Source organism: Sphingomonas humi (genome assembly GCF_039536725.1).
GTDB lineage: Bacteria > Pseudomonadota > Alphaproteobacteria > Sphingomonadales > Sphingomonadaceae > Sphingomicrobium > Sphingomicrobium humi.
Genome location: NZ_BAAAZD010000001.1, coordinates 173,015 through 227,450, shown reverse-complemented (window position 1 = coordinate 227,450; position 54,436 = coordinate 173,015). Strand labels below are relative to the sequence as shown.

At 67.3% G+C, this 54,436-nt stretch carries 58 protein-coding genes; 29 read left to right on the top strand and 29 right to left on the bottom strand.

Annotated elements, in window-relative coordinates:
* Positions 1–155: 155 nt before the first annotated feature.
* The 3 genes from ftsH (at position 156) to ABD729_RS00990 (ending at position 2,984) form a co-directional block, all read left to right on the top strand.
* On the top strand, positions 156–2,102 hold the full coding sequence (gene ftsH / locus ABD729_RS01000; RefSeq protein WP_344708296.1) for an ATP-dependent zinc metalloprotease FtsH: 1,947 nt from the start codon (positions 156–158) through the stop codon (positions 2,100–2,102).
* An 88-nt stretch (positions 2,103–2,190) separates the two neighbouring features.
* Entirely contained in the window at positions 2,191–2,568 is a 378-nt protein-coding gene (locus ABD729_RS00995) for a hypothetical protein (protein WP_344708295.1), read from the top strand.
* 98 nt (positions 2,569–2,666) lie between these two features.
* On the top strand, positions 2,667–2,984 hold the full coding sequence (locus tag ABD729_RS00990) for a hypothetical protein (protein WP_344708294.1): 318 nt from the start codon (positions 2,667–2,669) through the stop codon (positions 2,982–2,984).
* Here ABD729_RS00990 and ABD729_RS00985 read toward each other — a convergent pair.
* Entirely contained in the window at positions 2,981–4,039 is a 1,059-nt protein-coding gene (locus ABD729_RS00985) for a DUF3667 domain-containing protein (RefSeq protein ID WP_344708293.1), read from the bottom strand. The two genes, ABD729_RS00990 and ABD729_RS00985, sit on opposite strands and share 4 nt — an antisense overlap.
* Before the next feature lie 62 nt (positions 4,040–4,101).
* Between ABD729_RS00985 and ABD729_RS00980 the strand changes: the two genes are divergently transcribed.
* The 12 genes from ABD729_RS00980 to ABD729_RS00925 all read left to right on the top strand — a co-directional run bounded on the left by ABD729_RS00980 (position 4,102) and on the right by ABD729_RS00925 (position 14,318).
* Positions 4,102–4,752, top strand: coding sequence for a nicotinate-nucleotide adenylyltransferase (locus ABD729_RS00980; protein WP_344708292.1), 651 nt, complete (start codon positions 4,102–4,104; stop codon positions 4,750–4,752).
* On the top strand, positions 4,745–5,131 hold the full coding sequence (rsfS, locus tag ABD729_RS00975) for a ribosome silencing factor (RefSeq protein ID WP_344708291.1): 387 nt from the start codon (positions 4,745–4,747) through the stop codon (positions 5,129–5,131). The genes ABD729_RS00980 and rsfS overlap by 8 nt, the downstream gene beginning before the upstream one ends.
* 21 nt (positions 5,132–5,152) lie before the next feature.
* On the top strand, positions 5,153–5,575 hold the full coding sequence (locus ABD729_RS00970; RefSeq protein WP_344708290.1) for a 23S rRNA (pseudouridine(1915)-N(3))-methyltransferase RlmH: 423 nt from the start codon (positions 5,153–5,155) through the stop codon (positions 5,573–5,575).
* Between the two features lie 4 nt (positions 5,576–5,579).
* A complete protein-coding gene (locus tag ABD729_RS00965; protein WP_344708289.1) occupies positions 5,580–6,692 on the top strand; it encodes a murein hydrolase activator EnvC family protein in 1,113 nt (370 codons plus the stop codon).
* A gap of 79 nt (positions 6,693–6,771) precedes the next feature.
* Entirely contained in the window at positions 6,772–8,094 is a 1,323-nt protein-coding gene (locus ABD729_RS00960; protein ID WP_344708288.1) for a S41 family peptidase, read from the top strand.
* Positions 8,094–8,594 carry a disulfide bond formation protein B gene (locus ABD729_RS00955; protein ID WP_344708287.1) on the top strand — a complete coding sequence of 167 codons (501 nt, stop codon included), beginning with the start codon at positions 8,094–8,096 and terminating at the stop codon, positions 8,592–8,594. Before ABD729_RS00960 ends, ABD729_RS00955 begins: the two co-directional genes overlap by 1 nt.
* Positions 8,573–9,130 (top strand): demethoxyubiquinone hydroxylase family protein, encoded by a 558-nt coding sequence (locus tag ABD729_RS00950; RefSeq protein ID WP_425564806.1) that lies wholly within the window; start codon positions 8,573–8,575, stop codon positions 9,128–9,130. Before ABD729_RS00955 ends, ABD729_RS00950 begins: the two co-directional genes overlap by 22 nt.
* Before the next feature lie 54 nt (positions 9,131–9,184).
* Positions 9,185–9,586, top strand: a complete 402-nt coding sequence (locus ABD729_RS00945) for a hypothetical protein (RefSeq protein WP_344708286.1) — start codon at positions 9,185–9,187, stop codon at positions 9,584–9,586.
* A gap of 133 nt (positions 9,587–9,719) precedes the next feature.
* On the top strand, positions 9,720–10,532 hold the full coding sequence (locus ABD729_RS00940) for a DUF1206 domain-containing protein (protein ID WP_344708285.1): 813 nt from the start codon (positions 9,720–9,722) through the stop codon (positions 10,530–10,532).
* A gap of 28 nt (positions 10,533–10,560) precedes the next feature.
* On the top strand, positions 10,561–11,334 hold the full coding sequence (locus tag ABD729_RS00935) for a COG4705 family protein (protein WP_344708284.1): 774 nt from the start codon (positions 10,561–10,563) through the stop codon (positions 11,332–11,334).
* A gap of 58 nt (positions 11,335–11,392) precedes the next feature.
* Positions 11,393–12,637, top strand: a complete 1,245-nt coding sequence (locus ABD729_RS00930; protein ID WP_344708283.1) for a putative DNA modification/repair radical SAM protein — start codon at positions 11,393–11,395, stop codon at positions 12,635–12,637.
* 148 nt (positions 12,638–12,785) lie between these two features.
* Positions 12,786–14,318 (top strand): UdgX family uracil-DNA binding protein, encoded by a 1,533-nt coding sequence (locus tag ABD729_RS00925; protein ID WP_344708282.1) that lies wholly within the window; start codon positions 12,786–12,788, stop codon positions 14,316–14,318.
* On the opposite strand, the gene ABD729_RS00920 is transcribed toward ABD729_RS00925, so the two are convergent.
* From ABD729_RS00920 to ABD729_RS00905, 4 genes are all read right to left on the bottom strand, one after another.
* Positions 14,315–16,465, bottom strand: coding sequence for a TonB-dependent receptor (locus ABD729_RS00920; protein WP_344708281.1), 2,151 nt, complete (start codon positions 16,463–16,465; stop codon positions 14,315–14,317). The two genes, ABD729_RS00925 and ABD729_RS00920, sit on opposite strands and share 4 nt — an antisense overlap.
* 129 nt (positions 16,466–16,594) lie before the next feature.
* Positions 16,595–19,999, bottom strand: a complete 3,405-nt coding sequence (locus ABD729_RS00915) for a chromosome segregation SMC family protein (protein WP_344708280.1) — start codon at positions 19,997–19,999, stop codon at positions 16,595–16,597.
* A gap of 46 nt (positions 20,000–20,045) precedes the next feature.
* The gene (locus tag ABD729_RS00910) at positions 20,046–20,789 is read right to left on the bottom strand and encodes a DsbA family protein (RefSeq protein ID WP_344708279.1); all 744 of its coding nucleotides are present in this window, start codon (positions 20,787–20,789) and stop codon (positions 20,046–20,048) included.
* Positions 20,786–21,364 (bottom strand): DUF721 domain-containing protein, encoded by a 579-nt coding sequence (locus tag ABD729_RS00905; protein WP_344708278.1) that lies wholly within the window; start codon positions 21,362–21,364, stop codon positions 20,786–20,788. The genes ABD729_RS00910 and ABD729_RS00905 overlap by 4 nt, the downstream gene beginning before the upstream one ends.
* A 9-nt stretch (positions 21,365–21,373) precedes the next feature.
* Between ABD729_RS00905 and ABD729_RS00900 the strand changes: the two genes are divergently transcribed.
* From ABD729_RS00900 to ABD729_RS00885, 4 genes are all read left to right on the top strand, one after another.
* The gene (locus ABD729_RS00900) at positions 21,374–22,360 is read left to right on the top strand and encodes an A/G-specific adenine glycosylase (RefSeq protein WP_344708277.1); all 987 of its coding nucleotides are present in this window, start codon (positions 21,374–21,376) and stop codon (positions 22,358–22,360) included.
* Positions 22,350–23,195 (top strand): NAD(+) diphosphatase, encoded by an 846-nt coding sequence (gene nudC / locus ABD729_RS00895; protein WP_344708276.1) that lies wholly within the window; start codon positions 22,350–22,352, stop codon positions 23,193–23,195. Before ABD729_RS00900 ends, nudC begins: the two co-directional genes overlap by 11 nt.
* Before the next feature lie 66 nt (positions 23,196–23,261).
* On the top strand, positions 23,262–23,987 hold the full coding sequence (locus tag ABD729_RS00890; RefSeq protein ID WP_344708275.1) for a c-type cytochrome: 726 nt from the start codon (positions 23,262–23,264) through the stop codon (positions 23,985–23,987).
* A 2-nt stretch (positions 23,988–23,989) separates the two neighbouring features.
* Positions 23,990–24,457 carry a DUF1801 domain-containing protein gene (locus ABD729_RS00885; RefSeq protein ID WP_344708274.1) on the top strand — a complete coding sequence of 156 codons (468 nt, stop codon included), beginning with the start codon at positions 23,990–23,992 and terminating at the stop codon, positions 24,455–24,457.
* Here ABD729_RS00885 and ABD729_RS00880 read toward each other — a convergent pair.
* A complete protein-coding gene (locus ABD729_RS00880; RefSeq protein ID WP_344708273.1) occupies positions 24,418–25,302 on the bottom strand; it encodes an LOG family protein in 885 nt (294 codons plus the stop codon). The genes ABD729_RS00885 and ABD729_RS00880 overlap by 40 nt on opposite strands.
* Positions 25,303–25,684: 382 nt before the next feature.
* On the opposite strand from ABD729_RS00880, the gene ABD729_RS00875 reads away from it, so the two are divergent.
* The 3 genes from ABD729_RS00875 (at position 25,685) to ABD729_RS00865 (ending at position 27,895) form a co-directional block, all read left to right on the top strand.
* On the top strand, positions 25,685–26,185 hold the full coding sequence (locus ABD729_RS00875; protein WP_344708272.1) for a PEPxxWA-CTERM sorting domain-containing protein: 501 nt from the start codon (positions 25,685–25,687) through the stop codon (positions 26,183–26,185).
* 8 nt (positions 26,186–26,193) lie between these two features.
* Entirely contained in the window at positions 26,194–26,862 is a 669-nt protein-coding gene (locus tag ABD729_RS00870) for a L,D-transpeptidase family protein (protein WP_344708271.1), read from the top strand.
* A gap of 94 nt (positions 26,863–26,956) precedes the next feature.
* Positions 26,957–27,895: a PilZ domain-containing protein gene (locus ABD729_RS00865; RefSeq protein WP_344708270.1), complete on the top strand. Its 939-nt coding sequence runs from the start codon at positions 26,957–26,959 to the stop codon at positions 27,893–27,895.
* Positions 27,896–27,923: 28 nt separating this feature from the next.
* Here ABD729_RS00865 and sdhA read toward each other — a convergent pair whose 3' ends face one another.
* The 3 genes from sdhA to sdhC are packed head-to-tail and all read right to left on the bottom strand — an operon-like array spanning position 27,924 to position 30,566.
* Positions 27,924–29,726 carry a succinate dehydrogenase flavoprotein subunit gene (sdhA, locus tag ABD729_RS00860; protein ID WP_344708269.1) on the bottom strand — a complete coding sequence of 601 codons (1,803 nt, stop codon included), beginning with the start codon at positions 29,724–29,726 and terminating at the stop codon, positions 27,924–27,926.
* A 7-nt stretch (positions 29,727–29,733) separates the two neighbouring features.
* Positions 29,734–30,159, bottom strand: coding sequence for a succinate dehydrogenase, hydrophobic membrane anchor protein (gene sdhD, locus ABD729_RS00855; RefSeq protein ID WP_344708268.1), 426 nt, complete (start codon positions 30,157–30,159; stop codon positions 29,734–29,736).
* Positions 30,156–30,566, bottom strand: a complete 411-nt coding sequence (gene sdhC, locus ABD729_RS00850; RefSeq protein ID WP_344708267.1) for a succinate dehydrogenase, cytochrome b556 subunit — start codon at positions 30,564–30,566, stop codon at positions 30,156–30,158. Before sdhC ends, sdhD begins: the two co-directional genes overlap by 4 nt.
* 184 nt (positions 30,567–30,750) lie before the next feature.
* Here sdhC and ABD729_RS00845 point away from each other — a divergent pair, with 184 nt between their 5' ends.
* From ABD729_RS00845 to ABD729_RS00830, 4 genes are read left to right on the top strand one after another with little or no spacing between them, the layout of a single operon-like run.
* A complete protein-coding gene (locus ABD729_RS00845; RefSeq protein ID WP_344708266.1) occupies positions 30,751–32,076 on the top strand; it encodes a methyl-accepting chemotaxis protein in 1,326 nt (441 codons plus the stop codon).
* 49 nt (positions 32,077–32,125) lie between these two features.
* Positions 32,126–32,824 carry an SDR family NAD(P)-dependent oxidoreductase gene (locus ABD729_RS00840; RefSeq protein WP_344708265.1) on the top strand — a complete coding sequence of 233 codons (699 nt, stop codon included), beginning with the start codon at positions 32,126–32,128 and terminating at the stop codon, positions 32,822–32,824.
* Positions 32,814–33,725, top strand: coding sequence for a subclass B3 metallo-beta-lactamase (gene bla, locus ABD729_RS00835; protein WP_344708264.1), 912 nt, complete (start codon positions 32,814–32,816; stop codon positions 33,723–33,725). Before ABD729_RS00840 ends, bla begins: the two co-directional genes overlap by 11 nt.
* A complete protein-coding gene (locus tag ABD729_RS00830) occupies positions 33,722–34,603 on the top strand; it encodes a 50S ribosomal protein L11 methyltransferase (protein WP_344708263.1) in 882 nt (293 codons plus the stop codon). Before bla ends, ABD729_RS00830 begins: the two co-directional genes overlap by 4 nt.
* On the opposite strand, the gene ABD729_RS00825 is transcribed toward ABD729_RS00830, so the two are convergent.
* The 7 genes from ABD729_RS00825 to ABD729_RS00795 form a co-directional block, all read right to left on the bottom strand.
* A complete protein-coding gene (locus tag ABD729_RS00825; protein ID WP_344708262.1) occupies positions 34,600–34,920 on the bottom strand; it encodes a UrcA family protein in 321 nt (106 codons plus the stop codon). The genes ABD729_RS00830 and ABD729_RS00825 overlap by 4 nt on opposite strands.
* A gap of 148 nt (positions 34,921–35,068) precedes the next feature.
* Positions 35,069–37,087 (bottom strand): NAD-dependent DNA ligase LigA, encoded by a 2,019-nt coding sequence (gene ligA / locus ABD729_RS00820; RefSeq protein ID WP_344708261.1) that lies wholly within the window; start codon positions 37,085–37,087, stop codon positions 35,069–35,071.
* A complete protein-coding gene (locus ABD729_RS00815; protein WP_344708260.1) occupies positions 37,084–37,599 on the bottom strand; it encodes a DUF1697 domain-containing protein in 516 nt (171 codons plus the stop codon). Before ABD729_RS00815 ends, ligA begins: the two co-directional genes overlap by 4 nt.
* A complete protein-coding gene (locus tag ABD729_RS00810; RefSeq protein WP_344708259.1) occupies positions 37,596–38,306 on the bottom strand; it encodes a dienelactone hydrolase family protein in 711 nt (236 codons plus the stop codon). Before ABD729_RS00810 ends, ABD729_RS00815 begins: the two co-directional genes overlap by 4 nt.
* An 11-nt stretch (positions 38,307–38,317) precedes the next feature.
* Positions 38,318–39,604 (bottom strand): UDP-N-acetylglucosamine 1-carboxyvinyltransferase, encoded by a 1,287-nt coding sequence (murA, locus tag ABD729_RS00805; RefSeq protein WP_344708258.1) that lies wholly within the window; start codon positions 39,602–39,604, stop codon positions 38,318–38,320.
* Between the two features lie 128 nt (positions 39,605–39,732).
* Entirely contained in the window at positions 39,733–40,074 is a 342-nt protein-coding gene (clpS, locus tag ABD729_RS00800) for an ATP-dependent Clp protease adapter ClpS (protein WP_344709605.1), read from the bottom strand.
* A gap of 152 nt (positions 40,075–40,226) precedes the next feature.
* A complete protein-coding gene (locus ABD729_RS00795; protein ID WP_344708257.1) occupies positions 40,227–40,943 on the bottom strand; it encodes a phasin family protein in 717 nt (238 codons plus the stop codon).
* A gap of 109 nt (positions 40,944–41,052) precedes the next feature.
* On the opposite strand from ABD729_RS00795, the gene gmk reads away from it, so the two are divergent.
* Positions 41,053–41,694, top strand: a complete 642-nt coding sequence (gmk, locus tag ABD729_RS00790) for a guanylate kinase (RefSeq protein WP_344708256.1) — start codon at positions 41,053–41,055, stop codon at positions 41,692–41,694.
* Here gmk and ABD729_RS00785 read toward each other — a convergent pair.
* From ABD729_RS00785 to ABD729_RS00750, 8 genes are all read right to left on the bottom strand, one after another.
* A complete protein-coding gene (locus ABD729_RS00785; protein WP_344708255.1) occupies positions 41,691–42,395 on the bottom strand; it encodes an ATP12 family chaperone protein in 705 nt (234 codons plus the stop codon). The two genes, gmk and ABD729_RS00785, sit on opposite strands and share 4 nt — an antisense overlap.
* A complete protein-coding gene (locus tag ABD729_RS00780) occupies positions 42,392–42,619 on the bottom strand; it encodes a hypothetical protein (protein WP_344708254.1) in 228 nt (75 codons plus the stop codon). Before ABD729_RS00780 ends, ABD729_RS00785 begins: the two co-directional genes overlap by 4 nt.
* On the bottom strand, positions 42,616–43,287 hold the full coding sequence (locus ABD729_RS00775) for an HAD-IA family hydrolase (protein ID WP_425564805.1): 672 nt from the start codon (positions 43,285–43,287) through the stop codon (positions 42,616–42,618). Before ABD729_RS00775 ends, ABD729_RS00780 begins: the two co-directional genes overlap by 4 nt.
* Positions 43,284–44,429 carry an RluA family pseudouridine synthase gene (locus tag ABD729_RS00770; protein WP_344708253.1) on the bottom strand — a complete coding sequence of 382 codons (1,146 nt, stop codon included), beginning with the start codon at positions 44,427–44,429 and terminating at the stop codon, positions 43,284–43,286. The genes ABD729_RS00775 and ABD729_RS00770 overlap by 4 nt, the downstream gene beginning before the upstream one ends.
* A 10-nt stretch (positions 44,430–44,439) precedes the next feature.
* The gene (locus tag ABD729_RS00765) at positions 44,440–45,162 is read right to left on the bottom strand and encodes a GNAT family N-acetyltransferase (RefSeq protein ID WP_344708252.1); all 723 of its coding nucleotides are present in this window, start codon (positions 45,160–45,162) and stop codon (positions 44,440–44,442) included.
* Positions 45,159–46,409: a DUF445 domain-containing protein gene (locus ABD729_RS00760; protein WP_344708251.1), complete on the bottom strand. Its 1,251-nt coding sequence runs from the start codon at positions 46,407–46,409 to the stop codon at positions 45,159–45,161. The genes ABD729_RS00765 and ABD729_RS00760 overlap by 4 nt, the downstream gene beginning before the upstream one ends.
* 94 nt (positions 46,410–46,503) lie before the next feature.
* On the bottom strand, positions 46,504–49,686 hold the full coding sequence (locus ABD729_RS00755; protein ID WP_344708250.1) for an efflux RND transporter permease subunit: 3,183 nt from the start codon (positions 49,684–49,686) through the stop codon (positions 46,504–46,506).
* Between the two features lie 24 nt (positions 49,687–49,710).
* The gene (locus ABD729_RS00750) at positions 49,711–50,922 is read right to left on the bottom strand and encodes an efflux RND transporter periplasmic adaptor subunit (protein WP_344708249.1); all 1,212 of its coding nucleotides are present in this window, start codon (positions 50,920–50,922) and stop codon (positions 49,711–49,713) included.
* A 222-nt stretch (positions 50,923–51,144) separates the two neighbouring features.
* On the opposite strand from ABD729_RS00750, the gene ABD729_RS00745 reads away from it, so the two are divergent.
* A complete protein-coding gene (locus ABD729_RS00745) occupies positions 51,145–51,408 on the top strand; it encodes a GlsB/YeaQ/YmgE family stress response membrane protein (protein WP_344708248.1) in 264 nt (87 codons plus the stop codon).
* A 5-nt stretch (positions 51,409–51,413) separates the two neighbouring features.
* Here ABD729_RS00745 and ABD729_RS00740 read toward each other — a convergent pair whose 3' ends face one another.
* From ABD729_RS00740 to ABD729_RS00725, 4 genes are all read right to left on the bottom strand, one after another.
* Positions 51,414–51,695 carry a GlsB/YeaQ/YmgE family stress response membrane protein gene (locus ABD729_RS00740; protein WP_344708247.1) on the bottom strand — a complete coding sequence of 94 codons (282 nt, stop codon included), beginning with the start codon at positions 51,693–51,695 and terminating at the stop codon, positions 51,414–51,416.
* Positions 51,696–51,769: 74 nt separating this feature from the next.
* A complete protein-coding gene (locus ABD729_RS00735) occupies positions 51,770–52,027 on the bottom strand; it encodes a GlsB/YeaQ/YmgE family stress response membrane protein (RefSeq protein WP_344708246.1) in 258 nt (85 codons plus the stop codon).
* Positions 52,028–52,158: 131 nt separating this feature from the next.
* Positions 52,159–52,458: a CtrA inhibitor SciP gene (sciP, locus tag ABD729_RS00730; protein ID WP_344708245.1), complete on the bottom strand. Its 300-nt coding sequence runs from the start codon at positions 52,456–52,458 to the stop codon at positions 52,159–52,161.
* Between the two features lie 7 nt (positions 52,459–52,465).
* Positions 52,466–52,762: a hypothetical protein gene (locus tag ABD729_RS00725; protein ID WP_344708244.1), complete on the bottom strand. Its 297-nt coding sequence runs from the start codon at positions 52,760–52,762 to the stop codon at positions 52,466–52,468.
* A 71-nt stretch (positions 52,763–52,833) separates the two neighbouring features.
* On the opposite strand from ABD729_RS00725, the gene mnmA reads away from it, so the two are divergent.
* Complete coding sequence (mnmA, locus tag ABD729_RS00720) at positions 52,834–53,946, top strand: tRNA 2-thiouridine(34) synthase MnmA (RefSeq protein ID WP_344709603.1); 1,113 nt, start codon at positions 52,834–52,836, stop codon at positions 53,944–53,946.
* Here mnmA and ABD729_RS00715 read toward each other — a convergent pair.
* Positions 53,943–54,380, bottom strand: a complete 438-nt coding sequence (locus ABD729_RS00715) for a hypothetical protein (RefSeq protein ID WP_344708243.1) — start codon at positions 54,378–54,380, stop codon at positions 53,943–53,945. The genes mnmA and ABD729_RS00715 overlap by 4 nt on opposite strands.
* Positions 54,381–54,436 lie beyond the last annotated feature (56 nt).

Below are 54,436 nucleotides of genomic sequence, written 5' to 3'. Positions count from 1 at the left end.
ACCGCAGCGAAGCAATCCATTCACAAAGCGCCGCAGCGTCGAATGGCTTGCCGGCACCCGCAATGCCGAGTGGCGGAAGGGGCGGCCGGCCCCGAATGACACAGACCATCAGGCCCCTCTAGGCGAGGGGGCCCGCCTCACCTACATTGTCGGGCATGGATGAGAAGAACAAGAAGCCTGGCGGGCCCTGGACCAAGAGCCTGCTGATCTGGGTCGGCGTGCTGTTCGGGCTCGTGCTGTTCGCGCAATTGCTCGAAGGCGGGAAGAGCGCGCAGACAGGCAATCCGATCGCTTATTCGGACTTCGTTCGCCAGGTCAGCGAAGGCAACGTCAAGCAGGTGACCAGCAGCGTCACCCAGGCGGGCAACCAGCTGATCAGCGGCAAGCTTGCCAGCGGTGAAACATTCCGCACCACCGCGCCGTCCGACGCACAGGTGACTGAGCGCCTGCTCGCTGCAGGCGTGCAGGTGCAGGTCAAGGAAGCCGAGCAGTCGAGCATCTGGTGGATCATCCTCGTCCAGTCGCTGCCGTTCATCCTGATTCTCGGCATCAGCTTCTTCATCATGCGCCAGATGCAGAAGAATGCCGGTTCGGGCGCGATGGGCTTCGGCAAGAGCCGGGCCAAGATCCTGACTCCCAAGGAAGGCCGCGTCACCTTCGCCGATGTCGCCGGCATCGACGAAGCGCGCGAAGAGCTGCAGGAAATCGTCGAATTCCTAAAGGATCCGGGTCGCTTTGCCCGTTTGGGCGGCAAGATCCCCAAGGGCGCGCTGCTGGTCGGCTCGCCCGGTACCGGCAAGACCCTGCTCGCCCGCGCCATCGCGGGTGAGGCGGGCGTGCCCTTCTTCACCATTTCGGGTTCGGACTTCGTCGAGATGTTCGTCGGCGTCGGCGCAAGCCGGGTCCGCGACATGTTCGAGCAGGCCAAGAAGTCGGCGCCGTGCATCGTCTTCATCGACGAGATCGACGCCGTCGGCCGCCACCGCGGCGCTGGCCTTGGCAACGGCAATGACGAGCGCGAGCAGACGCTCAACCAGCTGCTGGTCGAGATGGACGGCTTCGAAGCCAACGAAGGCATCATCATCATCGCCGCGACCAACCGTCCCGACGTGCTCGATCCCGCGCTGCTGCGCCCGGGCCGCTTCGACCGCCAGGTCGTCGTGCCGCGTCCCGACATCGAAGGGCGCGAGCAGATCCTTGGCGTGCACATGAAGAAGGTGCCCCTGGCGCCCGACGTCGATGCGCGCACCATTGCCCGCGGCACGCCCGGTTTCTCGGGCGCCGACCTTGCCAACCTTGTCAACGAGGCGGCTTTGCTTGCCGCGCGCAAGGGCAAGCGCCTGGTCGCGATGAGCGAGTTCGAGGAAGCCAAGGACAAGGTGATGATGGGGACCGAGCGCCGGTCCATGGTCATGACCGAGGACGAGAAGCGGATGACCGCCTATCACGAGGCCGGCCACGCCATCGTCGCGCTTCACGAGCCGGCGTCTGACCCGATCCACAAGGCGACCATCATCCCCCGCGGCCGTGCGCTCGGCATGGTGATGCGCCTGCCCGAACGCGACAGCTACAGCTATCACCGCGACAAGATGTACGCGAACCTGTCGGTCGCGATGGGCGGCCGCGTCGCCGAGGAAGTGATCTTCGGTTACGACAAGGTCAGTTCGGGCGCGTCGTCGGACATCCAGTATGCGACCGGACTCGCCCGCGACATGGTCACCCGCTGGGGCATGTCGGACGAACTTGGGCCGCTGCAATATGCCGAGGCGGACGAGGAAGTGTTCCTGGGTTACTCCATGAACCGCCAGCGCCAGATGTCGAACGAGACCGCGCAGGCGATCGACAAGGAAATCCGCCGCATTGTCGACTCGGGCTATGCCCGGGCACGCGAGCTGCTGACCACTCACGAGGACCAGCTCCACTCGCTCGCCAAGGCGTTGCTCGAATATGAGACGCTGTCTGGCGACGAGATCAAGATCGTCCTCGAAGGTGGCCCGATTGATCGCGGCCATTCGTCCAAGCCGGTCATCCCGACAGCCGGGGCCGGCATTCCCAAGACCCGCAAGCCGAGCATCGGCGGAGCCGCGCCGGCCGGGGCCTGACACTACTCAAGGTATGCGCCGCCGCCGGGCGGCGCATACCGGCCTTTGTTCACTTCCCCTTCAGGGCAAGACGCGCCATCAGTCGTGCATGCGACCTGTATTTGCCGCCGTGCTCCTCGCCGCCATTGCCGTTCCAGCCGCCGCTGCGCCGGCCGGTAGCGCCGAGAATTTCCTCAACCGCGCCGACCGCCTGCTGGGCAAGGGGCCTCTTGCCCTGTTCGACGGCGACTACAAGAAGCTTCAGGCCGAGGGCACGGCCGCGGGCAACAGCATCCGCCTTGAGCGCGAGGCGGCGGAAAAGGCCGGCAAGCCGATCCTCTACTGCAGCCCCAAGCCGCGCGCCGAGCTCGGCAACATGGAATTCATCAACGCGCTGAAGAAGATCCCGCAGGCAGAGCGCCAGCGGATGAGCCTGCGCGCCGCGATGCTGGTAGTCCTGCAGCGCAAATATCCGTGCAAGCGCTGAGCCGCTTGTCCTTCACGAAATCGGGGGGTCGAATGCGATACGCTTTGTTGGCGCTTGGGATGACGCTTGCTCGCGCAGGCCCCGCGGCAGCTCAGAACATGCCGCTGCCGGTGTTCGTCGAGCGCGCCACCAAACTTGAGAGCAAGGGACCGCTGGCGCTGTTCTCCCGCGGTGAGATCTCCGTGCTGCAAAGCGAGATGCAGGGCGCCAACAAGTCCGTGGTCGCCGAATATCAGGCGCGCAAGGCGAGCGGGGCAAAACAGGCCTTCTGCCCGGTTAAGGGCGAGAAATATCAGCTTGGCGTCAAGGAATTGATGGCGAAGCTGCGCGCCATCCCGGCCGCTCAGGCCCGGACCATGACGACCACCGACGCGATGCGCCACCTGCTTGCCAAGCGCTATCCCTGTCCGGCCTAGAGCGCCCCCAGCAGCATCAGCCCGAACACCCAGAAGACCCCCACCATGAACGCGCCGAAGGTTAGCAGCGCGGTCCGGATCAGTGCCGCGGCGCGCCCGAGCGAATAGGCCCCGCGCAGCTGGCGGTACATGTGCCATGGCGGAATGAGGAAGAAACCAAACCCCACCGCATTGCCGATCGCGGGCACATGGGCGAGCACCGCCAGCACCACCGTCAGCAGGCTCATGAAGCTCAGCGAATAGATGATGAAGATGGCGTGGTCGTAGAGCGAGAAGCGCCGGTTGAACGGAAACAGCAGCCACAGCAGCGGCAGTGACAGCGGGATCAGCACCCAGCTGTATTTGTAGGCCGATGTCTTGACCTTGTAGAGCAGCAGCTGGGGATTCGCCTTGGCCGCCCGCCAGCGCTCGTCGAGCCAGCTGTTCACCGGGGAATTGGTCTTGGTGACGACCTTCACCGGGCCATCCTTCGACAATCTTGTCAGATCGGCTCGCTCATCCTCCAGCTTGGCGATGTCGCGGTCGACGACGGTGGTCGGCTCGCCCTTCGCGATCATCGCCGATCGCTCCTGCTGGCGCTTGACGATCTTCTCGCCGAGCTTGCGTTCGGCCTCCTCGATCTTCTGCGGGGAGGCGATGAGGCCGTCCGTGATGTCGCTGATCAACGCCGAGGGCATGGAGGCGAGCACGGTCGCGAGCAGGAAGACGGAGAACAGGAAGATCGCCAGCGGGGACACGAACCGGGCACGTTCACCCGCGACATAGCGCCGGGTAAGCTCGCCCGGCCGCCATGCCAGCATTGGCAGGGTGTGCCAGATCTTGCCCTCGAAATGGAACACGCCGTGGAGCAGGTCGTGGCCAAGCGACCCGAGGGTCCGGTGGACGTGGCCGCGTTGACCGCAGGCATGGCAGAACTCGCCGGCGAGCGCCGTTCCGCAATTGAGGCACGACTGTTCCGCGGTGTGCCCGGTCGGATCCAGTCCCGTTTCCGGCTCGACTGCGCGCGCGGCAATGCCGCCGGTCAGAGCATCCGCGATCGGTTCGACGATATTCATTGCTTTGGCTTCCCCGCGGCCAAGAGTGACAGAGGGCGCCGCGCACTGCTAGCCCCAAAACCATGACCCGGCGGATCGGCCTGCTTGGCGGAAGCTTCAACCCGGCGCACCGCGCGCACCGGGCGATGAGCCTTGCCGCGGCCGATGCGCTCGGCCTCGACGAGGTGTGGTGGCTGGTCAGTCCTGGCAATCCGCTCAAGCCCAAGGCCGGGATGGCACCTTATGCCGCGCGGATTGGCTCGGCTCGGGAAATGGCGCGGCGTTCGGTCATCAAGGTCAGCGATATCGAGCGGCGGCTGGGCACCGTCTATACGGTGGATACGCTCGGTGCGCTGGTCAGGCGCTACCCCCGGGACCGCTTCATCTGGCTGATGGGCGAGGACACTGTGGCGCAATTCCATCAGTGGAAAAGTTGGCGTCGCCTTGCCGCCACGGTGCCGATTGCCGTTTTGTCCCGTCCGGGGTATGAGAGTCAAGCTCGCACGGCCCGCGTGGCGAGCTGGCTCCGGCGCTTCGTCCGGCCCGGAAGCCAGGCACGGGACTGGACGCGTTGGAGTGCCCCGGCGATCGTCTTCCTGAGGCTTCCGCCCGACCGGACTTCCGCTACGCAGCTCCGCGCCGCCGACCCCTTTTGGCACGAACGTTTCGCCCGCAACACGGACGCGGGTTCGGGCGTTATTCCTTCAGCAGATCACAGGAGAAACCTTGGCTGACACCCCTGAATCGGCCGGCGCCAACAAGCCGGCTACCGTCGAGGACCTTCACGCGGCGGTTCTCCGCAGCCTCGATGATGACCAGGCAGTCGAGGTCGTTTCCATCCCGCTGGCCGGCAAGTCGAGCATCGCCGATCACATGGTGATCGCGTCGGGCCGTTCGACCCGCCAGGTCGCGAGCATGGCGACCAAGCTCGCCGACCGGCTCAAGCAGGATTACGGCAAGCTGGTCCGGATCGAGGGCCTTCCGACCGCCGACTGGGTGCTGATCGACGCCGACGACATCATCGTCCACCTGTTCCGTCCCGAGGTCCGCAGCTTCTACAATCTGGAACGCATGTGGGCCTTCGGCGATGAAAAGGCCGCCGTCGCCGGCTGAGCCAGACGGCGGCACCAACCAGTGCTCCTTCACATCATCGCACGCGGGAAGATCGGGCGGTCGCCCGAGGCGGAGCTGGTCGAGCGCTATGTGAAGCGCCTGACCTGGCCGCACAAGCTGACCGAGCTTCCCGACCGCGGCGGGCCGATCCCGCCGCCGCTTTCCCCTTGCGTGACGGTGCTGCTCGACGAACGCGGCAAGGCCTTGCCGTCGAGCGAACTGGCCGAGCGGCTCGACAAGTGGCGCGACGCGGGGGTGCGCGAATGCCGCTTCCTGATCGGCGCGGCCGACGGGCATGAGGATGAGGAACGGGCGAGGGCCGACCTGCTGCTGAGCTTCGGCGCGGCGACCTGGCCGCACCTCCTCGCCCGAGCGATGCTTGCCGAACAATTGTACCGCGCGACCAGCTGGCTTGCGGGGCACCCCTATCACCGGCAAGGCTGAGGCGATGCGCCGGCTTGCCCTCCTCCTCGTGCTTGCGCCGATACTGGTGTCGGCGGCCGACCCGGTGCGGGTGGCGCAGCAGGAAGCGGCGGCAGCGGCGGCCGAGCAGCGGCGGCTGGAAGCAGCGGCGGCGGCGGCACGCGGGGAAGCGCAGCGTGCTGCGGCCCAGCGAGCGGCCGAAGCGCAGGCGATGCTTGCGGCGGACGCCCGGATCGAATTGGCCGAGGCGCAGCTTGCGGTGCTGGAACGGCGGCGCGCGATCCTGAACGCTCGGCTGGCGGAGGCGAGGCGGCCCGCGACGGCGCTTCTCGCGGGTCTTGCCGAAGCGGGGCGGCGCCCGGCCTGGCTGATGCTTGCCACCGCGGGCGGGGCCGAGGAACAGGTGCGGCTGACGGCGCTCGTCCGTGCGCTTGGGCCCGAGGTCGAGCGGCGCTCGGCGGCGCTGCGTGGCGAGGCCGAGGCACTTGCCGCAACCGCCGCGTCGCAGCAGGCGCTCCGCCAGCAACTCGGCGCCGAGCGGCAGGCCGCGGCCGAAGCGCAGCGACTTTTCGCAGCCCGCGAAACCGAAGCGCTGGCCACCGCACGGACCCGCGACGCGCAAGCCTTCAGCGCAGGCGACATGGTGCTGAGCGAAAGCGAGCGGGCAGCGCTCGCGGTCGACGAAAATGCGCAGCGGCAGGCGGCACGCCAGCTGGCGGCGGCGCTCGCCAAGCTTCCGGCCGCCGAGCTGCGCCCCTTCGCCGCGGAAGGCCAGGCGCCGCCGCCGCCCTTCGAATGGACCCTTCCCGCCGGCGGCGCCGTGACGGTCGGGATGGGCGAACTGGCTGGCAACGGCGTCCGCTCGCGCGGGCTTACCCTTGCGGCGGGGACGGGCACCGAGGTCGCCGCGCCGGCACCGGGCAAGGTCGCCTTTGCAGGTCCGTTCAGGGCCCGCGCGGGGGTCATCATCATCGATCATGGCGGCGGCTGGGCCAGCCTTCTCACCGGGGTGCGGCCTTCGGTCCGGGTTGGCGAAAGCGTCTCGCGCGGGCAGGGAATCGGACGGGCGCTGGGTCCGGTCACCGCCGAACTGTTTCGCGGCGGACGGGCGGAGCCGGCGGCGCTCATTGCCCGTTAGGGCAGGACGCCCGATATTCTCATCGAGCGTTCATCCGCGGCGCTGTTAAGTGGGTGGCGAAATGGCTAGGAATGGACCGATGATCCGCAAGCTTCTGCCTCCCCTGGCCCTCGTCGGGGCGCTCGCCCTCATTCCGGTCGCCACCGCCACCCAGGCCGCGGCCGATGCCGACACCTACAAGGAACTTGAAACCTTCATGGGGGTGTTCGAGCGGGTGCGCGCCAATTACGTCGACAAGGTCGACGACCATGCGCTGATCAAGGGCGCGATCGACGGCATGCTCGCCAGCCTCGATCCCCACAGCTCCTACCTCGAAGCCTCGGACTTCAAGCAGCTGCGCACCACCACCGACGGTAATTACGGCGGGCTTGGCCTGTCGGTCACGCAGGAAGACGGCACGGTCAAGGTGATCAGCCCGACCGAGGATACGCCCGCCGACAAGGCCGGGATCAAGGCCGGCGACTATATCACCCACCTCGACGGCGAGCTGCTCTACGGCCTTGACCTCGACGAGGCGGTCGACAAGATGCGCGGACCGCCGGGCAGCGCGGTCAAGCTGACTATCGTCCGGCCCGGCCGTGATAAGCCCTTCGACGTGACCCTGCGCCGCGAGCGGATCGAGCTTCGCCCGGTCAAGTGGGAGCTGAAGGACGGCGTCGGCGTTCTCAACATCAACCAGTTCTCGGCCAATGTCGGCGACCAGGTCGCGGCGGCCCTGACGGCGATGGACAAGGCGGCGGGCGGCAAGCCGGTCGGCTATGTCATCGACCTGCGCTCCAACCCGGGCGGCCTGCTCGACCAAGCGGTGTCGGTCAGCGACGCCTTCCTCGATCGCGGTGAGATCGTCTCCGAGCGAGGCCGCGCCAAGGACGATATCGAGCGCTTCTACGCGCGTCCGGGCGATCTTACCGGCGGGCGGCCGCTGGTGGTGCTCGTCGACGCCGGGTCGGCAAGCGCGGCGGAGATCGTCGCGGGCGCGCTGCAGGACCATCGCCGCGCCCTCGTCATGGGCGAACGCAGCTTCGGCAAAGGCTCGGTCCAGACGGTCATACAGCTCGATCAGGAGCGCGCCCTGCGGCTGACCACCGCGCGCTATTACACCCCGTCCGGCCGGTCGGTGCAGGCGGGCGGGATCGATCCCGACATCGTTGTGCCGCAGCTCAGTGACCCCGACTACAAGGATCGTCCGGCGATCCGCGAGGCGGACCTGCGCCGCCACCTGATCGCCCAGAACAAGGTCGATGACAAATTGCTGGAAAAGGATGACGGGGTCGATCCGCGCTTCAACCTGACCGCCGCCGAGCTTGAGAAGAAGGGCGTCAAGGACTTCCAGCTCGACTATGCGGTGAAGGCGCTGAAGCGCCTCGCCTCGGGTCCGGGCGGAGCGCCGAGGGCCCGCTGATGGACGCGCGCACCGGCGAACTGGTGACGTCGGCGAACAGCCGGTTGCGGCTGGCGCAGTGGCTGGCCCTCGCGGTGCCCGGCGCGCTGCTGCTCGGCGCGCTCGGCTCGCAGGTCATCGGCGGGCTGACCCCGTGCGAAATGTGCATGTGGCAGCGCTGGCCGCACGTCGCCGCGGTGGGGCTGGCGGCATTGTCTTTCGTCATGGCGCGGCAGGCGCGTCCGCTGGTGATCCTGGCGGCGCTTGCGATCGCCGTTTCGGGCGCGATCGGCATCTTCCACGCGGGGGTCGAACAGCGCTGGTGGGAAGGCCTTACGACCTGCTCGTCGGTCGCAACCGGCGCCAGCCCGGACGAGCTGCTCAAGTCGATCCTCGCCACGCCGCTCACTCGTTGCGACCAGATCCAATGGTCCTTCCTCGGCCTGTCGCTGGCCGCGTGGAACGGCCTCATCTCCCTCTTTTCCGCCGGAACGATCCTATGGCTGAGCCGCAAGCGCTGAAGTCCTCCTGGAAGCCGGGCGACGGGGTGCCCGACCTGCCGTCGATGCTGCGCGTCGACCATGCCGGCGAATATGGCGCGACCCGCATCTACGCCGGGCAGCTTGCCGTGCTGCGCGGATCGTCCCGCGCCGCGCATCTCGTCACCCACATGGCCTCGCAGGAGGAGCGCCACCTCGCGCGCTTCAACCAGCTGCTGGCCGAACGGAAGGTCCGCCCGACCCTGCTTCAGCCGCTGTGGCACATCGGCGGCTTTGCACTCGGCGCGGCGACGGCACTGATCAGCGAAAAGGCCGCCATGGCCTGCACCGACGCGGTCGAGACCGAGATCGACCTTCACTACGAAGAACAGCTGGCCGAGCTTGGCGAGTGCGATCCCGAACTGTCCGCGGATATCCGCCAGTTCCAGGCCGAGGAGCTCGAGCACCGCGACACCGCGCGTGAGCATGGTGCGCTCGAAGTCCCCGGCTATCCCCTTCTCAGCATCGCCATCCGTTCGATCTGCAAGGTCGCGATCGCCGCGTCCAAGCGGATCTGACCGACGGAACGCGACAAGGACCCGTGCGCTGAAGCGCCTGAAAGGACGAGTATCATGAACACCCGACTGGTTCTGGCGCTGAGCGCCGTCATCGGCAGCGGCCTCGTCTCCGCGCTTCCCGCCAGTGCCCAGACGGCGCAGGCACGGACGCGGGAGATCGTCGTATTCGGCACCGATCCCTGCCCGCGCGCAACCGACGATGAAGTGGTGGTCTGCGCCCGCCGTCCGGAAAAGGATCGCTATCGCCTGCCCGAAGCGCTGCGCCCGGCCGATCCGCCGCAGCTCAGCACCAGCTGGGGGGTCCGCTCGAAGGAGCTAGCCACCATGGGGCAGACCGGCCCCGGCACCTGTTCGGGCGTCGGCCCGGGCGGTGACTTCGGCTGCGCCAACAAGGAAATCCTGCGCGGCGTCGCCGAGCGGCAGGAGCAGAACGCGCAGGACGAGCCGCCCCGCTAAGGCCTGATCGGGGGAGTGGCGGGCGCCCTGCCTAAGTCGCTCCCACCCAGCCCGCCGATGCCGCCACCGCACCGGGCATGGAACAGGGGTTCGCCCGCTTCCGTTACGGAGGCTGACAGGAGGAACCCACCCAATGCGCACCGATCCGAGCGCCGCGCTCACCATGCTGACCCGCCTCGGCTTCGCTTCGCGCGGATTGCTCTATCTCGTGATCGGGTTCCTGATCCTGCGCACCGGCCGCACCGAGGACACCAGCGGTGCCCTATCGGTGCTGGCGCAGGGCGGCGGCCGGATTCTGCTCGGACTGATGATCGCGGGCTTCCTCGCCTACGGGCTGTGGCGGTTGTCCGACGCCGCCTTCAACATCGAGCGGCACGAGCATGGCCGCAAGGGGCTCGCAGAGCGCGGCGGCGCGGCGGCTAGCGGCCTCGTCCACCTGTTCCTCGCCTGGCAGGCGGTGCGGCTGTTCCAGCACACCGGCGCCAGCTCCGGAAGCGGCGACAGCGGCGCGCAGGAGCAGGCGCAGACGGCGCTCTCGCTGCCCGGCGGCCAGCTGCTGCTGATCGTTGCCGGGCTTGCCCTGCTGGTGGTCGGCATCCTTCAGTTCAAGAAAGCGTGGCAGGCCGACTTCCTCAAGCATCTGGAGCCTGGCGTCGCCCACCAGCCGTGGGCCCGCTACACCGGGCAATCGGGCTATTCGGCACGCGGGGCGGTATTTTTGATTAGCGGTGCCTTCCTTGCCAGCGCCGGCTTCAAGCGCAAGGCGGGTGAAGCGGGCGGCATGGAAGAAGCGCTGACCTGGCTTTCCTCGCCATGGGACACGGTGGTCGCCCTCGGCCTGCTGTTGTTCGGCCTGTACTGTCTGATTGAAGCGCGCTTCCGGGTGATCAACGACGTCCCGGTCGGTGGACTGGCGCGCAAGGCGCGAAGCAAGCTGCCGGTCTGATTGAAGCTACAGCACGCAGGCGGTGACAATGGAACAACGATCCAAGGTCCCCGAACTCACCTTGTGGTTCTGGATCGTGAAGATCCTCGCGACCACCTTCGGAGAGACCGCCGGGGACACGGTCACCATGACCTGGCTGGGCGAGACTACGCCCGATGCGGCCGGCGCCGCCGTTAGCGGCTATCTGGTCGGAACCGCGATCTTCGGCCTGCCCCTGCTGCTGCTCGCTGCCATGCAGATTCGAGCACGCCAGTTCCACCCCGCGCTCTACTGGGCGACCATCATCGCCTCGACCACCTTCGGGACCACGCTCGCCGATTTCGCGACGCGGTCGATCGGACTTGGCTATCCCGGCGGTTCGATGCTGTTGCTCGCCCTCGTCATCGGCACGCTGCTGGCGTGGCGCGCGAGAGAGGGGAGGATCGCGGTCGATGACGTCCACGGGTTTCGTCCCGAACTCTTCTACTGGGCGACGATCACCTTTTCGCAGACGCTGGGGACCGCGCTAGGCGATTGGGTGGCCGACAGCGGGCCGGGCTATGCCGGAAGCGCACTGATCTTTGCGGTAATGCTCGGGCTGGTCGCCCTGCTGTGGTTCCGCACGAAGCTGCCGCGGCCAATGCTGTTCTGGGCTGCCTTCATCCTCACCCGGCCGCTCGGCGCCACCATTGGCGACTGGTTCGACAAGCCGCTTGCGAAAGGGGGGCTGGAAGTCAGCCGCCCGGTCGCCTCGCTGATCCTGCTGGCGGCAATCATCCTGCTGCTGTGGTGGCGCCCGCAGCGCGCCGGAAAACACGGCTAAGAGGCTATAAACAGGTAATAAGCTTGCCTCGGCGCAGGTAAGAACATATACCGAACGAATGGCGCAACTCGACACTCGCGAAAAGTTGGCGATCCTCGCGGATGCGGCCAAATATGATGCGAGTTGCGCGTCGTCGGGGACCTCCAAACGCAACAGCGTCGGCGGCAAGGGCATCGGTTCGACCGAGGGCATGGGCATCTGCCACGCCTATGCTCCCGATGGCCGCTGTATCTCGCTGCTGAAGATCCTGCTGACCAACAGCTGCATCTTCGACTGCCATTATTGCATCAACCGCAAGAGCTCGAACGTCCGCCGCGCGCGCTTCACGGCGCAGGAAGTCGTCAACCTCACCCTTGCCTTCTACAAGCGCAACTATATCGAGGGGCTGTTCCTCTCCTCGGGCATCATCGCCACCTCCAATTACACGATGGAGCAGCTGGTCGAGGTCGCGCGCAGCTTGCGCGAGGAACATGATTTTCGTGGTTACATCCACCTCAAGACCATTCCCGACGCCGATCCCGAACTGGTCCAGAAGGCGGGGCTGTACGCCGATCGCGTGTCGATCAACGTCGAACTGCCGACCGAGCCGGGCCTGAAGCGCCTCGCGCCGGAAAAGAGCGCCGGCCAGATCGAAGGGGCGATGCTCGGCATGAAGGGCGCGATCGAGGATGGGAAGGACGCCAAGAAGAAGTACAAGTCTGCGCCGACCTTCGCGCCGGCCGGTCAGTCGACGCAGATGATCGTCGGGGCCGATGCCGCGACCGACAGCGACATCGTTACCAAGGCCAGCACGCTCTACGATCGCTTCAGCCTGCGCCGGGTCTATTATTCGGCATTCTCGCCCATTCCGGACGCCAGCGCGGTCCTGCCGCTGCAGCGTCCGCCGCTGATGCGCGAACACCGGCTTTACCAGTCCGACTGGCTGATGCGTTTCTATGGCTTCAAGCCCGAGGAAGTGGTCAGCGCGGCCGAGCCCGACGGCATGCTGCCGCTCGACATCGACCCCAAGCTCGCCTGGGCACTCAAATATCGCGACTACTTCCCCGTCGACATCAACAAGGCGAGCAAGGAGCAGCTGCTGCGCGTTCCGGGGCTCGGCACCAAGGCGGTCGGCCGCATCCTCAGCTCGCGGCGATTCCGCACCTTCACCCTCGACGATGTGGCGCGGCTGACGGTCAGCGTGGCCAAGATCCGGCCCTTCATCGTCACCAGCGACTGGCGGCCGACCCTGCTCACCGACAAGGCCGACCTCAAGCGATGGATCAAGCCGGAGAAGAGCCAGCTCGAACTGTTCGCGGCCTGAGGCAACGCTGTCCTACATGAACCAGATAGGCTATTGCGGACGGGATGTCGGCTTGCTTCTGCCCACTTCGCTCCTTGCCTCACCTGACAAGCTTGCCTGAGAAAGTGGACGAAGTGGACGATATGCCTTTTGCGGCGTTTCTTCACGCATGAGCGACGCCAACGGCCGCAGCGGCAACCCAGCGGATTTGTTCGCGCCCGTCCATGGGGTCAGCGGCCACGCCGGGGTGCTGCTTCCTGACGGGCCGCAGATCGATCCGCTGAAGATCATCCTCGACGAACCCGACGACTTCGACGGCTGGCGCGATGCCGCGCGCGAACTCGTCATGGCCGGGGTGCCTCCGATGGGGGTCGTCTGGCAGGTTCGCGGCGAGGATGGCGAGCTGTTCGGAAACGAGGGTGCCGCGCCGCCGCCGTCCGGCAAGCCGATGTTCTCGGTGCCCAAGCCCTTCATCGACATGGCAAAGGCTGCAATCTGCCATTCCGACCCGCAGCGCTTTGCCTTGCTCTACGCCCTCCTGTGGAAGCTCAAGGCCAATCGCCGCGCATTGGAGGACCGGGCGGACCCGCTGGTCGACCGGCTCGAGAAGCTCGCCAAGGAAGTCCGCCGCGACGCGCACAAGATGCACGCCTTCGTCCGCTTCCGCGAAGTGGAGGAAGAGGGGGGCACCCGCTTCGTCGCCTTCTTCGAACCCGATCATCACATCGTCCGGCGCGAAGCCGGCTTCTTCGTCCGCCGCTTTGCGACCATGCGCTGGTCGATCCTTTCGCCTGAACTGTCGATCCACTGGGATCCAGCGACCGAGCGTCTGAGCGAGGGGCCGGGCGCGACCCGTGCCGAGGCGCCCGACGGCGACCCGCTCGAGGAAACGTGGCGGACCTATTACGCCAGCATCTTCAACCCCGCGCGCCTCAAGGTGAAGGCGATGCTGAAGGAGATGCCGAAGAAATATTGGCACAATATGCCTGAAACCGCGCTGGTGGCTCCGTTGATCGCAGGGGCGCGGGCACGGGAGCTGGAGATGATCGAACGAGCCCGGAATAACCTTGCCCCGTCGGCGGGCGTGCAGCCCGGCGGCAATGTCGAGGCGGCCTGGGCGGCGCTTCGCGAGGAGGCCATGAGCTGCACCCGCTGCGACCTGTTTCGCTGCGGGACCCAGACGGTGTTCGGGGAAGGGCCGCTCAACCCCAGCATCTTCTTCGTTGGCGAGCAGCCGGGCGATCAGGAGGATCTGGCCGGGCGTCCCTTCGTGGGGCCTGCCGGACAGCTGTTCGACGCAGCGCTGGAAAAGGCCGGGATCGATCGCGCGACCACTTACGTCACCAATGCGGTCAAGCATTTCAAATTCGTGCTGCGTGGCAAGAAGCGCATCCATTCCAAGCCCGACACCGCAGAGATCGACGCTTGCCGCTGGTGGCAGGAACAGGAACGCGCGCTGATCCGCCCGCCGCTGACCGTCGCGCTGGGGGCGACCGCGGCCCGCTCGCTGACGGGCAAGACGCTTACCATTACCAAGGCGCGCGAGGCGCCGTTGACGCTGGCGGACGGCAGCGAATGCTGGGTGACCGTCCACCCGAGCTTCCTTCTCCGCATCCCCGAGGAAGACCGCCGCCGTGAGGAGCGGGCGCGCTTCGTCGAGGATCTGGTGCGGATCAGGGACCGCGCTGCGGCGCTCGCCTAGAAGTCGGCCTTGAGGCTCAGCCGCGCGGTGCGCGGGGCGCCGGGCGCGATGTTGTTGTCGTTGTGCGCGGTCGGGAAATAGTCGCGGTTGGTGAGGTTCTCGACGTTCAGCTGCGCCTCGATGCCCGGCAGCAGCTTGTAATAGAGCGCTCCGTCGAGGCGGCTGTAGCCGGGCAGCACGGTGGCGGTGCTGACCGCGCCCGCCCCGCCGAGCGAGGCGAAGCTCTTCGACCGGGCAAGCAGGCCGAGCCCTGCCGCGAAATCGCGCGTCGCCTGATATTTGGTCCACAGCGAAAAGCTGTGCCTCGGCACCAGCGGCACGGCCCGGCCGGCCGGCGCCGCGGTGGTCGAACGGCGGATCTCGCTGTCCTGCCAAGCATAGCCCGCCGACACCTGCAGGCGCGAGGCGACACTGCGCTCAACGCCCAGCTCGAGCCCGCGGGTGCGGGTGGCGCCGGTCAGCAGGTTGGGCTGGCCAAGGACCGGGTTCGGCGCCTGCGTGTTCTTGCGGTCGAGCTGATAGATGGCGGCGGTCGCGAGAAGGCCGTCCAGCAGCTCCCACTTGGCGCCGGCCTCGATATTGTCGAACCGCTCGGGCTTCAGCGCGGCGGTGGTCTGGGTCAGGCCGCCATATTGGTCGCCCGACTGCGGCAGGAAGGACCGCGAATAGCCCGTGTAGATCGACAGCGTCTTGGTCGGCTTGAGCACCAGGCCGAAGCGCGGCGAGACCAGATTGTCGGTCCGGGCGAAGGTCGCGACCTCGGGCCGTTCATCGTCGACCTTGAGGTGGAAGCGGTCGAAGCGGAGGCCAGCGACCAGCTCCAGCCAGTCGGTGGGCTTGAGCTGCGTCTGCGCATAGGCCGCGCCGATCGTGGCCCGCGTATCATTGTCGACGTCGCTGGCGGCGCGGAAGAAGTCGATCCGCCGGGCAACGGTCGGGTTGGCGAGTGTCACGGTGCCGAGCGAGGGGGTGACCACCCCCGCCCCGTTGAGGAAGCGGCCCGACAGGCGCTGGTTGCGGCTCTGCTGCCGGCCAAGTTCGAACCCGAACAGCCAGGTCTGGTCGAACCCGGCGAGGTTGCCGTCCCACACGACGTCTGTCTGGCTGATCAGGTTCTGGCGATCGTTGCGGCTGCTGTAGGCACCGATCGCGACCGTGCCGGCGGCGCTGACCGCGGCGCTAGGATACACGTTCTCGTAGAACTTGTCGTAGTCGGCAAACTGCGTGCGATGGCGCAGCAGGAGGGTGTCGCTGAACTTGTGCTCGAACGCGGCGGTCGCGATCTGCACGTCCGCGTTGCTGGTGCTATTGGCGGGATCGCCGAAGAAGGCGCTGTCGAAGCCCTCGAGCGGACGGCCGGCGCGCGACGGAATACCGCGGTCGGTCGTGCGGCGGTCATGGAAATATTCGTACGACAGGTCGACGCGGGTGTCGGCACCGGGCTGCCAGCCGAGCGTCGGATTGATCCCGTAGCGCTTGATCTTGGTGAAATCGCGGAAGCTGTCGCCATGCTCCCACACGCCGTTGAGGCGAAGGCCGAGCGCGCCGGCCAGGCGCATGTTGTCGTCGGCGGTGAGGCGCGTGCCGCCTTCGCTGTCGTGGCTGATGATGAACTGGCGGTCGTTGGTGAGGCCGGCGCGCTTGGTGACGCGGTTGATGACCCCGCCGCCGCCGCCGCGGCCGAAGATCATCGCGTTGGGGCCCTTCAGCACCTCGACACGGTCGAGATTGTAGAAGTCGCGGAAATATTGCGCGTCGTCGCGCAACCCGTCGACGAAGAAGTCGGCGGTCGTGTTGTTGCCGCGCAGCGTCAACTGGTCGCGGTTCGCCTCTCCGGTGCCGGGGGTCGCGCCCGGGACGAACATCAGGAGGTCGCCGACCGAACGGAGCGACTGGTCCTCGATCTGCGCTTCGGACACGATCGACATGGCCTGGGGGATATTGCGGACCGCCGTGTTGGTCTTGGTCCCGGTAATCGTGGTCTTGACCCCATATTCCTCGCGACTGCCGGTCACGACGACGACCTGCGCCGCGTCCTGCCCAGCCGCGGCGTCACCAACCGCGATTTCGGCCGGCGCGGCGAGTGTGGCGGTGCCGGGGACGATGACGAGGGTTGCGCCAGCAAGGGCGCGAGCAAGGCTACGCACGGGTGAAATCCTCTGGAAAGCGGGATCGTTTCGCTGAGCTCTTGCTAAAGCTAATGAGAGTTATTCGCAACAACCCGGCCGGGATGATCGGGATTGTTCATCACCGACGGGCGTCCAATCGGTTTTGCCTTATTCGGCGGCGAGGAGCTGTTCGGCCCCGCCAAGATCGACCGAGACGATCCGGCTCACGCCCTTCTCCACCATCGTCACTCCGAACAGGCGGTGCATGCGGCTCATGGTCACGGCATTGTGGGTGACGATAAGGTAGCGGGTGTCGGTCTCCGCGGTCATGCGGACGAGTAGGTCGCAGAAGCGTTCGACGTTGGCATCGTCGAGGGGTGCGTCCACTTCGTCCAGGACGCAGATGGGCGAAGGGCGGGTGAGGAACAGGGCGAAGATGAGCGCGACCGCGGTCAGTGCCTGTTCGCCGCCCGACAGCAGCGAGAGCGAGGAAAGTTTCTTGCCCGGCGGCTGGGCCATGATCTCCAGCCCCGCTTCCAGCGGATCATCGCTGTCGATCAGCGCGAGATGCGCCTGTCCGCCGTCGAACAGGGTGGTGAACAGGCTGCGGAAGTGGCGGTCGACCGCTTCGAACGCCGCAAGGAGGCGGACCCGGCCTTCGCGGTTGAGGCTGCCGATCGAGCCGCGCAGGCGAATAATCGCCTCATGCAATTCGTCGCGTTCAGCGGCGCCCTGAAGCCGGCTTTGTTCGAGTTCGGCAAGCTCCTGCTCGGCAACCAGGTTGACCGGTCCGATTCGCTCGCGCTCGGCCGTGGCGCGCTCGAGCGCCTGGCTTTCGTCGGTCGCGGCAGCAAGGTCGGCGGGGTCGAAGCCGAGCTTGGCCGGAAGGAGCGGCGGCGGGCATTCGAACTTCTCGCCGCAGACCCGGCCATATTCGATGCGCCGGGCGACCTGCGCTTCGGCGCGGGCGGCGGCCGCGGCGCGGCGCTCGCGGGCGCCCGCCATGGCTTCGTTAGCGCGGGCAAGGGCAGCGCCAGCGGCCGACAGCGCGTCCTCGGCCTCACGTTCGGCGGCGAGCGCGGCGCCGAGCAGGGCGCCCGAACTGGCCGCGGCCTGTTCGATGCGGGCGACCTCGCCGGTGAGGCGGGCGGGTTCAGTCTCCAGCGCCCTGCGTTCGGCCGACAGGCGGTCGGCGCGGGTGGCGACGTCGTCGATCCGGCGAGCGGCCGCAGCGGCCCGCTCGCGCCACGCGGCCTGTTCGCCCGCCGCAGCAAGCTGGCGCTCGCGATCGGTGGCGGCAGCGCGGGCCGCGGTGGCGAGGTCGGCGCGGCGTTCGGCAAGGAGACGACCCCGTTCGGCCGCCGCGGCCCGAGCCTCGGCGACTTCACTGGCAAGGAGGTCTTCGGCAGGAAGCGCGGTATGGGTGGCCTCGGCTTCGCCGACGGCGCTCGTGGCGGCAGCAAGGACCGGCGCGAGTTCGTCCATCCGCGTGGTCAGCGCGTGACGCTGCTGACCCTGCCGCTCGAGGGCGGCGGCCGCCGCATCCTCGTCGCGCCGGGCCTGGCGGAGCCTTGCTTCGGCCGCGGTGAAGGCGGCGCGGGCGGTATCGACAGCGCGCGCCGCAATGGTTGTCCTCGTCACGGCCTGCTCCTGCTCGGCCTTTGCTGAGTCGAGCGCGGCCTGAAGCGCCGGAAGCTCTGCCCGGAGCGCGGTGAGCCGGTTGACCCGTTCAAGCCGGTCCGCGGCCGCCGACCCGCTGCCCTTGCTGACGAACCCATCCCAGCGGCGAAGATGTCCAGCGCGGGTGACGAGGCGCTGGCCGACACCGAGCAATTGGCCCTCGTCGACCTCGGCGACCCCGATCTGGGCGAGGCGGCGAGCAAGTTCGGCGGGGGCATCGACATGGTCGGCAAGGGAGGCGAGGCCGGCGGGGAGGGGCGGGTCGGTTGCGCCCGGCGGAGTGCCGGTCCAGCCACGATCGCCCACGGAGCCGAGCGGTGCGCCCAGATCCTCGCCAAGTGCAGCGGCAAGCGCTTTCTCGTAACCGGGTGCAACCGTGAGCAAGGCCAGCAGGCCGCGGCCGGGAGCCGCGCCAAGCGCCCGGTCGAGCGCGGCAATCTCGCTGCTGGCGGCAGCATGAGCGGTGCGGGCTTGGGCCAAGCGGAGATCGACGCCCTCGCGCGCCATTGCCGCTTCCGACCGCTCCTTTTCCGCAGCGGCGATGGCTTTTTCTGCCCGCGCACTCTCCGCGGTCAGGTCCGCGACTGTCTTGCGGGCGCGTTCGAGAGCCGTGCTCCCCGCTTCGCTCGAGCCCAGTGCATCGAGCGACCGCGTCAGCCCGTCGCGCTCCTGGGTGAGACGGACGAGGTGGCTGCGCGCGGCATTGAGCGCGGCGATCGCGACCTGGCGTTCGGCCCGAAGCGCGGCTTCGCGGGTGAGGAGGCCGGCAAGCGCGGCTTCGGCGGCACGATTGGTATCCTCGGCCCGGGCCAGCGCGAGGACGAGGGCGGTCTGGCGCTCCTCACCCGTGGCGAGGCGGGCGGCGATCGCCTTCATTTCGGCAACCAAGGCCTCGGTCGCGGTCCCCGCATCGGCGGCCAGCGCGGCCTCGCGGTCGCGTTCCTGGGCCAGTTGCCCTGACAAGCGGCCGAGCTCGACCAGCCGGCGCCGCGCGGTGTCGAGGGCGGCGCGGGCGGTCGCAAGACGATGCGCAAGCTCCTGGCCTTCTTCGCGCGCGCGTGTCGCGGCGTTCCGGCGCTCGGAAACCAGGGCGGCAGCGGCTCCCTGCGCTTCCTGTGCGGCCTCAAGCGCACGGGTCAGCGATGCGACTTCGGCCATCGCCGCGTCGGCTTCCTTGCCGGCGGCGACGGCGGCGGCCTCGGCCTCGGCCCAGCGGCTGAATAGCAAGCGACCTTCGGCCAGCCGGATGCGGTCGGTCAGCGCGCGATAGCGTTCGGCCGCGCGGGCCTGACGCTTCAGCGCGGCGACGCGCTGTTCCTGGTCGCCGAGCAATTCGTCGAGCCGCTGGAGATTGGCTTCGGTCGCGCGCAGCTTGGTTTCGGCGTCCTTGCGGCGGACGTGAAGGCCGGCGATGCCCGCGGCCTCCTCGAGCATCTGGCGACGCTCGGCCGGGCGGGCGGCGATCATCGCCCCGATCCGCCCCTGGCTGACGAGGGCTGGGGAGTGGGCGCCGGTCGCCGCGTCGGCGAACAGCAGGGCGACGTCCTTCTGGCGGACGTCGCGCCCGTCGATCCGATAGGCCGATCCGGCGCCGCGTTCGATCCGGCGGGTGACCTCGCTTTCGCCTTCGGGCCCACGATCGATGAGCAGCGACACTTCGGCGAAGTCGCGCGCCGGCCGGCTGGCGGTGCCGGCGAAGATAACATCCTCCATCCCCCCGCCGCGCAGAGACTTGGGGCTGCCTTCGCCCATCACCCAGCGCAGCGCCTCGAGGAGGTTCGACTTGCCGCAGCCGTTGGGGCCGACGACGCCCGTCAGCCCCGGTTCGATCCTGAGGTCAGCCGGTTCGACGAAGCTCTTGAAGCCGGTCAGGACTAGGCGGCGGAACCGCATGATGGCTTGTCGTCACTCCCCCCGCAGCGTTGACGTGGCCCCGCTGTTATTGCGCGGCCTTGATCGCGGCCTCGACGCCCTGCCACGTGTCCTGGCCCGCCTGGCCCTTCACGACCTCGCCGTTGACGAGGAAGGTCGGCGTGCCCGGAATGTCGTAGGACGAGGAAGCGTCGCTGTTCATCTGGACGATGCGATCGATCTCGGCCTGGTTGGCGAGGCACTGGCTGGTCTTGGCGGAGGGCAGGCCGCGCTGCGCCGCCCATTCCTGGACGCCGGCATATTCGGCCATCTTCGCGAACTGCTGCGCCGGGGTCATGCTCTGCAGCGCGGTCAACTGCGCTTCGGGGACCGCCTGGATGCGGTCGAAGAAGCTCTTCTGATCGGCATACATGCCGTCGGTCAGCGTGAAGAATTGCGGGGTCGCGCCGGCGCAACGCGTGATCAGCGACATGGTGATATCTAGCGGATCACGCACGAAATTGCGGAATTCGAAGCTGACGTTGCCGGTCTTGACGTAATTGTTGATCAGCTTGGGCTGGTCCTTTTCCGCGAACTCGGCGCAGTGCGGGCAGGTCAGCGAGCCGAACTCGACGACCTTCACTTTGGCCTGCGGGTTGCCCATCAGCATTCCGCCCTCAGTGGTCTGCGAGACGAGCTTGGACCAGTCGCCATTGGGCGCCTGCACCGGGGCCGCGGCGGGATTGTCGTTCTGCGCGGCGGGCTGCTGCTTGCAGGCGGTGGTGCCGAGGACTGCCAGGCTGGCGACAACGGCGAGGGTGAGCTTCTTCATACGTCCTGATCACTCCGGGAAATACGCGGTTTGAGGGAGAAAGGGGCAGGGACAATAGCCGGAGGGCCTTCGGCCGCGGCGATCTTGCCGGCAAGGCTTTCGAGCATGGTGCGAAGCTCCGCGTCCGGGATTTCGCGCAGGCCCTGGCCAAGTTCGCGCGGGACGGGTGCAGGCTTGGGCCGCTCCGGCCGCGGCGCCGGCCGCGCCCGCGTGCCCTGGCGGAACACCACCTTCACCACGGCTTCGTAGCCGAAGAAGGCGTTGACCCGCTCCATGATCATCGGCGCCAGGTGCTGCAGCAAAGGCGCGTGGGCGCCGTCGACGGCGAGCGTCAGGGTCCCGCCGCTCTTGCGGCCGGTCGGAAAGCGGATCGATTCGGGGGTCGAGACCTTGGCGTAGCGTTCGCCGACGATCTCGGTCCAGCGCGATACGACTGCGCCCTGGACGAAGCCGAAGCGCTTGAAGGCAAGCCCACCGATGTCGAGCGCAAGCTCACCCGCGGCGCGGGCGCGACCCTGGCGCGGCGCTTCCTTGGGCTCGGGCTTTTTCTTCGACATCGCGGGCAGCCATGCCATAGGCCGCGCATGGACGCTACCGCGGCGAGCCTGCTGCTCGACCATCATGCCCGCAATGCCCGCGACCTGCCGTGGCGTACCAGCCCGCGCGATCCCTATCGCACCTGGCTGAGCGAGGTGATGCTGCAGCAGACGACAGTGGCGACGGTGACCCCGCGTTTCCTCCGCTTCGTGGAGCGCTGGCCGACGGTCGAAGCGCTCGCGGGGGCGGCCGACGAGGAGATCCTCGGCGAGTGGGCGGGGCTTGGCTATTATGCTCGCGCCCGCAACCTCATCGCCTGCGCCCGCGAAGTGGCTTTGCGGGGAAGCTTTCCGCGCTCCGAGGCTGAGCTGCGCAAGCTTCCGGGGCTTGGTGCCTATACAGCGGCGGCGGTGGCGGCGATCGCCTTTGGCGAGGATGCGGTGGCGATCGACACCAATGTCGAGCGGGTTGCGGCGCGGGTGTTCGGGATTGCCGACCGGCAGGCGGCAGGCGAGGCCGCTCGCGGCTGGTTCCCCGAGGGCCGCCATGGCGACTTTGCCGAAGCGCTGATGGATCTGGGCTCCGCGATCTGCCGGCCGAAGGCGCCGAACTGCGCCGCCTGCCCGATTTCGAGCGCATGCACGGCGTTCGCCCTCGGTACGCCCGAGGCCTTTCCCGCGCCCAAGGTGAAGAAGGAGCGGCCGCATCGCTTCGGAATCGCCTGGTGGATCCGACGGGGCGGGGACGTGTGGCTGGTCCGGCGGCCGGCAAAGGGACTGCTCGGCGGAATGGCGGCGCTGCCCGGGCCTGAATGGAGCGACCAGCGCCCGACGGTGAACCCGGTCGCCATCCACCGCCATGGCTTTACGCATTTCACGCTTGACCTGATGGTCGTGCCCGCCGCCGAACCGCCGGAAGGCGAGGGCTGGTGGCAGGATCTGTCACACCTCGGGTCGGCCGGTTTGCCGACGCTTTACCGCCGCGCTGCCCAGGCCGCGCTGGCCGCCGAACGGGAGCCGCGACTTGCCGCCTGATGTATTCTTTGCCGGGCCGGGCCTCGACCGCGCCGATGCGTTGCGGGGCGAGCCTGCGCGGCTGGAGGAATTCGCGCAGTCACCCGACGCGCGGCAACTGGTGTGGGACGGCGGGCTTCCCGCGCTCGACGCCGAGGGGCGGCTGTGCTGGGAGCTGGTTACCGACCCGGCGCTGTTCCTCGGTCTCGACGGGGACCGCCCGCGCTTTTCGCCGGTCGCGGCTGGCGGCGGTGATCTCAGGGCCCAGTTCGGTGCGCTGGGCTATCTGTCGGCAACCGAGGCGCCGCTGTTCGCCGCCGCGACCAGCCTTGCCAGCTGGCACCGGCGGCACGGCTTCTGCGCCAATTGCGGCCAGCCGAGCGGCATCGTGCGCGGGGGCTGGTCGCGGCAATGCGGGGCGTGCGGGACTGAACATTATCCGCGGGTCGATCCAGTCGTTATCATGCTTGCGACGCACGAGGGCCGCGTGTTGCTGGGCCGCCAGCCGCGCTTTCCCCCGCAGCGTTATTCTGCGCTGGCTGGGTTCGTCGAAGTCGGCGAAAGCCTCGAGGCGGCGGTGGCGCGCGAATTGTTCGAGGAATCGGGCGTTCGCGTCAGCGGTGTGCGCTACGTCGCGAGCCAGCCCTGGCCGTTCCCGTCCTCGCTGATGATCGCCTGCACCGCCGAAGCGGCGTACGACGCGCTGACGATCGATCACACCGAGCTTGAAGACGCGCGCTGGTTCAGCCGGGACGAGGTCGCGGCGGCGATGGCAGGCGCGCAAGGGGCGAGCTTCGCGGCACCGCCGCCGTTCGCGATCGCTCATAGCCTGCTCGCCCACTGGCTGAACGCTTGAAGAAGCGCCGAGCCGCCTCTAAAGAGCGCCGGAAATCCCCTCCGATCGGACTGAAAAAGACCTTCCATGCAGGACAATAACAACACCATCGCCGGCTGGGTTCTGTTCGCCGGGATCGTCGCTCTGGGCGGCACCCTCGCTACCGGCATCGCTTTCAAGAGCGAGCGGCCGGAGAAGATGGGCTATCCGATCGAGGGCGTGGTCGAGGAAGGCGGCGCCGGCGCCGCCGAAGCCGAACAGCCGATCGAATTCTACCTTGCCAGCGCCGACGTCGCCAAGGGCGCGGAAGTGTTCAAGAAGTGCCAGGCCTGCCACAATGTCGAGCAGGGCGGCGCCAACGGCCTCGGGCCCAATCTCTATCACGTGGTCGGTGAGCCGGTCGGCAAGGGCCGCGGCTTTGCCTGGTCGGACGCGCTTGCGGGCCACGGCGGCACCTGGGACTGGAAGACCCTCGGCGAGTGGCTGGCCAACCCCAAGAAGTTCGCCCCGGGCACCAAGATGACCTTCGCCGGCCTCAGCAACCCGCAGGACCGCGCCAACGTCATCGCCTATCTCAATTCCAACAGCCCCGCACCGCTGCCGCTTCCGGCAGCGCCGGCCGCGACCGCCGCGGGTGCGGCGCCCGACAAGGCGGCTGCGGAGGCCGATGACGTCGGCGCGCAGAAGGCCGAGAACGAGCCGGTGCTGACCGAGCAGGAAGCCCAGAAGGGCGGCATGGCCAATGTCCGCGGCGAAGGCGCCCCGAAGGTCAGCGCGCCGGGCACGACGGCGACCCCGGCCGAGAAGAAGTAAGGGTGACGGCGGGGCCAGCCGGCGCCGCCCTCCTCGACGAGCTTTGCGCGCCGCTTACGCCCGAGCGGGCCGGCGCCCTCCGCACCGTGTACCGCCTGGTCCGCGACGCCATGCCTGAAGGCTATGAGGAAGCGGTCAGCGGGCGGATGATCTGCTGGTCGGTGCCGCTCGCCCGCTTTCCCAAGACCTACAACAAGCAGCCGCTGATGTTCGCCGCGCTGGCCGCGACCAAGGGGCACAATGCTCTGCACCTGCCGCTTCTCTACATGAGCCCGGCGCACGACGCGGTGTTCCGAAAGGCCTATGCCGACGCCGGGCAGAAGCTCGACATGGGCAAGGGATGCGTACGCTTCACCAGGGCCGAGGCACTGAACGAGGCGGCGATCGCCCAAGCCATCGCCGCCATGCCGGTCGAGCAGTTCCTTGCGACCTACGAGGCCGCGCGGGCCGGAGCTTCTTCCGCGGCGTAGTAGTCGCAGACGTGCGCCCAGCCTTCTTCGGCGGTCTCGCACCAGGTGATGAGATCGAGGTCGCGTTCGGAGATGACGCCTTCCTCGACCAGCGCCTCGAAGTTCACCACGCGCTCCCAGAACTCGCGTCCGTAGAGGAGGATGGGGAGCGGGCGGACCTTGCCGGTCTGGATCAGGGTCAGCAGTTCGAACATCTCGTCGAAGGTCCCGAACCCGCCCGGGAACACCGCCACCGCGCGGGCGCGCAGGAGGAAATGCATCTTGCGCAGCGCGAAATAGTGGAACTGGAAGCTCAGCGACGGGGTCACGTAGGGATTGGGCAGCTGTTCGTGCGGAAGCACGATGTTGAGGCCGATGCTTTCCGCGCCGACGTCCTGCGCGCCGCGGTTGGCGGCTTCCATGAACGAGGGACCGCCGCCCGAGCAGACGACGAAGTGGCGCAGGCCGTCTTCGGCCCGGTCGGTCTTGCTGACCAGCTGCGCAAGCTCACGCGCGACGTCGTAATAATGTGACTTGGCGACGAGGCGCTCGGCGATGAGCTTCTCCTTGTCGGTCTTGGCATGGGCGAGGACGGCCTTGGCCTTTTCGGGTTCGGGCACGCGGGCCGAACCGTAGAACACGAAGGTGGAGCCGATCTGCTGTTCGTCGAGGAACAGTTCGGGCTTCAGCAGCTCGAGTTGGAAGCGGACAGGCCTGAGGTCCGGACGAAGAAGAAAGTCCTTGTCCTGGAACGCGAGCTGATAGGCGGGATCCTCGGTCTGGGGCGAGGACGGGATGTGCTTGGCGGCTTCGGCGTCGCGCTTGGCATCGGGGAAGATGCGCTTTGGGGGTACTGGATCAGTCATAAGCGGTCGCGCTTAGCCGAGGTGGCCGCGCAACCCAAGAACTTAGGTTGGTTGCCGGCGCGACTCGGTGCGGTTTGCGGTTCTGGATCACCGCCAAGGCAACCGGCCGCTGGTGCGCGTCAGGCCTCATCTGCAAGGCTGGCTTCGCTTCGAGCTGGGACACCTGTGCGTCGCCGTATGAGCAGCGATCATCCTGCCGACGGACCAGTTAACCAGAAACAGTCCCACACGGGCACAGTTCGAACTGGCGACTCCTTCAAAACTTAAAGAAGGTTTAATTCTTGCCGCAAGTTCAATGACCTTGCGGAGACCTTCTTTAATGTCGAGTAGAGCTACCAGGCTCCGTTCTGCGACGATCGGCCTTAGCGGTCTGATCGCGGGAATGATGACTGCGCTCATGCTCGCCGCGCTGAAGCCGAACGGCTTCGATCTCGGGCAGTTCGCCTCTGCGAGCAGCCTGCTCGCCCTGCTCGACGCCCGGTCGCCCGGCGAGCGTTCCGGTGGCGCTCTCGCCCAGACCAAGAACAAGCCTCATCGCGCCGAGACGCCGACCGAGCGGACGGCCCGGAACGTGACTCCGCCGACCCCAGCGCTGGAGGAGTTCGCAAAGGTCGTCATCCCGGCCGAACCGGTGCCGTTCGTGGTGGATGCAACGCCGCCGGACACGCTCCCCTTTACCCTTCCCCCGGTGGGCACGACGTCGATCGGCGGTAGCAGTTCGGGGCAGGTCACGTCCTTCGCGCCGCAGATCGGTGGATCCTCCGTTCCAATCCGTAGCGCGGTTCCCGAGCCGGGGACCTGGCTGATGATGCTGATGGGCTTTGGAATGGTGGGAACCGCCATGTCGCGCCAGCGCCGGCGGTCCACCAAGGCCATGGCCTGAGGCCGCCGATGCGCTGGATGACCATCGCCATGCTTGCGGCCGTTGGTGGTTGCCTCGTCGTCCACCAGTCGATCGCCGGCGCGTGGGTGGGAAGCGGAGCCAATCCCGTTTCCGCTGCCCAGGCGAGCGGAGCACACACGCCGAAGCAATCTCCCTTTCGCATCTATCTCGACCGTGCGCAGCGTTACGAGGCTGCGGCCACGGGTCGGTTCCGGCAAGTCCCCTTGTCCCTCCTCCGGGTCGATCGGCGGCTGCATTATGGCGAGTTCGTCTGGAATGACGCTGGCATTCCCGAAGGTCCCATCATCATCTGGGTCGATCTCAGCACGCAGTTGATGAGCGTCCTGCGCGGCGGACACGAGATCGGGACCGCCGTCGTGCTCTATGGCGAAGACGGCAAGGACACTCCGCTGGGGAGCTTCCCGATCCGCTGGAAGGGGCGCGATCATCGATCGAGCCTGTACGACGCGCCAATGCCCTTCACGCTCCGCCTGACCGACGACGGCGTCGCGATCCACGGCAGCAATGTCCGCTGGGGCGCGGCGACGCATGGATGCGTGGGCATCCCGACCGAATTTGCGAACCGCCTGTTCGAACAGGCCCAAGTTGGCGATGTCGTCACCATCGTGCGCAGTGGGCCTGATCGCCCTCGCCCTGATGTCTTGCAGTCGCAGTAAGGGCGCGATCGTCACCGGACCGGCAGGTTTTAGCCTTATCGTAAGATATTGCGCTGATTAACCAGCCTATTCCGGCCACGAGGAACAAGTCAGCATGAACGCGTTTCGGGAACAGGTCCTAGGGGGTAGGCAGGTCGAGGTCGCGCTTCTGCGCGTCAAGCCGCGGCCGTCCCAGCCTTCGGTCCCGAAGGAGCCAAGCAGTCTGACCGCGGTTCCCGTCGCGCGTGAGGTTTCGCGGCAGGTCAATCAGCGCGCGGGGGACCGTCACCCGGTCGGTGAGGCCGTGAACGTCGTCCAGATCGGACGCGGTCACCAGTGCAAGCTCGTCAACCTGTCCAGCAGCGGCGCGATGATCGAGTGCCAGGAGCCGCTTCAGCTGTGGGACCAGGTGGAATTGCAACTCGGCCCCAGCAGCCGGGTGGAAGCGGTCGTCCGGTGGATCAAGGGTGACCGCTACGGGATGGAGTTTGCTCACGAAACGACGCTCGAAGCATCGGACGAAGAGCTTTCCGAAACCCTGCGCCTGGTGATTGCGCGATCATTCCCGGAACTGCAGCGATCGGCGGATGCGGAGACCGAGCAGACCTCGGAAGAAGCGTCGGCCAGCGACCGGTCAGACGAGGAAGACGGCCGGGCAAAGGTCCGCGAAGAGCGCGGCGTTCGTCACCCGCTGATCTGGACCGGGCTCATCCACTACAATCACGACACGTGGCCGGTGCGGCTGCGCAACATCTCGGTGAACGGCGCGCTGATCGAGGCGTCGGTGGACCTGACGGTCGGGACCGAGCTGCTGCTCGATCTCAGTGAGGCCGGAACGGTGTTCGCGAGCGTGGTCTGGTCCGGCGGGAACATCGCCGGGCTGCAGTTCGAGGGCGCCTTCGATCTTCGCCAGCTCGCCGAAGCCCGGCCCGAGGTAGTGAGCCAGAAATGGGTCGCGCCCACCTACCTTCGCGAGGCGACCGACGAGAGTGGGCCGTGGGACCAGCGCTGGGGCCGGCGCGATCTTCCGGTGCTTAGCCGCGACCTGCAATAGGCAGCTGCTCGGCTGAGGCCGGTATCGATCAGTAAACGCGTGCCTTAGGCTTGATGTAGCCAATCTCGTCGGTGAGCGTGTAATCGTGCACCGGGCGATAATCGATCGCGACGCTGCCGCCCTTGCCGCCCCAGCCATCGAACCAGGCGATGGTGTGCTTCATCCACTCGCCGTCGTTCCGGTCGGGAAAGTCCTCGTGCATGTGGGCGCCGCGGCTTTCCTTGCGATTGGCGGCGCTGTGCATGGTGATAACGGCCTGGCCGAGCATGTTGTCGAGTTCGAGCGTCTCGACGAGGTCGGTGTTCCAGATCAGGCTGCGGTCACTGACCTTCACGTCGCCAAGCCCGCGGTAGATGGCGTCGATCTTGCCGACGCCTTCATCGAGCGTGCGTTCGGTCCGGAACACGGCGCAGTCAGCCTGCATGGTCCGCTGCATGTCGTTGCGCAGCTTGGCCGTCGGCGTGCTTCCGTCGGCGTTGCGGAAATGATCGAGACGCGAAAGCGCAAGGTCGGCGCTGTCCTGCGGCAGGAGCTTCTGCGCGGCGCTGGGCTTGAGGATTTCGCCCAGACGAAGGCCCGCGGCGCGGCCGAACACGACGAGGTCGATCAGGCTGTTGGAGCCGAGGCGGTTGGCGCCGTGGACCGACACGCAGGCCGCTTCGCCGACCGCGAACAGGCCGGGGACGACGCTGTCGGGCTCGCCGTTCTTCAGAGTCACGACTTCGCCGTGATAATTGGTCGGGATACCACCCATGTTGTAGTGGACGGTAGGCGTGACCGGGATCGGTTCGCGGGTCATGTCGACGCCGGCGAAGATCTTGGCGGTCTCGGTGATGCCGGGGAGGCGCTCGGCCAGGATTTTGGGATCGATATGGTCGAGGTGAAGGAAGATGTGATCCTTCTCCTTGCCGACACCGCGGCCTTCACGGATCTCCATCGCCATCGAGCGTGACACGACGTCGCGGCTTGCTAGGTCCTTGGCCGACGGGGCGTAGCGCTCCATGAAGCGCTCACCGGCGGAATTGGTGAGGTAGCCGCCTTCGCCGCGCGCGCCTTCGGTGATGAGGACGCCGGCGCCGTAAATGCCGGTCGGGTGGAACTGGACGAATTCCATGTCCTGCAACGGAAGTCCGGCGCGGAGCACCATCGCGTTGCCGTCGCCGGTGCAGGTGTGCGCCGAGGTTGCCGAGAAATAGCAGCGGCCGTAACCGCCGGTTGCCAGTACCACCGCCTGCGCGCGGAAGCGGTGGATCGAGCCATCTTCCATGCACAAGGCCATCAGGCCGCGGCATTCGCCGTCGACCATGATCAGGTCGAGCGCGAAATATTCGACGAAGAAGTCGGCGTCGTAGCGCAGGCTCTGCTGATAAAGTGTGTGCAGCATCGCATGGCCGGTACGGTCGGCGGCGGCGCAGGTGCGCTGCGCGGCCGGGCCTTCACCCATGTTCTGGGTCATGCCGCCGAACGCGCGCTGGTAGATCTTGCCTTCGTCGGTGCGGCTGAAGGGCAGGCCCGCATGCTCGAGCTCGTAGACCGCCGCCGGGGCTTCGCGGCAGAGATATTCGATCGCGTCCTGGTCGCCCAGCCAGTCGGAGCCCTTCACGGTGTCGTACATGTGCCAGGTCCAATGGTCCGGACCCATGTTGCCGAGGCTGGCGGCGATCCCGCCCTGTGCCGCGACGGTATGGCTTCGCGTCGGGAAGACCTTGGTGACGCAGGCGGTCTTCAGGCCCTTTTCGGCCGCGCCCATGGTGGCGCGCAGGCCCGCACCGCCGGCACCGACGACGACGACGTCATAGACATGATCGATGATCTTGTAGGCGGCACTCATTTCAGGATCAGGCTCCGAACGCGATACGGGCGAGGGCGTAGAGGGCGAGGGCCCCGGCACCGACATGGAGGAAAAGGCTGACGAAGTGCCAGGTCATCCGGCCGCCTTCATCGCCCTGATAATCGTCGACGATCACCTTCACGCCTTCGAGGCTGTGCTCGAAGCTCAAGTAGGTGAACAAGGCCATCGGCACGAAGCCGAGCGGGCTCGCCAGCCAGGCCTTGAGCGTCGCGGGCTGGAGGTCGGGGAGCAGCAGCAACGAGACCAGGAACCAGGTGCCGAGCAGGAGCAGGGCAGCGCTCGACACGCGTTCCTTGATCCAGTGCTCGCCTCCGTGGCCGGCCGAGCCGAGCCCGCGCACGCGGCCGAGCGCGGTCTTGCCGTCGGCAACCGCGCTGCGATCGTGCTTACCCATCTGCTTCGGACCAGTCATGCGCCCTTCCCCAGGAGAACGGCCCAGAACAGGGCGGTCAGGAGGACCGAACCGATCATGGTCATGTAGGCCATGGTCTTGTTGGTCCGCAGTTCAAAACCGGCGCCGACGTCCATTACGAGGTGGCGGACGCCGGACAGGGCGTGCTGGAAGAAGCTCCAGGTCAGGGCGACGAGGCCGAGCAGGATCAGCGGCACGGGGCCGAGCTTCCAGCCGAGGAAGCCGGTGAAGGTCTCCCACGACTGGGCCGATCCGGACAGCGCCAGCAGGAACCAGGTCAGCAGAAACAGGCCGCCGATGCTGAGCGCCATGCCGGTGCCGCGGTGAAGGATCGAGACCAGCATGTGCGGGCCCCAGCGCCAGATGGTGAGGTGGGGCGACAAGGGCCTTGCAGTATTACGCGCCATGAGACCGTCCGAATGCTCCGGCAGAAGGGTCGAGGGATATGCCGGTCCACCTAGGCCGCAGGCGCGCGCGAGGCAAGGCGGTCCAAAGTCGGCAGGACGGCGGCAGTCTAACCCGCTCTTAACCAATCGCGGCTAGGCACAACGCCAAGAGTAATGCCCTTGCAGTCAGGAGCGATTGACGTCGATGCCAGCTTCCGAAGTCAGCCATAAGCGCCGCCTGCGCGCCTTTGATCATAGCGGCGATCTGCCGGAGCGGGCCGAGCGCTTGTGGAACGAGCTTGGCCAGCCGCACGAGATGCGGCTCGCCCGAGCGTTCTGGAGCGCTTACCGCCAATGTGCCGATGCGCGCGGCGGGTTCGACGATGCCAAGCTGGAAGCGCTGTCGAAGCGGATCCTGCCTTACATGCGCGACAAATATCTGCGGATCGGCGACACGGCGTGGGTCAAGACCGCACGCGAATATGTCGAATCGGCGATGGCCTCGAAGGTGTCGCTGACCACGCTGCTGGCGGGCCTCAGCGGGGCGATGCAGGAACTGACGGGCATCGTCCGCGAGACGGTCGCCGATCCGGCAGAGCGCGCCGCCGCGTCGAAGACCGCGCATGAGATGATCATGATCGAGACCGATGTGTTCGTCGCCCATGCGATCCATTGGCAGGAGCAGGCGCACGACCAGGAGCGCCAGGCCAAGGCGGAGGAATTCAACAGCCGGGTGGTCGCGTCGGTCGCGCGCGCCAGCAGCGATAGCGACATGCTTCGCAATCAGGCGAGCCAGACCGCTGCGGCGGCCCGCGGAATGCTCGGCAAGACCAGCGAAGTGGCGGCGGCGGCCGAGCAGTCGGCGGTGGCGATGCGCGAAGCGGCGCATACCGCGGCCGGGCTGATCCGCGCGATCGAGGACGCCCGTTCGGAAGTTGAGATCGCGGCGGGCGTGGCCAGCCGTGCAGGCGATCAGGCGAGCCAGGCCGTGAAGATCAGCCAGGCATTGTCGACCCATGTCGAAGCGATCGAATCGATTCTCGGCCTGATCCGCGACATCGCCGGCCAGACCAACCTACTGGCGCTGAACGCGACCATCGAAGCGGCCCGGGCCGGGGACGCGGGCCGCGGCTTTGCGGTCGTAGCGCAGGAAGTGAAGAGCCTCGCCAGCCAGACCGCGCGGGCGACCGACGACATCACCGCCAAGATCAGCGCGATCACCGCGGCGACCAAGCAGACGGTCGAAGCCAACAGCTCGATCCAGGGCACGGTCGAAGAAGTGGAAAGCTCCGCCGACCGCATCCGACAGGCGATGGAGCTGCAGGCGCAGACGGTGACCATGATCACCGCGGCCGTCGACGAGACCGCGCTGGCGGCCGATTCGATGAGCTCGACCATCGCCGCGATCCGCTCCGACACCGAGAATGTCGCTCGCGACATCGACGGGGTGGAGCAGGGCTTCGACCGCTTCTCCGAGCAGATCGGCCAGTTCCGCCAGGCAACCGCGGAGTTCATCTCCAAGGTCGCCTGACGCCTGTTCGCCGTTGCGGGCGCCGCCGCGAGGTGACACAGCGGCGTCTATGAAGATCCTCATCACCGGCGCGAGCCGGGGCATCGGCAAGGCCGCTGCCGACGCGCTCACTGCCGCCGGACACCAAGTGATCGGCACCTCCACCCGTGGCGGGGAGGGGCTGATCGCCGCTGACTTCGCCGACCCCGCCGCTGCGGCAGCCTGCTGGGCCGAAGCGATCCGCCGGGTCGGCCGGATCGATGCGCTGGTCAACAATGCTGGGGTGTTCGAAGGCATCGCCGACGACGCCCTCGAGGCCGAGTGGCAGGCAACCTGGGCGCGGACGATGCAGATCAACCTGCAGGCCGCTGCCGATCTCAGCCGCCTCGCCATCGCGCATTTCAGGGACAATGGCGGCGGGCGGATCGTCAACGTCGCGAGCCGCGCCGGCTATCGAGGGGATTCGCCGCAGCACTGGCATTATGCCGCATCCAAGGGCGCGATGGTCGCCGTCACCAAGACGATCGCGCGGGGCTATGCGCGCGAAAACATCCTCGCTTATGCGGTCACGCCGGGCTTCACGGTAACCGAGATGACTGAGGAATATCTCGCCAGCCGCGGCGGCGAGAAGATCCTCGCCGACATTCCGCTGGGACGGGTCGCCAGCGCCGCCGAGGTGGGCGAGACCATCCGCTGGCTGGCCACAGAGGCTCCCGCCAGCGCCACTGGATCCGTGATCGACGTCAACGGGGCAAGCTATGTCCGCTAGCCTGATCGCGCTGGCGCTCGCTGCGCAACAGGTCGTGATCCCTTTTGGCGGCGGCAAGCCGGTCGAGCGCGTGCGTGCGCCGATCGCCGTGTCGGGGCCTGCCTTCGCCCGCGCCTGCGAGGGCAAGGACGGGTGGGACGATCCGGCGCCGCCGGTGCGTATCCATGGCAACAGCTATTATGTCGGAACCTGCGGGATCAGCGCGATCCTGATCGCCGGACGCGAAGGGCATATCCTGATCGATTCCGGAACCGAGGCGGGGGCGGAACTGATCGCGGCCAACATCCGCGCGCTTGGCTTCCGGCTGTCGGACGTCACCTGGATCACCCACAGCCACGAACATCACGACCATGTCGGCGGGCTTGCCCGGGTGCAGCAACTGACCGGCGGCCAGATCGCGGCCTCGGTCAATGCAGCCCCGGTGCTGCGGAGTGGAACGGCAGCGGCTGCCGATCCGCAATTCGGAAGCCTTCCCAAGATGGCGCCGGTGGCGATCGCGCGGACGCTCAAGGACGGCGACACGTTGCGCCTCGGGCCGATCCAGCTGACGGCGCTGGAAACCCCGGGGCATACCAAGGGCGCGCTGAGCTGGTGGTGGGTAAGCTGCGACGGCGGCGTCTGCCGCACCCTCGTCTATGCCGACAGCATGAGCCCGGTCAGCAGCGACACCTATCGGTTCACTGACCATCCGGAGGTGGTCGCGGATTTCCGCAGGAGCATCGCCAGGGTTGCGGCGCTGGAATGCGACATTTTGCTGACTCCGCATCCGTCGGCCAGCAACATGAGCGCGCGGTTCGCCGGCAAGGCGGCGCTGTTCGATTCCGCCGGCTGCCGCACCTATGCGGCGGCGAAGACCAAGCAGCTCGACGAGCGGCTGGCCAAGGAGGCTGCGGGCAAATGAGCTGGCGCGTCACGCTCGCGTGCAACCGGGCCGAAGGCGAGGCGGTGGGCGCGATGGACGATCCCTTTCCGGATCATCCGTCGCCGCCGGTGATCGTCGCCGACGAACCCGACGAGCATTGCCCCGACGACTGGCGCATCCATGCCTATTTCGAGGGGGAGCCGACTGCGGCCGACCTTGCGGTGCTGCAGGGCCTCGCAAGCGGCGAGCCTGTGGTCGAGCTATTGGCCGACGAGGATTGGGTCACCGTCAGCCAGGCCGGGCTCGAGCCGATTCGCGCCGGGCGTTTCTTCGTCCACACCCCCGCGCACGCGGCACGGGAGGGGGCAATCAATTTCCTTATCGACGCGGGCCTGGCGTTCGGGACCGGGCATCACCACACGACGCGCGGCTGCCTCGATGCGCTGGACCGGCTGGCGGTTGGCGGGCGGCGCTTCGGCAATGTCGCGGACATCGGCACGGGAACCGGGCTGCTCGCCTTCGCGGCGCTGGCGCTGTGGCCGGAAGCGCGGGCGATCGCGACCGACATCGACCCGATCAGCATCGACGTCACCGCAGACAATGCGCGGGCGAACGGGGTGACGATCGGCGAGGGTGCCGGCGCGCTGGCGCTGGCGGTGGCCGACGGGATGGACCATCCCGCACTTGCCGAGCGGGCCCCGTTCGACCTGCTGATCGCCAATATCCTGGCCGGGCCCCTGATCGAGCTGGCCCCAGCCTTCAGCGTTGCCGTGGAGACGGGCGGCATGCTGCTGCTGTCCGGGCTGCTGGATACGCAGGCGGAGGCGGTCGCCGATGCCTATCAAACGAAGGGCTGCCGGCTGGTCGATGCCGGCAGTGGCGAGTGGCGGGTGCTGACGCTGGAGCGAAGCGCCTAGCGCGACGCGTAGCGCGGGGCGAGCGCGTCGAGGCGCGGCTTCACCGAGGCCCAGGTTTCGGCCGAACACTTCAGCGAATCGGTCGGCTCGGCCACCGAGAAGCGACGCGCGTCACACAGGTCGGAGACCGCAAAGGCGACCCGCTTGTGAAGCGCGGCGCGGCCTTCGGGCGTGCCGAGTTGCAGGTCGGCATAGGAGACGATGCGGCTGCTGTCGGTGAGCGCGACGTTGGCCTGCACCACCAGCGTGTCGGCCGGCTCGGCGAGGGCGGGAGCCGCCGTCGTCAGCAGGGAAGCAGCCAGGACAAATGCGCGCATCACCGTCTCCTCGGATTTCTATGTCATCGCTAAGAAACCATAATGTAACAAAGCTGTAAAGTTTCCGCATGCCGGGCACGGCTTTTGATTCTTCGCTGTGGCGAAGACGCTGCAAATGCGTTGCGTGCCAGGGCGAGCAGCCGGCGCCCTAGGCGTCGGCGACGATCCGCGCCCATTCGGCCTCGTCCACGACTCGAATGCCGAGTTCCCCGGCCTTCTTGAGCTTGGACCCGGCACCGGGACCGGCGACGACAAGGTCGGTCTTGGCGCTGACCGAGCCAGCGGCGCGGGCGCCGAGGCGTTCGGCCTGGGCCTTGGCCTCGTCGCGGCTCATCGTCTCGAGGCTGCCGGTGAAGACGATAGTTTTGCCGCTCCATTCGGTCTGGCGCGCTTGGCTGACGAAGGGCGCCGGGCTGGCGAGTTCGAGGAGTGCGGCGACTTCTTCTCGGTTGTGGGGCTCGTGGAAGAAATCGTGCACCGCCTCGGCGACGACCGGGCCAACACCCTCGACCGCGGAAAGTTCGGCGATGCCATTCTCGCCCTCGGCGGCGGCTTGGAGTGCCTCGATGGTTCCGAAGCATTTCAGGAGGTCTCGGGCGGTGACGATGCCGACGTGGCGGATGCCGAGGCCGAACAGCAGGCGAGCACTGTCGAAGCCCCGGCGTGAGCGGATCGCGGCAATGAGGTTGTCGACGCTTCGTTCCTTCCAGCCCTCACGGCCGAGGATCTGCTCGCGCGTCAGGCGGAAGATGTCGGAGGGCTTGTCGAGGAAGCCGGCGTCGGCGAATTCGACGATGGTCTTTTCTCCCAGCCCCTCGATGTCCATCGCGCCGCGGCTGACGAAATGCTTGAGGCGCTCGAGGTTCTGAGCGGGGCAGATGAGCCCGCCGGTGCAGCGAATGTCGACCTCACCTTCCTCGGCGACGGCTTCGGAGCCGCAGGCGGGGCAGTGGTCGGGGTAGATGAAGGCGGGCCGGTCCACGTCGCGGGTGAGGTTTTCGACCACCTGCGGGATGACGTCGCCGGCGCGCTGGATGCGGACGCGGTCGCCTGTCCGAAGGCCCAGCCGCGCGATCTCGTCGCGGTTGTGGAGGGTGACGTTGCTGACGATCACGCCGCCGACGCCGACGGGGGTGAGCCGGCCGATGGGGGTAAGCTTGCCGGTGCGGCCGACCTGGATCTCGATCCGTTCGAGCGTGGTCTCGGCCTTCTCGGCCGGAAACTTGTGCGCGATCGCCCAGCGCGGGGCGCGGCCGACAAAGCCCAGGCGCTCCTGCCAGTCAAGGCGGTCGAGCTTGTAGACCACGCCGTCGATGTCGAACGGCAGGTCGGCGCGCGCATGCTCGATCGCGGCATAATGGGCGAGCGCGGCATCGGTGTCGGGGAACAGCTGCACCCGCTCGTCGACCGGGAAGCCGAGCGCGCGGAGGCGGTCGACGGCTTCGGCCTGCGTGGCGCCGAGCGGTTCCGACAATTCGCCCCAGCCGTGGGCGAGAAAGCGCAAGGGGCGCGCGGCGGTGACCGCGGGGTCCTTCTGACGAAGCGAGCCCGCGGCGCCGTTGCGGGGATTGGCGAAGGTCTTGCCGCCACTTGCCGCCTGGCGCTCGTTCAAGGCGGCGAAATCGGCCTTGGACATGTAGACCTCGCCGCGCACCTCCAGGATGTCGGGAGCGCCGTTGAGCTGCTGCGGGATGTCGGCGATCGTCCGGACGTTGGTGGTGACGTCCTCCCCCACCGCGCCGTCGCCGCGGGTGGCGGCGAGGACCAGCGTCCCGCCCTCATAGCGGAGCGAGCAGGACAGGCCGTCGATCTTGGGTTCGGCGGTCAGCGCAACGGGGGTGTCGTCAGTAAGGCTGAGGAAACGGCGGACGCGGCGGACGAAGTCGTGAACGTCCTCGGCGCTGAAGGCGTTTTCGAGGCTGAGCATCGGCCGCGCATGGGTGACCTTGGCGAGCGCGGTGGACGGCGCGGCGCCGACCTGAGCGTTGGGCGAATCGGCGCGGACGAGATGCGGGAAGTCGGCTTCGAGCTGATTGTTCTCGCGAACCAGCGCATCATAATCAGCGTCGCTGATCTCCGGTGCGTCCTGATCGTGGTAGAGCTTGTTGTGGCGGGCGATTTCCTTCGCCAGCTGGCGCAGGCGGCGGCCGGCTTCGGCTTCGGTCATGCCATCTCGCTCAGCAACGCCGCAATCTTGCCGACTGAGTTCATGTTGCGCGCGGTTCCCATCGCGAACACCGGGAGCGCGAGCTTGCTGCTGCCCATTCCCTCGCCATACGCAATGTAGAGCGCGCGGGGACCCAGCGCCATGCGCTCGTCGTTCACGTGCCGCGCCTCGTCCAGCATCGCCTGCGTCGGCGTCTGATCGATGACGTAGGCGACGACCCGGCTGCCATTCTCATCCGAGAACGGGTTCCGAGCGGCGAGCTCTGCCATCTCCTGGCCTGAGCGAACGAATACCGGCACGTCGCGGCCGAAGAAGGCGGCGACCTTGGCGGCGATCCGGTCCTGTACCTGGCGCTCGCTCTCGTCACTGGTGAAAAGAAGGTTGCCACTGGCGATGAAGGTGCGGACCTGCCCGAAGCCACATTCCTCGCCCATGCGCTTCAGGTCCGCCATCGGCAGCTTGCCCGTGCCCGCGACGTTCACCGCGCGGAGCAGCGCGACGTAAGCAGTCACCCGAACAGCTCGTCCAGATAATCGTGAAGCGCGGCCCAGCTGCGGCGGGCGGCGGCGGCATTGTAGTCGACGCCGGGTATATTGAGCGCGCCGACCTTGGGGTTGGTGAAGCCGTGACCGGTGTGGCCGTAGCCGTGGATCTGCCAGTCGGCGCCGCCGTCGGTCAGTTCCTTCGCCAGGGCGACGACCGCATCCGGCGGGACCATCGGGTCGTTCCAGCCGTGATAGGCGACGACCTTGGCCTTAATCGGCTGCGGCGGAAGGTCGGGAGCATCGAACAGGCCGTGGAAGCTCGCGACACCGGCGATATCCGCGCCCGAGCGGGCGAGGTCGAGGACGCAAAGGCCGCCGAAGCAATAGCCGATCGCCGCGATTTTCTGGGGATCGGTGCCGTCCTGCGCCTTGGCGAGGTCGACAATGTCGAGCATCCGGTCGCGTAAGGCTGCCCGGTCGGACTTGAGGCGGGTCATGTGGCCGAAAGCGGCGTCGCGCTGGTCGGGCCCGCTGTAGGTCGTGCCCCACAGGTCGGCGATCAGGCAGGCATAGCCGCGCCCGGCCATGTCGCGGGCGAACCCCTTTTCAAGGTCGCTGACGCCGGCAAAGGTCGGAACGATGATGACGGTGCCGCGCACCGCGCCGCCGGTACCGACATGGACGCTCTGCAGCTGCTCGCCGCGAAATTCGTGGGAGATCGTCCGTTCGCTCATGCTTGTCTTCCTCAGCCGCCGCCGCGGCGTTCGATGGTGGCGCCGACCGCGGAAAGCTTCTCTTCGAGGCGTTCGTAGCCGCGGTCGAGGTGGTAGACGCGCAGCACCTCGGTCTCGCCCTCGGCGGCGAGGCCGGCGATGATCAGGCTCATCGAGGCGCGAAGGTCGGTCGCCATGACCTTGGCGCCGGTCATGTGATCGACTCCGTGGACGATTGCCGAGCGGCCGCGCACGTCGATGTTGGCACCCATCCGGCGAAGCTCGGGCACGTGCATGTAGCGGTTCTCGAAGATGGTCTCCTCGAGGAAGCTTTCGCCCTTGGCGCGGCACAGCATAGCCATGAACTGCGCCTGCATGTCGGTCGCAAAGCCGGGGAAGGGAGCGGTCGACAGCGCTAGCGGCTTGAGCGGTCCGTCGGCGCTGACCTTCATTCCGCGGTCGTGGAATTCGACCATCAGGCCGGCTTGGGCCAGAGCATTGGTAGTCGCGTGCATATCCTCGGCGCGAACCCCGATCAGGTCGAGACTGCCGCCAGTGATACCCGCCGCGCAGGCGTAGCTGCCGGCTTCGATCCGGTCGGGCATGACGGCATAGGTGCAGCCGTTCAGTTTCTCGACGCCCTCGATCGAAATGTGCGGGCTGCCAGCTCCCTGGATCTGCGCACCCATCTTCTGGAGCAGCCGGCAGAGGTCGACGATCTCGGGCTCGCGCGCCGCATTGTAGAGGTTGGTCCGGCCCTTCGCGAGGACGGCGGCCATGACCGCATTTTCGGTCGCGCCGACCGAAACGACGGGGAAGGTGAAGTCGCCGCCTGGAATACGGCCGCCGCGCGGGGCGGTGGCACGGACGAAGCCGGCGGCCAGCTCGATCTGCGCGCCCATCGCTTCGAGGGCCTGGAGGTGGAGGTCGATCGGACGGTCGCCGATGGCGCAGCCGCCGGGGAGGGACACCGTGGCGTCGCCGGACCGGGCGAGCAGCGGGCCAAGCACCAGGATCGAGGCGCGCATCCGGCGCACCATGTCATAGGGCGCCGTGGTGGAGATGAGCTTCTTGGCCCGAAGCGTCATGCGCCGGCCGATCTCACCGGGCTGAAGCCCCTCGATCTTGGTCGAAACGCCAAGTTCGTTGAGGAGGTGGCCGAAGCTGTCGACGTCGGCGAGTCGCGGCAGGTTGCTGAGCGTCAGCTTCTCGTCAGTGAGAATCGCGCAGGGGAGAAGGGTCAGCGCGCTGTTCTTGGCGCCCGAGATGGGAATGGTGCCTTCGAGCCGCTTGCCGCCCTGGATGACGATGGAATCCATAAAGGCGCGTTTAGGGCTTCGTTGCGGGGGTGCAATCCCTGTCCCGCTGGTTCCTCCTCGGGAAGGCCGAGCCCGGGGAAACGTCTACCTGCAGGAGATGAAGTCCCTGCAGCCGCGCGCGCTGAAGGTCAGGCCTTCTCGAGGGTGCACTGGAGGGGGTGTTGGTTCTCGCGGGCGAAGTCGATGACTTGTGAGACCTTGGTCTCGGCGACTTCGTAGGTGAAGACGCCGCACACCCCGACGCCCTGCTGATGGACTTGGAGCATGACCCGGGTCGCATCTTCGATGCTCATCGAGAAGAATTGCTGCAGGCACAGGACGACGAACTCCATCGGAGTGTAATCGTCGTTAAGCATCAGCACCTTGTAGTTGCTGGGCTTGCGGGTCTTGGGACGGGTGCGGGTGACGACCCCGCGCTCGATCTCCTCCACGCCGTCGGACTTGCCGGGACGGTCGTCTTCGCCTGCCATGATGATGCGTTCGATCATTGTCCGCCTAGATAGTGGACGAGGAGCGGCATTGCCAAGGCGGGCAATGGGTCCATTCATCGCTGAAAATAAAGCGGCCGCCCCCAGGTACGCCTGGGAGCGGCCGCATGAATGCCTGACAGGAGGAGGAGTTATCAGGCAGTCAACTCGTTCAGCTTCTCGGCGTTGAGCGCAGCGCGGTTCGACAGCGGCTGGATCGCTTCACCGGCGAGCTTGACCGAAGCTTCGGTCAGCTGGCTGAGGCTGGCGACCATGCGGTCGAAGTTCTGCTTGGCGATCTCGCTCTGCAGCTGGAAGAATTCGGTCGGCGACGAGGCCTGGGCCAGCGTCTTGAACTCGGCGACGTTCTGCTCGAGGCCCTGACGGACGCGCTGCAGGGCGTCTTCACCGACAGTCTTTGCACCGCTGGCGGCAATCTTGCCGGCTTCGACGGCGGCGTCGACATTGGCGCGGGTCAGTTCGGCGAAATCCTCGGCGGTCTTGCGACCCTTCTCGATGACTTCCTGACCACGGCTGCCGGCGTCGGCAAACAGGGTCTGGAAACGGTCGGCGCCCGGAAGATTCGCGAACGGCTGGAAGCTGGTGAAGCTGGTCGGATCGAAGTTCATGACATTTTCCTTGGGCTGGAACGCGGCGGCCGTATCGGCGCTGACGTCCTGAGTGGCGGCGGCAGCGGCCTTGCGGCCCCGCGGCGCGTTGGTGGTACCGGCGGCCTTGCGGGCACGCGGCTTGCGCTCGGTCTTCACCCGGCGCGCGTTGACCTTCTTGACCGCTTCGACGACGGAGGCCTCGACGGGCTCGGCAGTCTCGGCAGCGGCAGTGAAGGTTTCGTCGTTCACGTTGTCGGTCATAAGTCTTTCCTTGTTGCAGTGCACAATATAGTGCGGTGCACAACAAATCAAGGGCTTTCTTCGCAGTTGCAGCATTGACGCTGAAGCCCTCACCGGGGCAAGTGCGCGCATGGACCTTTACCAGCGCACCCGCCGCGGCCTGCTGATCGTGCTGTCGTCACCGTCAGGCGCGGGCAAGTCGACGATCAGCCGGATGCTGATGGAGGACGACCCCACCATCACCATGTCGATCAGCGCCACCACCCGCCCGATGCGGGAAGGCGAGGTCGCGGACGTCGACTATCATTTCGTCGACGAAGCCCAGTTCGAACAATTGATCGAGACCGATGAGCTGGCAGAATGGGCCTATGTCTTCGGACACCGCTACGGCAGCCCCAAGGAGCCGATCAAGGAAGCGCTGAAGGCCGGCCGCGACACCTTGTTCGATATCGACTGGCAGGGGACTCAGCAGCTCGAATATGCGTTCCGCACGGATCTGGTAAAGATCTTCATCCTGCCGCCGTCGATGGTCGAATTGCAGCGGCGCCTCGAAGGGCGTGGGACCGACGAACTGTCGGTGATCGATTTCCGCATGAAGCGCGCCGCGGCCGAGATCGGGCATTGGGCCGAATATGACTATGTGCTCATCAACGACGATGTCGAGCGCTGCGCCGAGAAGGTGAAGGCGATCGTGGAGGCTGAACGGCTACGCCGCGAGCGGCAGCCCTACCTGCTCAATTTCGTCCGGCACCTGGTCGAGAAGCCCAACTAGGCGGCGTCGGGCAGTAGCGAGAGGAAGCAGGCGCCGGAGCGGAAATCAGCCTCGCGCAGGGCAAGCGTTTTCTCCGCCTCTTCGTCCGCGCCCCATTGTTCCAGCTGCCAGCGCTCATCGAGGCTGACCGCGCTCCAGGCCTGGTCGACGCTGGTCGCGCCCTCGAGGAGGGCGAGGCCGACCACCAGCGATCCTCCGATTGTGATCAAAGGTGACAGGGCGGCAAGGCGGAACGGGTCCTGCGCGTGGACGGCCTGGGTCAGGCGCTCGATCGTCTCGCGCGGTTGGTCGACCGGCGCGATGCCCTGGGTGACGCGAAAGTCGATATCGAAGCGGCGCCGAGCCCATTGCAGCAGCGGATCCCACGCCGCCGCCTGGACCGCGATCAGCTTGTCGGGCGAATCGGCGCGGTAGCAGAGGAGGTCGCTGACGGCGTAGCGGGCGAGACTGTCGGCGAAGGCGGCGGGATCGGGCTGGACATGGTCGACCGCGGCATTGGCGAGGCCGGTCAGCGGCATCGCGCGCGGATCGACCGTCTCTCCGGCCGACTGCCATTCGGCGGCGGCGGCGGCGGCGAGCTCCGCCCCGGGCAGGAGCAGCATCGCCCGGGCAGGGGTGCGGAGCGGACGGCCATCGAGTTCGATGCGCCACCGTCCGTCGTCGGCCGCGACAGCTTCGGCCTGCTTCCAGAAACGCTTCACCTGGAGTCCGTCTTTTCCCACCGCTGGCGAAGCAGCACGGGGCCGAGCAATGCTTCGACCAGCCCGCAGCCGACCACCACCATGCCGAGCCCAAGTGCGCCGCCGGGCCGGAGCAGGTCACTGAAGATGATCGCCATGCCGACCAGGAACATGATCAGGCCCGAAAGGCGCATCAGGGCGAAGATGCCGAACCGCTTGCGCCAGAGTTCCTCGTCAGGAGTCATGCTTCGGCGCTCACCAGTTGTTCGGCCTGGTCAAGGACGTCGGCGGGCGCGCGGGCAAGCGTGTCGGCGCCCGCCGCGCGCAATTCGTCGGCGTCATGATAGCCCCACAGGGCGCCGATCGCGTGGCAGCCGGCGGACTTGGCCATGCCCATGTCCCAGCCGGTGTCGCCGATCACCACCGAACGCTCCGCCGTCGCGCCGCATTCGGCAAGCGCCTGGAGCGCCATCGACGGATGCGGCTTGGAGGGGTGGCGGTCGGCGGTCTGGAGCGACAGGAAGCGGGCATGAAGGCCGTGCGAGGTCAGGCAGTGCCTGAGGCCGCGATCCGATTTGCCGGTGGCAACTGCGAGCAGCCAGCCGCGTTCCTCCAGCGCATCGAGCAGCGGCAGGATGCCGTCGAACAGCGGTTCTTCGACCTGGCGCTGGCCGCGCAGGGTGACGAAAGCGTCCTTGTAAGTATCTGCCATGCGCTGGTGGAGGTCGGCGTCGCGGGTCGGCGCAAGTTCGGCCATCGCTTCGACCAGGGACAGGCCGATCACGCGCTGCGCCTGTTGGCGGGGCGGCAGTTCAAGGCCATGCTCGGCGAAGGCGAGGCCGAGCGCGCGGTGGATGGTGCCGCCCGAATCGACCAGCGTCCCGTCGCAGTCGAAGATGGCACAGCGGATCACCGGCCGCGGCCCTTGGGCGGACCCTTGGCGCGGGTCCCCTTAGGGGGCGGCGGGGTCGATCCGCGGCCGCGCCGTTCGCCCTTGCGCTCCTTGCGGGCGGTCTTCGCCGCCGCTGCTTGGCGGCGCGCCCGGACCTCGGGGCTCTTGGCTGGATCGGGCCGGTCCAGCGGCATGTTGTCGCCGTCGCGCGGCTCAAAGCCGAGGGTAGCGAGCGATTCGGCGATGTGGGCGGGAAGCTCGGCGGAAACGTCGATCTCCTTGCCGCCCGGCGCGTCGATCTTGAGCCGGCGGGCATGAAGGTGGAGCTTGCGGCTGACCCCGCCGGTCAAAAAGGCTTCGGCACCGCCATATTTGGCATCGCCGACGATCGGATGGCCAAGGTGGGCCATGTGCGCGCGCAGCTGATGCGTACGGCCGGTGAGCGGCTGCAATTCGACAAAGGCGGCGCGGGTGCCGGCGCGGTCGATCACCCGGAAGCGGGTGCGAGCCGGCTGACCGTCCTCGGCGACATGCATCTTCTCGCCCCCGGTGCCGGGCTGCTTGGCGAGTGAAGCATCGATCAGCCCTTCGTCTTGGCTGAGGTCGCCGACCACGATCGCCCAATAGACCTTGCGCGCGGTGCGCCCCGAAAAGCTCTTGGAAAAATAGGCCGCGCTGCGGGCCGAGCGGGCTACCAGCAGGACGCCGCTGGTATCCTTGTCGAGGCGGTGGACGAGCTTGGGCCGGTTGCCTTCCTCGTCCGCGAGCCCGTCGAGCAGGCGGTCGAGATGCTGGTCGGTCTTGGTCCCGCCCTGGGTGGCGAGGCCGGGGGGCTTGTTCAGGACAAAGGCATCGGGCGTCGCCTCGATCACCATTTCCTGGACGAAGCTTCGTTCGTCGTCGGTCAGCGGTTCGAGCACGCGCTGCGGCCGGGCGGTGCGGACGGGCTGCGCATCGCGCGGGGGGATGCGGATCGTCTGACCGGCGAGGATCCGGTCGCCCGGCGTGGCTTTTTCGCCGTTGACGCGAAGCTGCCCGGTACGCGCCCAGCGCGAGACGAGATTAAAGCTGACTTCCTCGCCCATGTGGCGCTTGAACCAGCGGTCGAGCCGGATGCCGTCGTCGTCCGCGGCGACGGTAAAGGTGCGGGGCTCAGTGGACATGGACCGCGCCCTAGCCCGTGCCGAGCGACTTCGCAAAACGCAGCGACGTGCGCTGGTAGCCGAGGTGCTCGTAGAAACGGTGCGCCGGGGCCAGGCGATCGTTGCTGGTGACCTCGACCAGGGTGCAGCCGCGGCCGGCGAGCAGGCGCTCGGCTTCCTCCACCAGCGCGCGCCCAAGCCCGCCGCCGCGATGCTTTTCCGCGACAACGAGAATGGTGATTCGCCCGACCGGTGCCGTGCGGTGCGGGTGGACCGTCGCCTGGACCCCGCATGCGCCGACCAGCGTCTTGCCTTGAGCGGCAACGACCAGCCGGTCGCCCACTTTGGCCATCTTCGCGAGATTGGCGGCGATCTGCGCGGGTTCGATCCTGTGGTCGAGGAGGGCGAACAGTCCCGCGAGCTGGGCGGCATCGGCCTTGGTCGCTGCGCGGATGGCGGGGGGCGGCGGCACGGGTGGCGGTGGCTTGGGTTTCGCCGCCTTGGGCCGGCCGCCGGCAGCGCGCAGGCTTTTCTTCCAGTCGCCGGTCTCGACGCCGCGCAGATATTCCTCGATTTCCGACGCGGACGCGCGAAGGGCGCGCTTGCCGCGGACGCCGAAGACGGGCTGGTCTTGCTGGTCGGCGAGGCCGTAGCAGCCGAAGCCCGGCTTGCCCGGCGTGCGGACCCTGGAGCGCAAGAGCTTCAGGCCGCGATTGCGGGCCATGTCGGAAAGCCGGTCGCCTTCCTCGCTCACAGCGTGTCGAGGAAGTGGAGGACGAGGCCGACGAAGCCGCCGACCAGGGTGCCGTTGATGCGGATATACTGAAGGTCGCGACCGACGGCGGATTCTAGCCGCTCGGTGACGGTGCGGGCGTCCCAGCCGCGGATGGTGTCGCTGACCAGGCTGACGATCGATCCGCCATAGCTTGCGGCCATGCCCGCGGCGGCACGGCGGACGAACTGGTTCACCGCATTGCGGATGCGCGGATCCCCCTCCAGCGTGGTGCCGGCCGATCGCAGCACTTCGCCCATCCGCCCGGCCAGCGCCGCGTCGGGGTTGCGCGCGGCGGCGATGATCGAGGCGCGACCCTTCTGCCACAGACGATCGAGCCACTGGGCAACCGACCGGTTGGCAAGCAACTCTTCCTTCCAGGCTTCGACCCGTGCACGTGTTTCGGGCTTGTGCTGGAGATCGTCGGCCAGCGCCGTAAGCGCTTCGACCATCTTGGCGCGCATCGGATGATCGGGGTCGGTGCTGACTTCCAGCGTCAGTTTGCGCAGGCCATCGACGATGGCGTCGGCAAGCTTCTCGTCGAGGGCGGCGAGGCGCAGCACCCAGCTGGCACGGCGCTTCACCATATCGCGGATCAGCGACTCATTGGCGTCGAGCGCGCGGGAGAGAGCGCGGATCGCCGCTTCGAGCATCGGGACGTGGCGATTGTCCTCGATCGCCGAGGCAAGGGCGGCGCCGAGGAGGGGGGAGACCTCGGTCTTTGCAATCCGCTGGGAAATGGCGCCCTTGACGATGCCGCCCAGCCGTTCGTCGTCTAGACTTTCAAACAGGTCGGCGATCAGGCGGGAGGCGCCGCGGCGGATGCGGGTGCCTTCGCCCGACGGCGCGCGAAGGAAGCGGCCGGCAGCGGCGGCGACATCGATCCCCCGCATCCTCCGCGCGACCACCCGGGCGACCAGGAAATTGTCGCGGATGAAGCTGGCGAGGGTGAGGCCGATCCGGTCCTTGTTGCGCGGAATGATCGCCGTGTGCGGGATCGGCAGGCCGAGCGGGTGGCGGAACAGGGCGGTCACCGCGAACCAGTCGGCAAGCCCGCCGACCATCGCCGCTTCGGCAAACGCCTTGACGAGGCCCAGCCACGGATAGCGCGGCTCCAGCGCCCGGGTGACGACGAAGATGGCCGCCATGACCACCAGCAGGCCGGTCGCGACAACCTTCATGCCCTGGGCACCGGGCTGGACCGGATTGAAACGGGAAAGCGCTACCATGGCCTACATAACGTCATTGCGGGCAAAGCGAAGCAATCCACGGCGCAACCCATGAAATGCTTCGCCCTGGCTCGCAATGCCGAGGCCTCGAAAATTACTCCGCCGGCTGCGGCAAGAAGCCCGGCGCGCGCGGTTCTTCCACCGCATCGGGGATTTCGTGCGCGGTCGCCCGCAGGTGCCGGCCGAACTTGCGGCCGATCCACGCCTCGATGTCGATCGCGATGCTGAAATAGGCTGGGACCAGCAGCAGGGTGAGGAAGGTCGACAGCAGCAGGCCGCCGATCACCGTCACGCCCATCGGCGCGCGCCAGCTGCCGTCGCCGGTCAGGCTGAGCGCGATCGGGATCATGCCCGCGACCATCGCGACCGTGGTCATGACGATCGGCTGCGCGCGCTTGTGTCCCGCTTCGACGATGGCTTCATATTTGGTCATGCCGTGGTCCATCATCTCGACCGCGAAATCGACCAGCAGGATCGAGTTCTTGGCGACGATGCCGAACAGCATCAGCAGGCCGATGAAGACCGGGAGGCTGAGCGGCTGGCCGACGATGTGGAGCGCGATCACCGCGCCAAGCGGCGCCAGCAGCAGCGAGCCGAGGTTGACCAGCGGGGCAAGGAAGCGGCGGTAGAGCAGCACCAGCACCGCGAACACGAGACTGATGCCCGCGATCACCGCGAGGATGAAGTTCTGGACGAGTTCGCCCTGCCACTTCTGGTCGCCCAGCGTCAGGCGCTGCACGCCCGCCGGCAGGTTCTTCATCGTCGGCAGCTGCTCGATTTGCTTCCAGGCGACGCTGCTGACCGTTCCGGGGGTAAGGTCGGCGCCAACCGCGATGCGGTACATCTGGTTGGTTCGGTTCACGACCACGGGGCCCGACCCGAAGGTGAGCTCCGCCACCGACTTCAGCGGGACCGAGCCGCCGCTCGTCGTCGGCACGGGCAGGTTCTCGAGCGTTGCGATGTCACGCCGCTCCGACTTGTCGAGGCTGACGATGATCGGGACCTGGCGGTCGGACAGCGAGAAGCGCGCGCTGTTCTGGTCGATGTCGCCGATGGTCGCGATGCGGATGGTCTGGGCCAAAGCCTGGGTGCTGACGCCAAGATCGGCGGCAAGATCGAAGCGCGGCTTGATCCGGATTTCGGGACGGACGACGTCGCCGGCGACGCGCGGCGCGACGAGCACGGGGATGGTGCCCATCTCCTCGTTCAGCTGGTTGGCGACCTGCGTCAGCTTGACCGGGTCCTCGCCGCCGAGGAAAAGGGTGATCGCCCGTCCGCCGCCGCCGGGACCGCCCGAATTCTGGTTGAGGAAGTTGACGCGGGCGTCTGGAATGGACGCAAGCTGCGGCCCGATGTCGCGCTCAATCTCCGGGCTCTTCTTCACGCGGTCCTTTTTGTAGACCACGTTGACGAAGGCGGTCGACGTGAAGCTGCGCTGGAAGACGTTCTGCACGTTCGGGTTCTTGAGGACGATGTCGGTGACCTTCTGGGTCACGACCTTGGTCTGGTCGAGCGTAGCGCCCGGCGCGAGGCCGACCCGGATGGTGCTGTTCGGCTGGTCGGTTTCGGGCTGGAAGGTCATCGGCAGCATGCTGATTCCAAAGCCGGTGGCGGCAAGGATCAGGAAGCCGACGCCGACCATCCACAGCCGGTGATCGCGCAGGCGGGCGAGGCGGCGGCCGGCGAAGCCACGCGCTTCGGCCTTGGCGGCCTTGGCCTTGCTGTCGTCGATGGTCCAGCGGAGCGTCGACAGGTAGCGCTGCATCCACTTGCCCGACGCATGCTCCTGTATCCCGCCGCTGCGCAGGAAATAGGCCGCCATCAGCGGGGTGATCATGCGCGCGACGAGCAAGCTCATGAAGACCGCGAGGACGACAGTGTAGCCGAAGTTGCGGAAGAACTGGCCCGAGATGCCGGGCATGAGTGCCACGGGCAGGAACACCGCGACGATCGACATGGTGGTAGCAAGCACCGCCAGCCCGATCTCGTCCGCCGCGTCAATAGAGGCCTGGTAGGCGCTCTTGCCCATCCGCATGTGGCGAACGATGTTTTCGATCTCCACGATCGCGTCGTCGACCAGCACGCCCGCCACCAGCGCGAGCGCCAGCAGCGAGAGGAAATTGAGGTTGATGGACATGAGGTCCATGAACCAGAAGGCCGGGATCGCCGAGAGCGGAATGGCGACCGCCGAGATGACCGTGGCGCGGACGTCGCGGAGGAACAGGAACACGACCAGCACCGCCAGCACCGCGCCCTCGATCAGCGCGTGCATCGAGCTCGAATACTGGCCCTTGGTGTAGTCGACGCTGTTGTTGATCTCGGTGAACTTGATGCGCGGATCGTCCTTCTCGATCTTGCGCAATTCCTTCCACGTATTGTCATAAGCAGTGACGTCCGACGCACCCTTGGCGCGCGAGACGTTGAAGCTGACCACGGGCCGCCCTTCGAGCGAGGTGAACGAGCGCGGTTCGGCCGAGGAATCGCGCACCTGCGCAATGTCGCCGAGGCGGACGAAGCGGCCGCCGGGAAGCGCGATCTGCGTGTCGGCGAGCGCGGCTGCGCTCTTGGCATTGCCGAGAACGCGGACGGTCTGTTCGGAACCCGCGATCTCGGCCCGGCCGCCCGGCGCATCGACGTTAATGGCGCGCAGCTGCTGGTTGACCTGCGCGGCGGTGATGCCCTGCGCCTGAAGCGCTGCAGGATCGAGGATGACGCGGATCTGCCGTTCGACTCCGCCCTCGCGGCTGACCTGCGCGACGCCCGGCTGGGCGAGGAGCCGGCGCGACACCACGCTGTCGACATACCAGCTGAGGTCCTCGAGGTTCATGTCGGTCGCTTCGACCGCGATGAACACGAAGCCGTTGCCGCCGATGTTCACGCGGGAAACCTGCGGTTCCAGGATGCCATCGGGAAGGTCGCCGCGGATCTGGTCGATCGCCGCCTTGATGTCGTTGACGGCGCGATCGGTCGGGGTGCCGATCTTGAACTGGATGAAGGTGTTGCTGTTGCCTTCGCGAACGTCCGAATTGATCTCGTCGACGCCATCGACGCCGCGCACCGCGGCTTCGACCTTCTGAGTTACCTGATTGACCATCTCCGACGGAGCCGCCCCCGGCTGGGAGATCACTACATTGGCAGCCGGAAAATCGATATCCGGATTGTTGGTGATCTCCATCGTCGCAAACGAGTAGATGCCCGTCAGCAGCAGTGCGATGAAGAGCACGATCGGCGGCACCGGGTTGCGGATGCACCAAGCCGAAATGTTCCGGAAACTCATGACCTTGACTGCCCTTCGCTGCGCTTAGTTCGCGGCTGCCTGACGCTTGGGATTGACCTTCTGGCCCGGGTTCAGGAACGGCCCGGCCGACAGCACCACGGCTTCCTGGCCGGTCAGGCCGGAAAGGATGGTGGCGCCGCTTTCATCGACGGTGCCGACCTTGACGTTGCGCCGCTCGGCCTCGTTCTTCTCGTTGACGATATAAACGTAATTGCCGTCATTGTCGGACAGCACCGCGCTCTGCGGGAGGAGCGGCGCGGTGGTCGCACCAGTCGAGATGCGCGCTTCGGCGAACCCGCCCGGACGGATGCCCGACGAATAGGGGATGGCGATCCGCACTTCACCCTGGCGCGACTGCGGGTCGATGACGGGCGACACCTGCCACACCGAACCGGAAACGTTGGACGTGCTGCCGATCGGGGTGACGCTGGCCGGCATGCCGACACGGATGGCGGCAAGGTCTTGCTGGCTGAGCTGCGCGCGCATTTCCATCTCGCCGCCACGGGCGAGGCGGAACAGGCTCTGGCTGCCGGCGCCGATCACCTGGCCGACCTCGAGGTTGCGCTGGAGGATCAAACCGGCGCTGGGCGCACGGATATCGAGGAGGCCGATGCCCGCGCGGGTCGCGCCGAGCTGGGCCTGGGCGACGCGGACCTGAGCATTGGCCTGGTCGCGGGCCGCCTTCTTGCGATCGAGGTCGGCCTTGGACACGAAGCCTCGTCCGACGAGCGATGCCGAGCGGTCATATTCGTTCTGTGCGAGCGCGGCGTTGGCGCGGGCGGACTCGACCGCTGCGGCAAGCTGCGCGGTGGTCTGCACCTGGACCGAGCGGTCGACGGTCGCGAGGACTTGCCCGGCGCGGACCCAGGTCCCGGCATCGACCAGCACGGCCGTCACGCGGCCACCCTGGCCGGCGGCGCCGATCGGCTGGTCGCGGCGGGCAGCAAGCGCGCCGCTGGCGGTGATGATCCGCGCCACTTGGCTGCGGCCCGGAACGATCACGGTCACGGTCGGAGCCTGTCCGCCGCCTGCGCCGCGCCCGCCCGAAGCACCCTTGGCGGCACCCGCTGCTGCGGGCTGGTCGCCGGCCGGCGCATTCTGGCGATTGAAGAGAAACCATGCCGCGGCGAGGACGGCCACGCCGACCAGCACCGCGATGATCAGATTGCGACGGCGCCGGGCGCCATCGACCACCACAATCGTTTCATCCCGCTGCAGCCGGGTCTCGCGATTCATTCCTATCACCTTCTCGTCAGACGCGATCATTACGCCCATCCCGGCGCATTCGTGACGCCACAAGCTGTATTACACGCATAAGTCACTAGCCGCAACCCAAGGCTTTCCGTGGATCAACAGCAAGTCTCATTCGACCAACGGGCCGTTGCGGCATGTCGAAAGTTGTTTGCCCAAAGCCGCACATGGTTGGTAGCCTTGGATCAGATAAACGGGAGGAAATGAATGCTTGCAGACTATGGTTGGCTGAGCTGGATCATCATCGGCCTGGTTGCCGGAGCGATCGCGAAGGCGGTGATGCCGGGTAAGGATCCAGGCGGCTGCGTGGTGACCATATTACTGGGCATTGCGGGCGCGATGGTTGCCGGATTTCTCGGCAAGGCGCTCGGCTGGTACCGCGAACCGACTGACGGCGCAGGATTTCTCGCCGCGATCGTCGGCGCGGTGCTGATCCTGTTCATCTATCGTCTGGTGCTGAAACGGCGCTGACGGCGTCAGCCCGGGCGGCGGCGCCCGAACCCGAGCGCCGCCGTCACCAGCGCCAGCGCTATGAACGCGCCGAGCAGCGAAAGCAGAACTCCGGGGAGTGAGAAACCGGTCGGCTCGAGCCGGCCGGCGAGCAATGGGGTGATCAGGAGCGCCCCGAGGACGGCGCCGAGCGCGCCAAGTGCGACAAGGCCGAGCACGTCGGACGCCGTCTGCCGGCGGAGAATGACGCTGGCGAGCCAGCCAAGCACGGCTCCGATGAGAGCAAGGGCGATCCAGGACAGCGGCATGCGCTTCCCATACGCAAAGGGGCCGCCCGCTCCAAGAGCGGACGGCCCCGTTTGGTCGTCACATGCGTGGGAGCTTAGCGCACCCGACCGCGGCGGACGAGGTTGACGATCGCGAGCAGGACGATGGCGCCCAGCAGCGAGTAGAGGAAGCTGGTCACGGTCAGCCCGTTGTTGAGGCTCGCGCCCCCACCAAGCAGGAAGCCGGCAAGAGCCGCACCGATGATGCCGACGATGATGTTCAGGAAAATGCCCTGCTGTCCGTCAGTCCGCATGACGATGCTGGCGAGCCAGCCACACACGCCGCCGACGATAAGCCAGATGATGATACCCATATTGCGTTCCCTCCTGTGCTGCCCGGACGTTGCCCGCCGAGCGCTTCATTCGGCTTCAAGACGCCCCGAGGAGTGTCTTGTTCCGGAGGAGGGAACGGTGCTCGGCTGTATCGGTTCCGGAACGAGCCGACTTAGTAGCGTTGCTGGCGCTCGTAGACCTGCCGATAATGCTGGATCCGGGTGACGCGCAGACCCGGCATTCCGCTGCGATCGACCGCGCGCTGCCAGCCGGCAAACTCCTCGAGGCTGAGCCCGTAGCGCTCGCAGGCCTCGTCCACCGTCAGCAGTCCGCCGGCGACGGCGGCCACGACCTCGGCCTTGCGGCGCACGACCCAGCGGGTCGTTCCCGGCTTCGGCAAGGAGTCCAGCGTCAGCGGCTCGCCAAGCGGACCGATGACCTGATGGGGACGAAACTTCTGGTTCTCTAGCATTGCTTCCTCAGACGGATCTGGTGGTTGCCGGTGAGGGAGCGTTTACCGGCTGCTCTCTCAAGCAACCGTGAAGCGCGCTGGTAAACGCGCGGCTCACCTTTGTTGCAGTCGCTTTGGTTGTAATCCCCGCGAAGGCGCCGCGGACCATCTTGGTCGAGGAACTGGCTTGGTTGGCGAGCAGGGCAACAACGGCCGCGAGACGATCGGAATCGTCCCCGTGCGGGCCAAGGTTGGCCAGCACTGCGCCGAGCTCTTCGCCCTTCAGTGCAACCGCTGCCTGCAATCTCTTCACCCCTTCGGCCAATTCGCTGCCTTTCTCCGTCCTCCCGCCACCACTAGCGAAAGAGGGTGAATGCCGGGTAAAGACGTCGCGTGATCTTTCCCCCGCTCCAGCTCGACCGGCCCGCAGAGGCGGCACGGATCGTCGTCGCCATGTCGGGCGGGGTCGATTCGTCAGTCGCGGCGCTGATCGCCGCGCACTCTGGCGCAGAGGTGATCGGGGTCACGCTCCAGCTCTACGATCATGGCGAGGCGGTGAAGCGGTCGGGCGCCTGCTGCGCCGGGCAGGACATCTACGACGCGGCGCAGGTGTGCGAAAAGCTCGGCATCGCCCACTATGTCCTCGATTACGAAAGCCGCTTCCGCGAGGGAGTGATCGAGCGTTTCGCCGATGATTACGCCCGCGGGCGCACGCCGGTGCCATGTTCGCTGTGCAACCAGGGGGTGAAGTTTACCGACCTCCACGGCTTCGCGCGCGAACTGAACGCCGATGCCCTGGTCACCGGCCATTATGTCCGCCGGGTGGTCCGGGACGGTAAGGCGGAGCTTCACAAGGGACGCGACCCGGCCCGCGACCAGAGCTATTTCCTCTACGGCACCACGGCCGAGCAGCTCGACCTTCTGCGCTTTCCGATCGGCGAATTGCCCAAGTCCGACGTGCGCGCGCTGGCCGCCGAGGCCGGGCTGATCGTGGCCGACAAGCCCGACAGCCAGGACATCTGCTTCGTCCCCGACGGCGATTATGCCGGTCTCGTGAAGCGGCTGCGCCCCGAGACCGAGGCGCCGGGCGAGATCGTCGATCGTGGCGGCCGGGTGCTCGGGCAGCATCGCGGGATCGTCCATTTCACCGTGGGCCAGCGCCGCGGGCTCGAGATCGGCGGGTCGGCCGAGCCGCTCTATGTGGTGCGGATCGAGCCGGATACGCGGCGGCTGGTGGTTGGCCCCAAGCAGGCGCTGGCGGTCAGCGAAGCGCGCGTGGGGTCATGGAACTGGCTTGGCGAGGAGCAGGCCGAGGTCGAGGTCAAGGTCCGCTCGCTGAGCCGCCCGGTCCCGGCGCTTCTGCAGGACGGCGTGATCCGCTTCCGACAGCCCGAATATGGGGTCGCTCCGGGGCAGGCCGCGGTCGTCTACGAGGGCGAGCGCCTGCTGGGCGGTGGGTGGATCGAGGAAACGGTATCGGCCGACGAAGCCGGGATGCTTGCCGCTTAATCGGGCTGGCCAAGGAACCGCGCCTGGAAGGTCTGCCCCTTGTCGACCTTGAACCACCAGTTGCTGAGCGCGCCGCGGCGGATGGTCACGTCAGATCCGACCTTGGGCAGACGCTCGTTCCCTTCGAGCGTGAGGAGCCAGCGGTCGCCGTTCTCCAGCTGCACGAGCAGATTGTTATAGCCTTGCCCCTTGGTCGCCCGGACCTTGCCGTCAAGCGCCTTGGGACCAAGCGAGCGGGCTTCGAGCGAGCCGTTCGAGGCGGCCTGGCGAAGCGGGGTCACCGCGGCGTCGAAGCAGGCCAGCCTCTGCGCGGCGTCGGTGATGCGCGGGCAGGCCAGCACGGCTTCCAGCCGCGGATCGAGCTTCTGCGCAGCGGCCGGCCCGGCCAGTGCCGCCAGCACGCCCGCACCAATCATCAAGCCTGCACGTCGCATCCTGCCCGCCCCTTGCTCCCAGTCGTGCGCGCAGCATGGCATTGCGCGGCGGGGCT

Excerpts from the sequence above, each read along its gene's own strand:
- ABD729_RS00840 (WP_344708265.1), top strand. The coding sequence starts at position 32,126 with ATGAAGATCCTCATCACCGGCGCGAGCCGGGGCATCGGCAAGGCCGCT.
- ABD729_RS00950 (WP_425564806.1), top strand. The coding sequence starts at position 8,573 with ATGGCTGAGCCGCAAGCGCTGAAGTCCTCCTGGAAGCCGGGCGACGGG.
- ABD729_RS00960 (WP_344708288.1), top strand. The coding sequence starts at position 6,772 with ATGATCCGCAAGCTTCTGCCTCCCCTGGCCCTCGTCGGGGCGCTCGCC.
- ligA (WP_344708261.1), bottom strand. The coding sequence starts at position 37,087 with ATGACCGAAGCCGAAGCCGGCCGCCGCCTGCGCCAGCTGGCGAAGGAA.
- ABD729_RS00715 (WP_344708243.1), bottom strand. The coding sequence starts at position 54,380 with ATGCGACGTGCAGGCTTGATGATTGGTGCGGGCGTGCTGGCGGCACTG.
- ABD729_RS00735 (WP_344708246.1), bottom strand. The coding sequence starts at position 52,027 with ATGGGTATCATCATCTGGCTTATCGTCGGCGGCGTGTGTGGCTGGCTC.
- ABD729_RS00905 (WP_344708278.1), bottom strand. The coding sequence starts at position 21,364 with ATGGCATGGCTGCCCGCGATGTCGAAGAAAAAGCCCGAGCCCAAGGAA.
- gmk (WP_344708256.1), top strand. The coding sequence starts at position 41,053 with ATGGACCTTTACCAGCGCACCCGCCGCGGCCTGCTGATCGTGCTGTCG.
- ABD729_RS00925 (WP_344708282.1), top strand. The coding sequence starts at position 12,786 with ATGAGCGACGCCAACGGCCGCAGCGGCAACCCAGCGGATTTGTTCGCG.
- ABD729_RS00875 (WP_344708272.1), top strand. The coding sequence starts at position 25,685 with ATGATGACTGCGCTCATGCTCGCCGCGCTGAAGCCGAACGGCTTCGAT.
- ABD729_RS00880 (WP_344708273.1), bottom strand. The coding sequence starts at position 25,302 with ATGACTGATCCAGTACCCCCAAAGCGCATCTTCCCCGATGCCAAGCGC.
- ABD729_RS00915 (WP_344708280.1), bottom strand. The coding sequence starts at position 19,999 with ATGCGGTTCCGCCGCCTAGTCCTGACCGGCTTCAAGAGCTTCGTCGAA.
- ftsH (WP_344708296.1), top strand. The coding sequence starts at position 156 with ATGGATGAGAAGAACAAGAAGCCTGGCGGGCCCTGGACCAAGAGCCTG.
- ABD729_RS00890 (WP_344708275.1), top strand. The coding sequence starts at position 23,262 with ATGCAGGACAATAACAACACCATCGCCGGCTGGGTTCTGTTCGCCGGG.
- ABD729_RS00745 (WP_344708248.1), top strand. The coding sequence starts at position 51,145 with ATGCTTGCAGACTATGGTTGGCTGAGCTGGATCATCATCGGCCTGGTT.
- ABD729_RS00750 (WP_344708249.1), bottom strand. The coding sequence starts at position 50,922 with ATGAATCGCGAGACCCGGCTGCAGCGGGATGAAACGATTGTGGTGGTC.
- sdhD (WP_344708268.1), bottom strand. The coding sequence starts at position 30,159 with ATGACTGGTCCGAAGCAGATGGGTAAGCACGATCGCAGCGCGGTTGCC.
- ABD729_RS00945 (WP_344708286.1), top strand. The coding sequence starts at position 9,185 with ATGAACACCCGACTGGTTCTGGCGCTGAGCGCCGTCATCGGCAGCGGC.
- ABD729_RS00870 (WP_344708271.1), top strand. The coding sequence starts at position 26,194 with ATGCGCTGGATGACCATCGCCATGCTTGCGGCCGTTGGTGGTTGCCTC.
- ABD729_RS00935 (WP_344708284.1), top strand. The coding sequence starts at position 10,561 with ATGGAACAACGATCCAAGGTCCCCGAACTCACCTTGTGGTTCTGGATC.
- ABD729_RS00900 (WP_344708277.1), top strand. The coding sequence starts at position 21,374 with ATGGACGCTACCGCGGCGAGCCTGCTGCTCGACCATCATGCCCGCAAT.
- sciP (WP_344708245.1), bottom strand. The coding sequence starts at position 52,458 with ATGCTAGAGAACCAGAAGTTTCGTCCCCATCAGGTCATCGGTCCGCTT.
- ABD729_RS00955 (WP_344708287.1), top strand. The coding sequence starts at position 8,094 with ATGGACGCGCGCACCGGCGAACTGGTGACGTCGGCGAACAGCCGGTTG.
- ABD729_RS00740 (WP_344708247.1), bottom strand. The coding sequence starts at position 51,695 with ATGCCGCTGTCCTGGATCGCCCTTGCTCTCATCGGAGCCGTGCTTGGC.
- ABD729_RS00825 (WP_344708262.1), bottom strand. The coding sequence starts at position 34,920 with ATGCGCGCATTTGTCCTGGCTGCTTCCCTGCTGACGACGGCGGCTCCC.
- bla (WP_344708264.1), top strand. The coding sequence starts at position 32,814 with ATGTCCGCTAGCCTGATCGCGCTGGCGCTCGCTGCGCAACAGGTCGTG.
- clpS (WP_344709605.1), bottom strand. The coding sequence starts at position 40,074 with ATGGCAGGCGAAGACGACCGTCCCGGCAAGTCCGACGGCGTGGAGGAG.
- ABD729_RS00795 (WP_344708257.1), bottom strand. The coding sequence starts at position 40,943 with ATGACCGACAACGTGAACGACGAAACCTTCACTGCCGCTGCCGAGACT.
- ABD729_RS00985 (WP_344708293.1), bottom strand. The coding sequence starts at position 4,039 with ATGAATATCGTCGAACCGATCGCGGATGCTCTGACCGGCGGCATTGCC.
- ABD729_RS00980 (WP_344708292.1), top strand. The coding sequence starts at position 4,102 with ATGACCCGGCGGATCGGCCTGCTTGGCGGAAGCTTCAACCCGGCGCAC.
- ABD729_RS00910 (WP_344708279.1), bottom strand. The coding sequence starts at position 20,789 with ATGAAGAAGCTCACCCTCGCCGTTGTCGCCAGCCTGGCAGTCCTCGGC.
- sdhC (WP_344708267.1), bottom strand. The coding sequence starts at position 30,566 with ATGGCGCGTAATACTGCAAGGCCCTTGTCGCCCCACCTCACCATCTGG.
- ABD729_RS00990 (WP_344708294.1), top strand. The coding sequence starts at position 2,667 with ATGCCGCTGCCGGTGTTCGTCGAGCGCGCCACCAAACTTGAGAGCAAG.
- ABD729_RS00770 (WP_344708253.1), bottom strand. The coding sequence starts at position 44,429 with ATGTCCACTGAGCCCCGCACCTTTACCGTCGCCGCGGACGACGACGGC.
- ABD729_RS00780 (WP_344708254.1), bottom strand. The coding sequence starts at position 42,619 with ATGACTCCTGACGAGGAACTCTGGCGCAAGCGGTTCGGCATCTTCGCC.
- ABD729_RS00810 (WP_344708259.1), bottom strand. The coding sequence starts at position 38,306 with ATGAGCGAACGGACGATCTCCCACGAATTTCGCGGCGAGCAGCTGCAG.
- ABD729_RS00830 (WP_344708263.1), top strand. The coding sequence starts at position 33,722 with ATGAGCTGGCGCGTCACGCTCGCGTGCAACCGGGCCGAAGGCGAGGCG.
- ABD729_RS00940 (WP_344708285.1), top strand. The coding sequence starts at position 9,720 with ATGCGCACCGATCCGAGCGCCGCGCTCACCATGCTGACCCGCCTCGGC.
- ABD729_RS00760 (WP_344708251.1), bottom strand. The coding sequence starts at position 46,409 with ATGGTAGCGCTTTCCCGTTTCAATCCGGTCCAGCCCGGTGCCCAGGGC.
- ABD729_RS00965 (WP_344708289.1), top strand. The coding sequence starts at position 5,580 with ATGCGCCGGCTTGCCCTCCTCCTCGTGCTTGCGCCGATACTGGTGTCG.
- murA (WP_344708258.1), bottom strand. The coding sequence starts at position 39,604 with ATGGATTCCATCGTCATCCAGGGCGGCAAGCGGCTCGAAGGCACCATT.
- ABD729_RS00995 (WP_344708295.1), top strand. The coding sequence starts at position 2,191 with ATGCGACCTGTATTTGCCGCCGTGCTCCTCGCCGCCATTGCCGTTCCA.
- ABD729_RS00755 (WP_344708250.1), bottom strand. The coding sequence starts at position 49,686 with ATGAGTTTCCGGAACATTTCGGCTTGGTGCATCCGCAACCCGGTGCCG.
- sdhA (WP_344708269.1), bottom strand. The coding sequence starts at position 29,726 with ATGAGTGCCGCCTACAAGATCATCGATCATGTCTATGACGTCGTCGTC.
- ABD729_RS00865 (WP_344708270.1), top strand. The coding sequence starts at position 26,957 with ATGAACGCGTTTCGGGAACAGGTCCTAGGGGGTAGGCAGGTCGAGGTC.
- ABD729_RS00930 (WP_344708283.1), top strand. The coding sequence starts at position 11,393 with ATGGCGCAACTCGACACTCGCGAAAAGTTGGCGATCCTCGCGGATGCG.
- ABD729_RS00845 (WP_344708266.1), top strand. The coding sequence starts at position 30,751 with ATGCCAGCTTCCGAAGTCAGCCATAAGCGCCGCCTGCGCGCCTTTGAT.